The organism is Streptosporangium sp. G12 (assembly GCF_052983175.1).
Genome location: NZ_JBRIQO010000003.1, coordinates 57672 through 115030, shown reverse-complemented (window position 1 = coordinate 115030; position 57359 = coordinate 57672). Strand labels below are relative to the sequence as shown.

At 72.1% G+C, this 57359-nt stretch carries 48 protein-coding genes and 2 pseudogenes (2 of these 50 cut by a window edge); 24 read left to right on the top strand and 26 right to left on the bottom strand.

Annotated features, from left to right (window positions below; genetic code table 11):
• A protein-coding gene (locus ACVCAG_RS05625; RefSeq protein ID WP_440082562.1) for an amidohydrolase family protein crosses the window boundary here: on the bottom strand, positions 1–657 show its 5' portion. 261 nt of this gene lie to the left of the window's left edge; only the first 657 of its 918 coding nucleotides appear in the window; its start codon is at positions 655–657; the stop codon falls past the left edge of the window.
• Between the two features lie 83 nt (positions 658–740).
• Between ACVCAG_RS05625 and ACVCAG_RS05620 the strand changes: the two genes are divergently transcribed.
• From ACVCAG_RS05620 to ACVCAG_RS05580, 9 genes are all read left to right on the top strand, one after another.
• A complete protein-coding gene (locus tag ACVCAG_RS05620) occupies positions 741–1454 on the top strand; it encodes a M50 family metallopeptidase (RefSeq protein ID WP_440082295.1) in 714 nt (237 codons plus the stop codon).
• A gap of 450 nt (positions 1455–1904) precedes the next feature.
• Complete coding sequence (locus tag ACVCAG_RS05615; RefSeq protein WP_440082294.1) at positions 1905–2606, top strand: histidine kinase; 702 nt, start codon at positions 1905–1907, stop codon at positions 2604–2606.
• Between the two features lie 148 nt (positions 2607–2754).
• The gene (gene lanKC / locus ACVCAG_RS05610; RefSeq protein WP_447189558.1) at positions 2755–5403 is read left to right on the top strand and encodes a class III lanthionine synthetase LanKC; all 2649 of its coding nucleotides are present in this window, start codon (positions 2755–2757) and stop codon (positions 5401–5403) included.
• 4 nt (positions 5404–5407) lie between these two features.
• The gene (locus ACVCAG_RS05605) at positions 5408–5539 is read left to right on the top strand and encodes a SapB/AmfS family lanthipeptide (RefSeq protein ID WP_440082292.1); all 132 of its coding nucleotides are present in this window, start codon (positions 5408–5410) and stop codon (positions 5537–5539) included.
• A 48-nt stretch (positions 5540–5587) separates the two neighbouring features.
• The gene (locus ACVCAG_RS05600; protein WP_440082291.1) at positions 5588–5722 is read left to right on the top strand and encodes a SapB/AmfS family lanthipeptide; all 135 of its coding nucleotides are present in this window, start codon (positions 5588–5590) and stop codon (positions 5720–5722) included.
• A 59-nt stretch (positions 5723–5781) separates the two neighbouring features.
• Positions 5782–5913: a SapB/AmfS family lanthipeptide gene (locus tag ACVCAG_RS05595; RefSeq protein WP_440082290.1), complete on the top strand. Its 132-nt coding sequence runs from the start codon at positions 5782–5784 to the stop codon at positions 5911–5913.
• 197 nt (positions 5914–6110) lie between these two features.
• On the top strand, positions 6111–7997 hold the full coding sequence (locus tag ACVCAG_RS05590; RefSeq protein WP_440082289.1) for an ABC transporter transmembrane domain-containing protein: 1887 nt from the start codon (positions 6111–6113) through the stop codon (positions 7995–7997).
• Entirely contained in the window at positions 7994–9727 is a 1734-nt protein-coding gene (locus ACVCAG_RS05585; protein ID WP_440082288.1) for an ATP-binding cassette domain-containing protein, read from the top strand. The genes ACVCAG_RS05590 and ACVCAG_RS05585 overlap by 4 nt, the downstream gene beginning before the upstream one ends.
• A gap of 55 nt (positions 9728–9782) precedes the next feature.
• Complete coding sequence (locus tag ACVCAG_RS05580) at positions 9783–11777, top strand: prolyl oligopeptidase family serine peptidase (RefSeq protein WP_440082287.1); 1995 nt, start codon at positions 9783–9785, stop codon at positions 11775–11777.
• Between the two features lie 23 nt (positions 11778–11800).
• On the opposite strand, the gene ACVCAG_RS05575 is transcribed toward ACVCAG_RS05580, so the two are convergent.
• The 4 genes from ACVCAG_RS05575 to ACVCAG_RS05560 form a co-directional block, all read right to left on the bottom strand.
• Positions 11801–12157 carry a hypothetical protein gene (locus tag ACVCAG_RS05575; RefSeq protein WP_362845074.1) on the bottom strand — a complete coding sequence of 119 codons (357 nt, stop codon included), beginning with the start codon at positions 12155–12157 and terminating at the stop codon, positions 11801–11803.
• The gene (locus tag ACVCAG_RS05570) at positions 12154–12528 is read right to left on the bottom strand and encodes a hypothetical protein (RefSeq protein WP_440082286.1); all 375 of its coding nucleotides are present in this window, start codon (positions 12526–12528) and stop codon (positions 12154–12156) included. The genes ACVCAG_RS05575 and ACVCAG_RS05570 overlap by 4 nt, the downstream gene beginning before the upstream one ends.
• 448 nt (positions 12529–12976) lie before the next feature.
• Positions 12977–13414, bottom strand: a complete 438-nt coding sequence (locus ACVCAG_RS05565; RefSeq protein WP_440082267.1) for a hypothetical protein — start codon at positions 13412–13414, stop codon at positions 12977–12979.
• Positions 13415–13710: 296 nt separating this feature from the next.
• Positions 13711–14466, bottom strand: a complete 756-nt coding sequence (locus tag ACVCAG_RS05560; RefSeq protein WP_440082266.1) for a helix-turn-helix domain-containing protein — start codon at positions 14464–14466, stop codon at positions 13711–13713.
• A gap of 237 nt (positions 14467–14703) precedes the next feature.
• Between ACVCAG_RS05560 and ACVCAG_RS05555 the strand changes: the two genes are divergently transcribed.
• Both ACVCAG_RS05555 and rph read left to right on the top strand, forming a co-directional pair.
• Positions 14704–15369 carry a DUF4097 family beta strand repeat-containing protein gene (locus tag ACVCAG_RS05555; protein ID WP_440082265.1) on the top strand — a complete coding sequence of 222 codons (666 nt, stop codon included), beginning with the start codon at positions 14704–14706 and terminating at the stop codon, positions 15367–15369.
• Between the two features lie 389 nt (positions 15370–15758).
• Complete coding sequence (gene rph / locus ACVCAG_RS05550; protein ID WP_447189557.1) at positions 15759–18365, top strand: rifamycin-inactivating phosphotransferase; 2607 nt, start codon at positions 15759–15761, stop codon at positions 18363–18365.
• 84 nt (positions 18366–18449) lie between these two features.
• On the opposite strand, the gene ACVCAG_RS05545 is transcribed toward rph, so the two are convergent.
• On the bottom strand, positions 18450–18944 hold the full coding sequence (locus ACVCAG_RS05545; RefSeq protein WP_440082263.1) for a TetR family transcriptional regulator: 495 nt from the start codon (positions 18942–18944) through the stop codon (positions 18450–18452).
• A gap of 39 nt (positions 18945–18983) precedes the next feature.
• On the opposite strand from ACVCAG_RS05545, the gene ACVCAG_RS05540 reads away from it, so the two are divergent.
• Both ACVCAG_RS05540 and ACVCAG_RS05535 read left to right on the top strand, forming a co-directional pair.
• Positions 18984–19754 (top strand): zinc-binding dehydrogenase, encoded by a 771-nt coding sequence (locus ACVCAG_RS05540; RefSeq protein ID WP_440082262.1) that lies wholly within the window; start codon positions 18984–18986, stop codon positions 19752–19754.
• A 98-nt stretch (positions 19755–19852) separates the two neighbouring features.
• Positions 19853–21460 carry a carboxylesterase/lipase family protein gene (locus tag ACVCAG_RS05535; protein ID WP_447189556.1) on the top strand — a complete coding sequence of 536 codons (1608 nt, stop codon included), beginning with the start codon at positions 19853–19855 and terminating at the stop codon, positions 21458–21460.
• A gap of 78 nt (positions 21461–21538) precedes the next feature.
• On the opposite strand, the gene ACVCAG_RS05530 is transcribed toward ACVCAG_RS05535, so the two are convergent.
• Positions 21539–22594, bottom strand: coding sequence for a helix-turn-helix domain-containing protein (locus ACVCAG_RS05530; protein WP_447189604.1), 1056 nt, complete (start codon positions 22592–22594; stop codon positions 21539–21541).
• A gap of 101 nt (positions 22595–22695) precedes the next feature.
• Between ACVCAG_RS05530 and ACVCAG_RS05525 the strand changes: the two genes are divergently transcribed.
• Complete coding sequence (locus ACVCAG_RS05525; RefSeq protein WP_447189555.1) at positions 22696–23655, top strand: proline dehydrogenase family protein; 960 nt, start codon at positions 22696–22698, stop codon at positions 23653–23655.
• A gap of 58 nt (positions 23656–23713) precedes the next feature.
• Here ACVCAG_RS05525 and ACVCAG_RS05520 read toward each other — a convergent pair whose 3' ends face one another.
• The 9 genes from ACVCAG_RS05520 to ACVCAG_RS05480 all read right to left on the bottom strand — a co-directional run bounded on the left by ACVCAG_RS05520 (position 23714) and on the right by ACVCAG_RS05480 (position 35103).
• Positions 23714–24370: a response regulator transcription factor gene (locus ACVCAG_RS05520; protein ID WP_362846521.1), complete on the bottom strand. Its 657-nt coding sequence runs from the start codon at positions 24368–24370 to the stop codon at positions 23714–23716.
• Between the two features lie 219 nt (positions 24371–24589).
• Complete coding sequence (locus tag ACVCAG_RS05515) at positions 24590–25213, bottom strand: hypothetical protein (protein ID WP_440082259.1); 624 nt, start codon at positions 25211–25213, stop codon at positions 24590–24592.
• Between the two features lie 329 nt (positions 25214–25542).
• Positions 25543–26466, bottom strand: a complete 924-nt coding sequence (locus ACVCAG_RS05510) for a hypothetical protein (protein ID WP_440082258.1) — start codon at positions 26464–26466, stop codon at positions 25543–25545.
• A gap of 101 nt (positions 26467–26567) precedes the next feature.
• Complete coding sequence (locus ACVCAG_RS05505) at positions 26568–29891, bottom strand: WD40 repeat domain-containing protein (protein WP_447189554.1); 3324 nt, start codon at positions 29889–29891, stop codon at positions 26568–26570.
• Positions 29888–31156 (bottom strand): hypothetical protein, encoded by a 1269-nt coding sequence (locus ACVCAG_RS05500; protein WP_447189553.1) that lies wholly within the window; start codon positions 31154–31156, stop codon positions 29888–29890. The genes ACVCAG_RS05505 and ACVCAG_RS05500 overlap by 4 nt, the downstream gene beginning before the upstream one ends.
• On the bottom strand, positions 31153–32298 hold the full coding sequence (locus ACVCAG_RS05495; protein WP_440082255.1) for a hypothetical protein: 1146 nt from the start codon (positions 32296–32298) through the stop codon (positions 31153–31155). Before ACVCAG_RS05495 ends, ACVCAG_RS05500 begins: the two co-directional genes overlap by 4 nt.
• A 233-nt stretch (positions 32299–32531) precedes the next feature.
• Entirely contained in the window at positions 32532–32915 is a 384-nt protein-coding gene (locus ACVCAG_RS05490; protein WP_440082254.1) for a hypothetical protein, read from the bottom strand.
• Positions 32916–33075: 160 nt separating this feature from the next.
• The gene (locus ACVCAG_RS05485) at positions 33076–33930 is read right to left on the bottom strand and encodes a Scr1 family TA system antitoxin-like transcriptional regulator (protein WP_440082253.1); all 855 of its coding nucleotides are present in this window, start codon (positions 33928–33930) and stop codon (positions 33076–33078) included.
• Positions 33931–34110: 180 nt separating this feature from the next.
• A complete protein-coding gene (locus tag ACVCAG_RS05480) occupies positions 34111–35103 on the bottom strand; it encodes an aldo/keto reductase (protein ID WP_440082252.1) in 993 nt (330 codons plus the stop codon).
• 115 nt (positions 35104–35218) lie between these two features.
• Here ACVCAG_RS05480 and ACVCAG_RS05475 point away from each other — a divergent pair, with 115 nt between their 5' ends.
• From ACVCAG_RS05475 to ACVCAG_RS05460, 4 genes are all read left to right on the top strand, one after another.
• Positions 35219–35776 carry an SbtR family transcriptional regulator gene (locus tag ACVCAG_RS05475; protein WP_440082251.1) on the top strand — a complete coding sequence of 186 codons (558 nt, stop codon included), beginning with the start codon at positions 35219–35221 and terminating at the stop codon, positions 35774–35776.
• 89 nt (positions 35777–35865) lie between these two features.
• Complete coding sequence (locus ACVCAG_RS05470) at positions 35866–37083, top strand: hypothetical protein (protein ID WP_440082250.1); 1218 nt, start codon at positions 35866–35868, stop codon at positions 37081–37083.
• A complete protein-coding gene (locus ACVCAG_RS05465) occupies positions 37073–38398 on the top strand; it encodes a hypothetical protein (RefSeq protein WP_440082249.1) in 1326 nt (441 codons plus the stop codon). The genes ACVCAG_RS05470 and ACVCAG_RS05465 overlap by 11 nt, the downstream gene beginning before the upstream one ends.
• Positions 38399–38580: 182 nt before the next feature.
• Positions 38581–41931: a chromosome partitioning protein ParA gene (locus ACVCAG_RS05460; protein ID WP_447189552.1), complete on the top strand. Its 3351-nt coding sequence runs from the start codon at positions 38581–38583 to the stop codon at positions 41929–41931.
• A 49-nt stretch (positions 41932–41980) separates the two neighbouring features.
• Here the strand turns inward: ACVCAG_RS05460 and ACVCAG_RS05455 are convergent, their stop codons facing one another.
• From ACVCAG_RS05455 to ACVCAG_RS05445, 3 genes are all read right to left on the bottom strand, one after another.
• Complete coding sequence (locus ACVCAG_RS05455; RefSeq protein WP_440082247.1) at positions 41981–42439, bottom strand: nuclear transport factor 2 family protein; 459 nt, start codon at positions 42437–42439, stop codon at positions 41981–41983.
• A 152-nt stretch (positions 42440–42591) separates the two neighbouring features.
• A complete protein-coding gene (locus ACVCAG_RS05450) occupies positions 42592–43356 on the bottom strand; it encodes an SDR family oxidoreductase (protein WP_440082246.1) in 765 nt (254 codons plus the stop codon).
• Between the two features lie 40 nt (positions 43357–43396).
• Positions 43397–44356 (bottom strand): NADP-dependent oxidoreductase, encoded by a 960-nt coding sequence (locus ACVCAG_RS05445; RefSeq protein WP_447189551.1) that lies wholly within the window; start codon positions 44354–44356, stop codon positions 43397–43399.
• Positions 44357–44514: 158 nt separating this feature from the next.
• Between ACVCAG_RS05445 and ACVCAG_RS05440 the strand changes: the two genes are divergently transcribed.
• Both ACVCAG_RS05440 and ACVCAG_RS05435 read left to right on the top strand, forming a co-directional pair.
• Complete coding sequence (locus ACVCAG_RS05440) at positions 44515–44901, top strand: winged helix-turn-helix transcriptional regulator (protein WP_440082244.1); 387 nt, start codon at positions 44515–44517, stop codon at positions 44899–44901.
• A gap of 219 nt (positions 44902–45120) precedes the next feature.
• Positions 45121–45849, top strand: coding sequence for a methyltransferase domain-containing protein (locus ACVCAG_RS05435; protein ID WP_440082243.1), 729 nt, complete (start codon positions 45121–45123; stop codon positions 45847–45849).
• 13 nt (positions 45850–45862) lie between these two features.
• On the opposite strand, the gene ACVCAG_RS05430 is transcribed toward ACVCAG_RS05435, so the two are convergent.
• Together ACVCAG_RS05430 and ACVCAG_RS05425 are read right to left on the bottom strand one after the other, a co-directional pair.
• Complete coding sequence (locus ACVCAG_RS05430) at positions 45863–46897, bottom strand: DNA-3-methyladenine glycosylase family protein (protein WP_447189550.1); 1035 nt, start codon at positions 46895–46897, stop codon at positions 45863–45865.
• A gap of 31 nt (positions 46898–46928) precedes the next feature.
• Positions 46929–47702: a hypothetical protein gene (locus tag ACVCAG_RS05425; protein ID WP_447189549.1), complete on the bottom strand. Its 774-nt coding sequence runs from the start codon at positions 47700–47702 to the stop codon at positions 46929–46931.
• A 41-nt stretch (positions 47703–47743) separates the two neighbouring features.
• Here ACVCAG_RS05425 and ACVCAG_RS05420 point away from each other — a divergent pair, with 41 nt between their 5' ends.
• Positions 47744–48124, top strand: coding sequence for a VOC family protein (locus ACVCAG_RS05420; RefSeq protein ID WP_440082240.1), 381 nt, complete (start codon positions 47744–47746; stop codon positions 48122–48124).
• 90 nt (positions 48125–48214) lie between these two features.
• Here ACVCAG_RS05420 and ACVCAG_RS05415 read toward each other — a convergent pair.
• Positions 48215–48562, bottom strand: a pseudogene (locus ACVCAG_RS05415) (ATP-binding protein); the annotation flags it as partial.
• A 20-nt stretch (positions 48563–48582) separates the two neighbouring features.
• On the opposite strand from ACVCAG_RS05415, the pseudogene ACVCAG_RS05410 reads away from it, so the two are divergent.
• Together ACVCAG_RS05410 and ACVCAG_RS05405 are read left to right on the top strand one after the other, a co-directional pair.
• Positions 48583–48978 (top strand): annotated as a pseudogene (locus ACVCAG_RS05410) (DUF5753 domain-containing protein); the annotation flags it as partial.
• Positions 48969–49190 (top strand): DUF397 domain-containing protein, encoded by a 222-nt coding sequence (locus ACVCAG_RS05405; protein ID WP_440082239.1) that lies wholly within the window; start codon positions 48969–48971, stop codon positions 49188–49190. The pseudogene ACVCAG_RS05410 and the gene ACVCAG_RS05405, both read left to right, overlap by 10 nt.
• Before the next feature lie 175 nt (positions 49191–49365).
• On the opposite strand, the gene ACVCAG_RS05400 is transcribed toward ACVCAG_RS05405, so the two are convergent.
• From ACVCAG_RS05400 to ACVCAG_RS05390, 3 genes are all read right to left on the bottom strand, one after another.
• Entirely contained in the window at positions 49366–50769 is a 1404-nt protein-coding gene (locus tag ACVCAG_RS05400; protein WP_440082238.1) for a protein kinase domain-containing protein, read from the bottom strand.
• A gap of 58 nt (positions 50770–50827) precedes the next feature.
• On the bottom strand, positions 50828–51502 hold the full coding sequence (locus ACVCAG_RS05395) for a response regulator (RefSeq protein ID WP_440082237.1): 675 nt from the start codon (positions 51500–51502) through the stop codon (positions 50828–50830).
• Positions 51503–51569: 67 nt separating this feature from the next.
• Positions 51570–52679 (bottom strand): histidine kinase, encoded by a 1110-nt coding sequence (locus tag ACVCAG_RS05390; protein ID WP_440082236.1) that lies wholly within the window; start codon positions 52677–52679, stop codon positions 51570–51572.
• Positions 52680–52790: 111 nt separating this feature from the next.
• Between ACVCAG_RS05390 and ACVCAG_RS05385 the strand changes: the two genes are divergently transcribed.
• Complete coding sequence (locus ACVCAG_RS05385) at positions 52791–53855, top strand: DUF418 domain-containing protein (protein ID WP_440082235.1); 1065 nt, start codon at positions 52791–52793, stop codon at positions 53853–53855.
• Between the two features lie 154 nt (positions 53856–54009).
• On the opposite strand, the gene ACVCAG_RS05380 is transcribed toward ACVCAG_RS05385, so the two are convergent.
• On the bottom strand, positions 54010–57359 hold the 3' portion of the coding sequence (locus ACVCAG_RS05380) for an AAA family ATPase (protein ID WP_447189548.1). Its footprint extends 679 nt past the window's final position; the window shows 3350 of its 4029 coding nt (coding positions 680–4029); its start codon lies off the right edge, out of view — the gene reads right to left on this strand; its stop codon occupies positions 54010–54012.

Below are 57359 nucleotides of genomic sequence, written 5' to 3'. Positions count from 1 at the left end.
GTCGAGCCGCACGTTCGGGAAGGTCTCGGCCAGCTCGAAGAACTCGTCGTACTCCGGCATGCCGAGGTGCGCGACGATCATCGGCAGGGCCGGGTGGCGGTCCAGCACCCCGCCGATCGGCCCCGGCCCCGTGTGGCGGCCGGGCAGCGGGATCGAGCTGGCGTGCACGACGACGGGCACGCCCCGCTCGGCCAGCAGCCCCCACACCTCGTCGATCTCCTTGAACCGGGGGTCGAAGTCGCCGACCTGGAGGTGGACCTTGAAGATCCGCGCCCCTCGGCCGAGCGCGTCCCGGACGTAGCCGAGAGCTCCAGGTTCGGGGTAGAAGGTGGCCGAGGGGAGACATCCCGGGGTACGGCCGGCGAAGTCGAGCGTCCATTCGTTGAGGCTCTCGGCCATGCCCGGCCGGTGCGCGTAGGCCAGGGCGGAGAAGACCCTCACCCCGAGTGCCCGCAGCCTGGCGACCCGTTCCCCGGCGGGCAGCCGGTAGTGGATCGGCCACCCTTTCCCCATCAGGGGGCTGCCATGCTCGAAATGGTGCCAGACTCGACGTTCCATCCGCTCCGGTAGGAAGTGGACGTGCACGTCCGCCAGGCCGGGCAGGCCCAGCCCTCGCCACCAGGCGGGGACGCCCGCGTCCGCGAGTTCCGGAATCATGTTCGGCACGGTTCCGACTTTATCGCCAGCACACCGGCAGTCGTGGGACGCTTTGCTCTCACGCCGCGAAGGAGAAACGAGCGTTGTCCGACCTCTGGGTGACCCTGACCTCGACCCGTTCCGGACCGCCCCTGTGGGTCGTGCTGCTGTCCGCCCTGGCCGCGCTGGGCGTGGTGTCGTGGTCCACCTCGTGGCAGCTGTCACGAGGGCTGATCACCATCGCCCACGAGGGCGGGCACGCGCTGGTGGCCCTGCTCACCCGGCGCAAGCTGGAGGGCATCCGGCTGCACTCCGACACCTCGGGCGTGACCCTGACCAGGGGAAAGCCCCGGGGGTTCGGCATGATCCTGACCGCCGCCGCCGGATACGTCGCCCCCTCCCTACTGGGACTGGGCGGGGCGTGGTTGACCGCCTCCGGCTACGTGGCGGTGCTGATCACGATGGTGATCGGGCTGCTGTTCTGCATGCTGCTGCTGATCCGCAACCTGTTCGGCGTGGTGAGCCTGCTGGCCACCGGAGGTGCCATCTTCGCCTTCACCTGGTACGCCGCGCCCGACATGGACGCGATCCTGGCCTACCTGGCCGTGTGGTTCCTGCTGCTGGGAGGCGTACGGCCGATCGTGGAACTCCAGCGCAAGCGGCGTCGCCACCAGGCGCCCGACTCCGACGCCGACCAGCTCGCCAGGCTGACCTTCCTGCCCGGCGGATTCTGGGTGTTCCTGTTCCTGGTGGTGGCGGGCGCGTGCCTGGTGGCCGGGTCCTACCTGCTGCTCCCCCGGGCGTTCGCACTGCTCTGAACGGTTCCGTCCCGGCCAGGTCCGCCCCGCTGTCGCTTCCGTCGTCATGTTCTCCGTCGTCGCCGTCGTCGCCGTCCGGGGCCGCCCCTGCGGCGGCCCTCATCACGACGACGCGGGGGAGGGAGCGAAATCGGCAAGGGCGCGGAACCACGTTCAACGGTCACTCGCCGTAACGGGCCGTCGCCATGCCATGGCTTCGGGAGATCCGATCGCGTCCGGTCACCACGGCCGTCCGTCCGGGCGGCGTGCCCGGAACGGGAGCGTGGCACCCCGGCGTGTCCACTTCTCCGAGATTCGCCTAGTTGTGCGATTCATATCATAATGTTGGGGTAATTATCAGGCACTTACCCCTCGCATGGTTACGCCCCGTAACCGCACCTCTGAATTGACGCTCAGATAATTTTTCGAGTTTATCATCGGGAATATCACTTCTCCTGTGAGAGGCGTTCCATGCCCCACCCCGCTTACCTCGTCGGAGCGGCCGGGGCGGGCGTCCTGCTGGTCTCGCTGAGCGTGACGCTCGTGCTCCTCCGGCGGCTCAGGCGGTTTCGCGCCGAGCGGGAGAGGGCGCTCACCAGAGCGTACGAGGGGTTCGCCCGCGACATGCACGACATCGTGGGGCACTGGCTCTGGCTGGCGTCCATCAAGGGAGAGCTGGCCCATCGCAGGGCGAACGGCGACGCGCGCCTGCGCGAGGACCTGGAAGAGGTGCTGCGGGCGGTGCGACAGGCCGCGCACGCCGTGCGGAACGTGTCGGAGGCCCGTCACCGGCTGTCGTTCTCCGGCGAGGCCGCGCGGGCCAGGACCCTGATGGAGGGCTTCGGGGCCTACTGCTCGGTCCGGGTGGACGTGAACGAGCTTCCCGAGGCCGTGAGCGCCACGCTGGGCGCCGTGGTCCGCGAGGGCGTGACGAACATGCTGCGGCACAGCCAGGTGAAGCGGTGCGCGATCGAGCTGGTCGAGCACGACGGCCGGCTGCGCCTGACCGTCGTCAACGACGGGGCTCCCCGGCGGGAGGCGCACTCCGTCGGCAGCGGCGTGGGCAACCTGACCCATCGCGTGGGCGAGCTGGGCGGCACGGTGCGGGCGGTCGGCGGCGCGGACGGGTGGTTCACCCTGATGGCCGAGGTTCCTGGTAATTTTTCCGAATAACCTTCACGTCCGCCGCGAAAGCGCAGGTAGCGCACACCTTCACGGTCGACACTGTGAGTTTCGCATATACGAGTGGTTTAATTTGTAACTAGTGGTTTCTCGGGTTATCCGTAATTCTCTCTTCTGGAAGACAGCAGGGGAGAATGCCGTGGATGACCAGTATGAACTTTATTGCCTGGCGGACCCGCTTTTTTATGACACGCTTGACGGCCGCCGGGGGGATCACCCCGATTTCGCGCTCGCTGCCCGGGACGTCCCGGACGGCTGGCAGCACCAGGCGACCGACACCTGGATGCACTACGCGCCGCTCGCCGGCCGCACCCCCGCCCAGGGCTGGAAGATCCACGTCTCCGCCCGCGCCGAGGACGCCGACCGCGCCATAGAGGCGGTCTGGGACTACTGCGTCCCCCGCGACATCGCGTTCAAGTTCCTGCGCAGCCTGCCGGTCATGACCATGCTGAACTCCAAGGCCGCCCCCCGCGGCGCCAGCGGGAAGCTCGTGACGATCTACCCGGTGGACGAGGCGCAGCTGGAGCTCACGCTCAAGGAGCTCGACGAGCTGCTCAGAGGCGTCGAGGGGCCGTACATCCTCAGCGATCTGCGCTACGGCCAGGGCCCGCTCTTCGTGCGGTACGGCGGTTTCGCCGGACGGCGCTGCCTGGCCGACAACGGCGAGCTGGTGCTGGCCATCGAGGACGGTGAGGGGCGGCTCGTCCCCGACGTGCGGGAACCCGCCTTCGGCGTGCCGTCCTGGGTGACGCTGCCCGCCTTCCTCGAATCCCACGTGGCCGCCCGCAACGCGGTCACCACCGAGGGACTGCCGTACCGGGTCGAGAGCGTCATGCAGTTCTCCAACGGCGGCGGCGTCTACCTGGGAGAGGACCTGCGCACCGGGGAGCGGGTCGTGCTGAAGGAGGCCCGCCCGCACGCCGGCCTGGACGCCGCCGGCCGGGACGCGGTGGCGCGGCTGGCGCACGAGCGCGACATGCTGGAGCGCCTGGCCGGACTGGACGCGGTGCCCGCGCTGATCGACTACTTCACCCTGGGCGGGCACCACTTCCTGGTCGAGGAGTTCGTCGACGGCAACCCGCTCCAGCGGCAGCTCGTGCACAAGTACCCGCTGACCAGGGCGACCTGCGACGACAAGGCCATCGCCGAGTACACCGGCTGGGTGCTCGACATGCTCCCCAAGGTGCGCCGGGCGGTGGAGTCCCTGCACGGGCGCGGGGTGGTCTTCGGCGACCTGCACCCCAACAACATCCTCGTGACCGAGGACGGCCGCCTGGCACTGATCGACTACGAGGTGGCGACCCTCATCGAGGACCGCGGCCGCGCCGCGCTCGCCCATCCGGCGTTCGGCGCGCCGGCCGACCGGCAGGGCGTCGACGTCGACCTGTACGCCCTCGCCTGCCTCTGCCTCGGACTGTTCGCCCCGCAGCTCACCATCATGCTGCCGCTCGACCGCGCCAAGGTGACCGACCTGGCCAGGCTCATCGGCGAGACCTTCCCCGTACCGCGCGAGGTGCTCGACGAGGCGGTCCTGACCGTCACGGGCCCCGAGCCCGCGGCGGCCACGCCGTACCCGAAGCCGGGGCTCGACGACTGGCCCCGGCTCAGGGAGGCGATGACCCGGGCCATCCTGGCGAGCGCCACCCCCGAGCGCGAGGACCGGCTCTTCCCCGGCGACGTCGCCCAGTTCCAGCCCGGCGGGGGCGTCAACCTCGCGTACGGCGCGGCGGGGGTGCTCTACGCGCTGGCCGCCACCGGAGCCGAGCGCCGTCCCGAGTACGAGGACTGGCTGCGCGCCAGGGCGCTGGCCCCCGCCCCGGGGACGGGGATCGGGTTCTACGACGGCCTGCACGGCGTGGCCTACGTCCTCGACCTGCTCGGGCACCGCCAGGACGCGATCGACACCGCCGACCTATGCCTGCGCCAGAAGTGGGAGTCGCTGGAGCTCGGGCTGTTCAGCGGCCTGGCCGGCATGGGCCTGAACCTTCTCCACCTGGGCGGGACCACCGGCGAGCGGACCTTCACCGAGGTGGCCCTGCAGATCACCGGCATCTGCTCCGACAGGCTGGGCGGGCCCGACGACGTGCCGGAGGTCAGCGGCGGCGCCAACCCCCGGGCCGGGCTGATGTACGGCTCCTCCGGACCCGCCCTCCTCTTCCTGCACGCCTACGAGCGCACCGGCGACGCGTCGCTGCTCGAGCGGGCGGCCGTGGCGCTCCGGCAGGACCTGCGGCGCTGCGTCACCGGCGAGGACGGCACCCTCCAGGTCGACCAGGGCTGGCGCACGCTGCCCTACCTGGACGAGGGGTCGGTGGGCATCGGCCTGGTCCTCGCCCGCTACCTGACCCACCGCGAGGACGCGGACTTCCGCGCCGCGCTCGACGGCTGCCGGCGCGTCACCCGGGGACGCTACTTCGTGCAGTCCGGCCTGTTCACCGGCCGGAGCGGCATGATCGGCGGGCTCGGCTGGGGCCTGGGGCCCGAACCGAACGCCCTCCACACCGGCCACACAGACCTGGCCGAGCAGCTCCGCGGGCTGGACTGGCACGCGCTGCCCCACGGCGGCGGGCTGGCCTTCCCCGGCAACCAGCTGCTCAGGCTTTCCATGGACTTCGCGACCGGTACGGCCGGAGTCCTGTTCGCGATGAGCGCCGTGCTGCACGACCGGCCGGTGTTCCTCCCCTTCATCGAGCCGCCCGGCGGCACGAGCGCCCCGGCAGGGGTGTCCGCGCACGGATCCGCCGGGTGGTTTGGCCCCCACGACACATCGACATCGAAGGAGGTGTAACGACATGGTTCTTCTCGACCTGCAGTCCCTGGAGGCCCCCACCGGCGGCGGTGGTGGCGGCGGCGGCAGCACTCTCACGGTCCTGGGCTGCGCGTCCGGCAAGCCCAGCAACCTGAGCGTCGTCCTCTGCCACTAGGCACCCGGTTCTCCCTATATCGGTTCCCACCAGAAGTGAGGCAATCCCATGGTCCTTCTCGACCTGCAGTCCCTGGAGACCCCCGACGGCGGCGGCCACGGCGGTGGCGGCGGCAGCACCCTCACGGTCCTGGGCTGCGCGTCCGGCAAGCCCAGCAACCTGAGCCTCCTGCTCTGCCACTAGTTCCTCCCGTTCCACACGATCCAGAACCCGTAGAACCCCGTAGAAACGGAGCAACTCCCATGGTCCTTCTCGACCTGCAGTCCCTGGAGACCCCCACCGGCGGCGGTGGCGGCGGTGGCGGCAGCACCCTGACGGTTCTCGGCTGCGCGTCCGGCAAGCCCAGCAACCTGAGCGTCGTGCTCTGCCACTAGTGAGACCCCGTGCCCGGGACGGCCAGCGACGGCGGCCGTCCCGGGCACTCCCGTTCCGGGAGGGTCCGGTACGCCGAGGACGCCGGGAGACCGGGGAGGTCCGCGGCGTCCAGGACGTTCGGGGCGTCGGGAACATCGGGGAAGTTCGCGAAGTCGGGGAAGTTCGGTAAGTCGGGAAGGTTCGGGGAGGAGCCAACGTGCGGGCAGCGGACCGGCTGGTGGCCGACACCGTGCGGCGTAGCGGACCCTGGCTGGCCGTCCTCGCGGTCACCTCCGTCCTGGGCGCGTTCGCGCAGCTCGCGCTCCCGCTCGTGCTGGGCAGGACGGTCGACGAGCTCGTGGCCGGTACGAGTGGCGGCACCGGCGCGGCGACCTGGCTCGGTGCCTGCGCCGCCGCCGTGATCCTGACCGTGCTCTGCGACACCCTCGGCGTCTGGGCCGCCGGATCGAGCGGCGCGCGCTCCTCGGCCTGGCTCAGGAACCGGGTCGTACGGAACGTGCTCGGTGTCGGGCCGGTGATCACCCGCCGGTTCCCCGAGGGGGACCTGGTCACCCGGATGGGCCTGAACACCGAGGAGATCGGGCGCGCCCCCGAGTCGATCGTCACCGGGGCCGCGCTGGTCATCCCCACCGCGGGCGGCGTGGTGGCCCTCACCCTCATCGACCCCCTGCTGACCGTGACGCTGGTCGCCGGGCTCGTCCTCATCGCGCTCGTCCTGCGAGCCTTCCTCACCGTGAGCACCTCCATAGCGGGCGACTACCAGGCGGCGCAGAGCGACATCGCCGCCCGCCTGGTCGACGCCCTCGCCGGGGCCCGTACGATCGCCGCGGCCGGCACCGCCGACCAGGAGCGGGCGCGGGTGCTCACCGCCCTGCCCCGGCTGCGCGGGCACGCCATGGACATGTGGCGGGCCAACGCGCGGGCCGGCGTGCAGGCGGGAGCGGTGGTCCCGCTGCTGGAGGTGGCCGTGCTCGGGGTGGGCGGGCTGCGCCTGGCCGCCGGCGACCTCACGGCCGGAGAGCTGTACGCCGCCGCCCGCTACGTCGTGCTCGGCGCCGGTCTCGGCTCGGCGCTGGGCTACGTCGGCCGCCTGGCCAGGGCGCGGGCCGCCGCGGCCAGGGTGGAGGAGCTGACCGCCGAGAGCCCGCGAGCCTACGGCACGCGCCCGCTGCCTCCCGGTCCCGGCACGCTCGAGCTGCGCGGCGTCGACGCGGGCGGCCTGCGCGACGTCGATCTCGTCATCCCCGGCGGGCAGGCGGTGGCCGTGGTCGGCCGCTCGGGGGCGGGCAAGTCCCTGCTCGCCGCGGTCGCCGGGCGGCTGGTCGACCCGCGGCACGGCACGGTCCTCCTCGACGGCGTGCCGTTGCCCGACCTCTCCCGCGAGGCGCTGCGCCATGCCGTCGGGTACGCCTTCGAGCGCCCCGCGCTGCTCGGCGACACCGTCGGCGCCGCCGTCGCCCTGGGTCTCGACGCTCCCGCCGCCACCCCCGGCACCGGCCGCCACGGCGCCTCCGGCCGCGGCCGTCGCGGCACCCGTACCGGCACCGGGTCCGGCCACCGGCACGACGACCGGGACGGCCGGGCGGACGGGAGGGACGAGGTCGTGCGGGCGGCGGCGCGGGCGGCCCGCGCCGACACCTTCGTCCGGCGGCTTCCCCTGGGGTACGACACGCCGCTGGAGGAGGCGCCCATGTCCGGCGGTGAGCGGCAGCGGCTCGGCCTGGCCCGCGCCTTCGCGCAGGGATGGCGCCTGCTCGTCCTGGACGACGCCACCTCCAGTTTGGACACCGTCACCGAACGCCAGGTCGCCCGCGCGCTCTCCAGGGAGCTGCGCGACCGCACGCGCCTGATCGTGACCCACCGGGTGGCGACCGCCGCGGCGGCCGACCGGGTGATCTGGCTGGACGACGGCCGGGTGCGCGCGTGCGGCGGGCACCGGGCGCTGTGGGCCGACCCGGCCTACCGCGCCGTCTTCCAGGCGGACACGTCCTCCCCGGACGACGCGTCCTTCCCGCCGGGCGCCTCCTCCCCGGCGGGCGCGTCGTTCCAGGCGGGCACCTCCTTCCGGGCGGGCACGTCGTGAGCCCTCCGGACGGGCACGTCGTCAACAGGCCCCTGCGGCGGGCGCTCAGGAGGGACCCGTACCAGCTGGTCAGGCTCGCGGGCTGGTCCGTCGCGGAGACGGCGCCCTCCCTGGTCATCGGCCTGGCCATCGCGCGGGCGATCGACGACGGCTTCGGCGCGGGACGCCCCGCGACCGGGTTCGCCTGGCTGGCGCTGCTCGGCGGCGCGTGGCTGCTGGCCGCGGTCGGCGCGCGGCAGGTGGTGATGGCCGTCGCCGCGATCGTGGAGCCGTTCCGCGAGGAACTGCTCGCGCACGTCGTCGACGACGCGCTGCGCCACTCGGTCATGTCCGGACGGGGACCGGGGGCGGCCGCGGTGGCCCGCTCCAACCTGCAGGTCGAGCTGGCCCGCGACGCCTTCGCCTCGGTCATCACGGTGGTCAGGTCGTTCGCGTTCACCGTGGTGAGCGTCATGCTCGGGCTGGCGACCCTCGTGCCCGAGGTGCTCGCGCTGGTGCTGCCCCCCTTCGTCGCGGGACTTGTCATCTTCCTGCTGTCGCTGCGCGCCCTGGCCAGGCGGCAGCGGGACTTCATCCTGGCCGACGAGCGCACCGCCGGGTCGCTGGCCACCATGGTGGGCGGGCTGCGCGACATCACCGCCTGCCGGGCCGAGGAGCGGGTGGCGGGCGACGTCGGCCTGCGGGTGGCCGAACAGGCCCGCGCGGCCCGGTCGCTGGCGCGGGTGACCGCGCTGCGCACGCTGTCGCTGGCGGTGGGCGGCTGGCTGCCGGTGCTGCTGGTGCTGGCCGGGACCCCCTGGCTGGTGGGTGAGGGCGCGGGCGCCGGGGTGATCCTGGGCGCCCTGGCCTACGTCACGCAGTCGCTGACGCCCGCGCTCGGCAACCTCGTGGAGGGGCTGGGCATCAACGGGGTCCGGCTGCGGGTGGCGCTCGGCCGGCTGCTGCGCGACGGCGACCCGCCCGTACGGGCGTGCGGGCGGATCGCGGCACGGGACGGCGGCGACGGCGGGGCCGGGGCGGCCGAGCTGCGCGGCGTGACGTTCGCGTACGGCCCGCACGCGGAACCGGTGATCGACGGCCTGGACCTGTCGGTCCCCGAGGGGGACCACATCGCGGTCGTGGGCCCCAGCGGCATCGGCAAGTCCACGCTCGCCGCGCTCCTGACCGGTGTGCTCGCGCCGGGGGCGGGCCAGGTCCTGGTGTGCGGGGTGCCCGCCGACCGGCTCGACCCCGCCGACCGGGTGCTCATCCCGCAGGAGGCGTACGTCTTCCGCGGCTCCCTGCTGGAGAACCTGACCTATCTGGCCGACGCCTCGCCGGAGGCGGTGGACGACGCGGTGGCCGCGGTCGGCCTGACGAACCTGGTGGCGCGGCTGGGCGGCTACTCCACCGAGATCCACTCGGGGCTGCTGTCGCCCGCCGAACGGCAACTGGTCGCCCTGGCCCGCGCCTATCTCGCCCCGGCCCGGCTGGTGATCCTCGACGAGGCGACGTGTCACCTGGACCCGGCGGCCGAGGCCCGCGCCGAGGAGGCGTTCGCCCGCCGGGGCGGCACGCTCCTCGTCATCGCCCACCGGCTGACCTCCGCCCTGCGGGCCCGGCGGGTCCTCGTCATGGACGGCACCAGCGTCCGGCTGGGCACGCACGAGGAGATGCTCGCCGCCTCCCCGCTCTACGCCGACCTGGCCGGGCAGTGGGACCCTTCGAGCGCGCAGGAGCTGGTGCCGTGACGTCCTCACCGCGTTTCCCGTCCAGAGCCCGAGCTCTCCACATCGAAGGAAGCCGATGATCTACCCTCCCGCCGAGCGGCAACCGATCGTCGACCACCTCCACGGCCACGCCGTGCCCGACCCGTACCGGTGGCTGGAGGATCCGGACAGCCCGGAGACCCGGAGCTGGACGGCCGCCCAGGAGGAACTCTGGCGCGAGCACGCGGGCACGCTGCCGGGCCGCCACCTGTGGCACTCGCGGGTGGCCGCGCTGACCGGGGCCGGGACGGTCGGCACGCCGATGTGGCGCGGCGGCAGCCGGTTCTTCCTGCGCCGTACGGCCTCACAGGAGCACGCGGTCCTCTACCGCACCGGCCCCGACGGGGTGGAGGAGACGTTGCTCGACCCGATGGAGCTCGACCCGAGCGGGCTGACCACGCTCGACCACTGGCAGCCCGACCTGGACGGCAGGCTGGTGGCGTACCAGGTGTCCAGGAGCGGGGACGAGCGCTCGGAACTGCGGGTCATGGACGTCACCACCCGCCGGGTGGTGGACGGCCCGATCGACCGCTGCCGGTACGCGCCCGTGGCGTGGCTGCCCGACGGGAAGGCGTTCTTCTACGTCCGCTCCCGCCAGGTATGTCTGCACCGGCTCGGCACCCCCGCCGAGGCCGACGCCGTGATCATGGGTGAGGAGCGCTCGTACGGGCTGGGGATCAGCTACAACGGCCGCTGGCTGACGGTCTCGGCGATGGCGGGCGACGGCAACGACCTCTGGCTGGCCGACCTGTCGTCCTCCTCCCCCGAGCGCCCCGACCTGCGGGTGATCCAGCGGGGGGCGGGCGCGGTGACGGCGCCCGCCGTCGGCCGCGACGGGCGCCTGTACCTGCTCACCACCCTGGACGCGCCGCGGGGGCGGCTATGCGTGGCCGACCCGGCGCGGCCGGGCCCCGAGCACTGGGTCGGTCTGGTCGACGAGGATCCGGAGGCGGTGATCGGTGAGTTCGCGATCGCCGGGCAGACGCTCCTCGTCGGCTGGACCCGGCACGCGGTCGGCGAGATCAGCGTCCACGACCTGGCGACCGGGAAACGGCGCGGTTCGGTGCCGCTGCCCGGCCTCGGTTCCGCGGGGGGGATGACCACCCGCCCCGAGGGCGGCCACGAGGTCTGGTTCACCTACACCGACAGCGTCACGCCCGCGGGGGTGCACCACTACGACACGCGCACCGGGCGGACGTCGCTGTGGAGCGCCGCGCCCGGCGCCGTGGAGGTGCCGAGGCTCGAGGCCCGACAGCTGGTCTGCGCCTCCGCGGACGGCACGCCGGTGCGGATGGTCGTGCTGGCCCGCCCGGGCTCGGGCCCCAGGCCCACGATCCTGTACGGCTACGGCGGGTTCGGGCTCTCGCTCGCGCCGTCGTACTCCAGCTACATCCTGCCCTGGGTCGAGGCGGGCGGGGTCTTCGCCCTCGCCCAGCTGCGCGGCGGCGGCGAGGAGGGGGCGGCCTGGCACCGCGACGGCATGCTGGAGCGCAAGCAGAACGTCTTCGACGACTTTGCCGCGGCGGCCGAGAAACTCGTCTCGGACGGCTGGACCACCCCCGCGCGGCTGGGCGCGTGCGGCGAGTCGAACGGCGGGCTGCTGGTGGGCGCCGCGCTGACGCAGCGCCCCGACCTGTTCGCCGCCGCCGTCTGCTCGGCGCCGCTGCTCGACATGGTCAGGTACGAGCGGTCGGGGCTCGGCCCGGTGTGGCGTTCGGAGTACGGTTCGGCCGACGACCCCGAGCAGCTGGGTTGGCTGCTGGGCTACTCCCCCTACCACCGGGTCGTCGACGGCGTCGACTACCCCGCGACGCTGCTGACCACGTTCGGCGGCGACTCCCGGGTCGACCCCATGCACGCGCGCAAGATGTGCGCGGCGCTGCAGGCGGCGACGTCGGGCTCGCGGCCGATCCTGCTGCGCCACGAGGGCGACGTCGGCCACGGCTCCCGCTCGGCGGGCCGCGCCGTCGACCTGGCCGCCGACATGCTCGCCTTCCTCGCCGCCCACACCGGCCTGGACGCCGGTACGTGAGGGCCTCTCAGGCTTCCAAGCAGTTAGGCGTCGGTGTCCTTGGGGTGGCGCGTCGAGGCGTAGACGAGGTGGACAGTGCGCCGGGACTCGTCGACGAGGTAACGCACGCGACCGCCCGCGGTGACCTCGTACTCCCACTGCGGGTATTCGCGACCGCCCAGAGTCCCGGCGGCGAGACGGCCTCGCAGACGGTGCTGCCGATCTGGGTCGTCCTGCGACAGCGGAGCGTCACGCAGCGCCTCGAAACAGCGCCGGGTGTTGCCCGCGGCCTCGGCGCACAGATCGGCCCACCCCTTGGCCGCCTCACTGGTGGCGAACCGCAGGTGCCACTCGTCACCGATCGGCGGCGGGGCCACCGCGTCGCCACGCTTGGGACTCACGGCGCGATCACCTCACCGTGATCGTCATCGGGCAGCGCGCGGGTGAGCTGTGCGGTCAGCGAGGGGTCGGCGAGGACGCGGGCGGTGGCACGCCATTCGACGATGAGCCGGTGCAGGGTGGCGTGGACGTCCAGCTCGACCGCGTCGCGTGTGGCGTCGACCAGTTCCTGGACGAACTCCCTCTTCTCCTCCAGGGAAAGGTGTCTCACCCAGGGGAAGACCGTGGGCAGGGCGTGCAGGACGGCGCGGGTGCCCTCGTCGCTGGCGAGGAGGGCCGCGACCATACGGGCCGCGATGTCCGCGGTCTCCTCTCTCTGCCGGTCATGCCGTGCGGTGGAGATGAACAGGTCTTCTCCGTCTCGACGCTTCACATGCACCCGGTGAACGCGATCAAGGGTCTCGGCGACTCGCTTGGAGTGCTTCGACAGGTCGGAGAACGGGACGGTCGGCGTAACCATGCCACATGGTACTTCGGAACGTGTTCCGAAGTACAGCGGGCCGTTCAACGAGGTCTCGGCATGCGCGGCGGGCCCGGGCTCAGCCGCCGATGATCCGCTCGACCGGTTCGGGGAACCACTCGACGTACTCCGTCTTCGGCCCGCCGACGTGCCGGGCCGGAGATCCTCAAGTCACCGGCCACTGAGACATCCGGCTTCGGGCACCGCCAAGGAGGACGGCGCCGAGGAGGACGGTCCCGCCCGAACACGACGGCACTTCTCAGCACCTCTCGCGAGACCTCCTCGGAACACCGCGAGAGCACGGCGCCGCCTCCGGCCGGCCGAAGAGGGCCGGAGGCGGTGCCGTGCCGGGGGGGGCGGGCTACTGGACGGCCCCGAGCCGGTACCGGCCGCCGCCACCGCAGCAGAACTCGTAGTCCCAGGTCGCGTCCTGGTTGATGGTGACGCCGCCGATGAGGTCGTTGGGATCGATGTCGTCGTACTCCATGAGGCGGAGCTGGGCGCCGACGGGGACGCACTTGTCGACCTCGACCCGCTGGCCCGCGCCCATCGACACGTAGGCCGCGGTCACCGGCCAGATCTTCGTGCCACCGCTCGTGATGAACACCTCGTCGCGGCCGTTCTCGGTGACCGCGAGGGCCCGGAGGCCGTCGAGGAACACGCCGGCGCCACAGGTGAGCGCGGCCTTCTCCCGGGCCGGGCCCGCGTCGGCGACCGCCGCCGGGGTTCCGGCCAACGCGAGGCATCCGGCCATCATGGCCGCGGCCGCGAGCTTCGACGGTTTCCGCCAGGTGCGCATGCCGGTTCCCGTCCGTCGCCCGCGGGAGTTCTCTTCGACTCGCATTCGTGTGCACTCTCCGTTTCGGCTGGTGGTGACGTGTGTTCGCGCCACGCGTGCACCCTGACCTCGGTGGCCGCGTGGCTCTTCCTGCCTCCACCAGATCTACGGCACAGCCGCCCGGGCAGACCATGATCGGGCCCGCTCCTGTCGATAAACCTGGAGTTCGTGTCCGTTTTCGACAGGGTGCGCACCCCTGGACGGGCGGCCGTCCGCGGCCGGCCTCGTCTCATGGCCGTGACGATCGAGACGGCTGCCTATCCGTGGTCCGGACCTGGCCGAGCGGTGTCGTTCGAGGTCCTTCCGGGTTTGGTGTGGAGGACTTCGCGGGCCTGTTCGGCGGCGCGGGTGATGCTTTCGCTGATGAAGTCGAGGAAGCGGGCGATGTTCTCCAGGCGGTCGGCGGCCGGGGTGCGGGGGCCGAGGACGGCGACGCCCTGGCGTGCGGTCTCGACGAGCAGGTCGTTGGATCGGGCGCTGGCGATCGTCGCCTGGTAGAAGAGTTCGTCGTCGACGACGTAGCGGTCGCGACGGCGTTCGTCGCGTTCCCGGCGGACGAGGCTCTGGCTCTCCAGGAAGGCGATCGCCTTGGAGATCGACGCCGGGCTGACCTGGAGGTGCCGGGCGAGCTGGGATGCGGTGAGACTGCCCGCGTCAGTGGTGAACAGGCAGGTCAGCACCCGGGCCGTCATCTTGGTCAGGCCTGAGGCCATGAGGACGGTGGTGAACGTCTCCTCGTACTCGGCCACGGCCTCGGCGTCGCGTCCGTGCGGCTGGGGGACCGGCTCCGGCCCTTGGGAGGAGGCGGGCCTGCGCCGGTTGGCGCGGCGTTCGGTGGCGCGGTGGGCCAGGTCGGCGCGGTAGGCGGCAGGGCCGCCGTTGCGCATCACCTCACGCGTGATCGTCGAGGTCGGCCGGTCGAGTCGCCGGGCGATCTCGGCGTAGGGGAGGCTGTCGGCCAACCCCAGCGCGATCTGCCGGCGGTCCTGCTGGGTGAGTCTGCCTCCCGGCATCGCGATCTCCCTGGTGATCCTTCGTGGTGGTCCCTGGCCCCCCACCATAGCGTTCACTTCTCATTCATTGCAATGATCAGAGCATCTTCCGTTGCTTTAGTATCAGGACTGTTGCAACAGTTTATCGACGTTTACCTGCGTAAATGTATCTTCTATGCAACAAATATGTTGCCAGATTTAGGAACGCAACGTAGCGTTTCCAATGTCAGAAACAACGAGTGAGCACGGGAGAGCACGATGCAGAAGTTCGACACCCCCGCCCCGATCTCCGCCGTCCTGGACATCCCCGCCGGACGCGTCCAGTTCATCGCCGCGGACCGCGCCGACACCACCGTCGAGGTCCTGCCCGCCGACCCCTCCAGGAGCCGCGACACCAAGACCGCCGAGCAGACCACCGTCACCTACGCCGACGGCGTCCTGCGGGTCACGACCTCGACCCTCGACAACCGACTCTTCGGCCCCTCCGGATCCCTGGAGATCACCGTCCAGCTGCCCGCCGGCTCCCGCGTCGAGGCCAGGGCCGCCGCCGCCGAGCTCCGCGGCGTCGGACGCCTCGGTGACGTCGCCTTCGAAGGCGCGTACCGCCAGATCAAGATCGACGAGGCCGCGAGCGTCCGCCTCACCGCGCTCGACGGCGACGTCGAGGTCGGCCGGCTCAACGGCCCCGCGGAGATCAGCACCGCGAAGGGCGACATCCGGATCACCGAGGCGGTGCGCGGCACGGTCGTGCTCCGCACCCAGTCCGGCGACATCTCGGTCGCCGCCGCCGCCGGCGTCTCGGCCGCCCTTGACGCCGGCACCGGCTACGGCCGCGTCAGCAACGCCCTCAAGAACAACGGCACCACCGAACTCGACATCCGCGCCACCACCTCCCACGGCGACATCACCGCCCGCAGCCTCTGAAGGAGCGGGACCGGGACCATCCGGCCGGGTCCATCGCGATCGAGATCCCGCCGGTCGTCGCCGAGGATCCGGCCGTCCGTCCCGAGGGGCCCGCGATCCGCGTACGCGCTCCTGTCCACGTCCACCGCACCCTGCGGCAGGTCGGGGCAGGTCGGGGCAGGTCGGGACCGGGCGCGGGGGCCCGGTGCGGGCGCCGGCCGGCGCCCAGGAGATCACCGCCGCCGAGCGTGAACGGCGGCCCGGGATGCCGGTGCGGGGAGGCCGGGTCAGGCCGCGCGCCACTCCCCGCCACTTTCATTTTGTATCAGATCCGCGCGTCTCATGAGACGTCAGAAAGTGGTTCATACTGCCCGTTGCGAACCGGCCCGACAAGCAATGGAGCAACGGAATTGGGTTACGTGCTGGGTTTCGAGGAGATCGACTCGACGAATATCGCGGACGTCGGCGGAAAGGGAGCGCAGCTGGGCGAGCTCTCGCGAATCGACGGCATCCGCGTGCCGGACGGCTTCTGCGTCACGACGGACGCCTTCCAGCGGATCGTGGCCGAGGCGCCGTCGATCGACGCCCGGCTCGACCTGCTGTCGCGCGTGAACCCGGACGACCGCGAGGCGATCCGCACCCTGAGCGCCGATGTCCGCCGCGTCGTCGAAGGCGTCGCGATTCCCGGCGATCTCGAGGCGGCGATCGGCGAATCGCTCGCCCGGCTCGGAGAGCGGGCCTCCTACGCGGTGCGTTCCAGCGCGACGGCCGAGGACCTGCCGACCGCGTCCTTCGCCGGCCAGCAGGACTCGTACCTGAACATCGTGGGCCTGCCGGCGATCCTCCACCACGTCCGAAGGTGCTGGGCCTCGCTGTTCACCGAGCGGGCGGTGACCTACCGGCGCCGTAACGGCTTCGACCACCGCAAGGTACGGATGGCCGTGGTCGTACAGCGGATGGTGTTCCCGGACGCGGCCGGGATCCTCTTCACCGCGGACCCCGTGACCTCGAACCGGAAGATCGCCACGGTGGAGGCCGGCTGGGGGCTCGGCGAGGCGCTCGTCTCCGGCCTGGTCGCCGGGGACGTCTACACGGTGCGCGACGATCAGGTCGTCACCACGGCGGTCGCCACCAAGCCGCGGTCCGTCCAGGCGTCGCCGGGAGGCGGTACCCATGACGCACCGATCGAGCCGCGACGGCAGACGCAGCCGGCTCTGACGGATGCGCAGGTCGTGCGCCTGGTGCGGCTGGGCCGGCGCGTCGAAGCGCACTTCGGCAGGCCCCAGGACATCGAATGGTGCCTGGCCGGCGATGACTTCCACATCGTCCAGAGCCGGCCGATCACCACCCTGTTCCCCCTCCCCGAGACCGATGACCGGGAGAACCATGTCTACGTCTCCGTCGGTCACCAGCAGATGATGACCGACGCGATGAAGCCGCTGGGACTCTCCGTGTGGCAGCTGACGACCCCACGGCCGATGCACGAGGCGGGCGGACGGCTGTTCGTCGACGTGGCCCCCGTCCTGGCGACGGCCGCCGGTCGCGCGAACCTCATCGGGACCCTGGGGAGGTCCGACCCGCTGATCCGGGAGGCGCTACAGACCGTCCTGGACCGCGGCGACTTCATCCGCCTGCTCGCGGACGAGGATTCCGTCGCCGCGCCCGCCGGCGACTCACCCGCACCGATCGAGACCGATCCGGCCGTTGTCACCCAGCTGATCCGGCGGAGTCAGGAGTCCGTCGCCACCCTGCGGAGCGAGATCCGGACGCTGTCCGGGCCGGCGCTGCTCGACTTCATCGAGGCCGACATCGCGGAGCTGAGGCGCATCCTGTTCGATCCGCGGAGCCACCAAGTGATCATGGCGGGGATGGAGGCGGCCTGGTGGCTCAACGACCACCTCGAGGCGTGGCTGGGCGAGAGGAACGCGGCCGACGTGCTCACGCAATCCGTCCCCCACAACGTCACCTCCGAGATGGGGCTGGCGCTCCTCGACGTCGCGGACACGATCCGGCCGCACGCGGAGGTCGTGACGTTCCTGCACCGCGTCGTGGACGAGGGCCGGGAGGGCGACGGTTTCCTGGACGAGCTGGCCGGGCTGGCCGGCGGACGGGAGGCACGTGACGCCATCCGGGGCTACCTCGACGAGTACGGCATGCGCTGCGCAGGCGAGATCGACATCACCAGAACGCGCTGGAGCGAGCATCCCGCCACGCTCGTGCCCACCATCCTCGGCAACATCAAGAACTTCGAGCCGGGCGCCGGCGAACGACACTTCGAACAAGGACGCCTGGAGTCGCAGCGGAAGGAGCAGGAACTTCTGACGCGGCTGCGCGCCCTGCCCGACGGGGAGCGGAAGGCCGAGGAGACCAAGCGGATGATCGACCGCGTCCGCGCCTTCGCCGGATACCGGGAGTACCCCAAGTACGGCATGGTCAGCCGCTACTTCGCCTACAAGCAGGCGCTGCTGCGGGAGGCCGATCGCCTCGTCCGCTCCGGCACCCTGCGCGAGAAGGAGGACATCTTCTTCCTCCGGTTCGCGGAGTTGCGGGAAGTCGTGCGCACCGGCGACGTGGACGCCGGGCTCATCCTGGAAAGGCGGGAGGCGTTCCGGTCGTACGAGGCGCTCACACCGCCCCGGGTCCTCACCTCGGACGGCGAGGCCATCAACGGCCGGTACCGGCATGACGACGCCCCGCCCGGCGCGCTGGCCGGCCTCCCGGTCTCGGCCGGGACAGTCGAGGGCCGTGCCCGCGTCGTCACGGACATGGCGCGGGCCGACCTCGAGGCGGGCGACATCCTGGTCACCACCTACACCGACCCCAGCTGGACCCCCCTGTTCGTCACCGTCGCCGGACTGGTGACGGAGGTGGGCGGCCTCATGACGCACGGGGCGGTGATCGCGCGGGAGTACGGCCTGCCGGCCGTCGTGGGTGTGGATCAGGCCACCCGGCTGATCCGGGACGGGCAGCGGATCCGCGTTCACGGGACCGACGGGTACGTCCAGATCCTCGGCTGAACCGTCGACTCGGACCCGGGACCCCGGCACCCGAGGTGGGCGGTGGTGCGGACCCGAGCAGAGGGCCGTGCCGGCGGGTGCCCGTCATGTCGCAGGAAGAGCGTGCGTGGTGGGACAGGCTTGGATCGCGTGGATGACGAAACCCGCGAAGCGCCTGGAGGCCGCGGCCTGGGCCGCGGCCGTGGTCGCGTGGATCCCCTTGTTCGCCATGAGCAGGAGAATCAGATCGTCGGGGACGGAGAAGTCGGGGCGCAGCCGTCCGGCCTCCTTGGCGCGGCGGGCCAGTCCTGCTACGGCCCTGAGGGTGTGATCGCGGCCTTCGGTGACGTCCGTGGCGCCGGGAAAGGCCGACAGGAACGCTTCGGTGAAGCCCCGGTCCTGGGCGTGCAGTGCGCAGATCCTCTCGATGACCAGGCACAGACCGTGCCAGGGGTCGGGATCGGCGCACCCCTCGTCGACGATGGCGCGGCACGCGCGCATCTGGTCCGCGAAGGCTTCGGTGACCAGCAGTTGCTTCGTGGGGAAGCGGCGGTAAAGGGTGGCGGGTCCGACCCCGGCGCGCCGTGCGATCTCCCGCATCGGGACGTTCAGCCCCTGGGCGGTGAGGTGGCGGGCACCGTGACCGCGGTCGGCGACGGCGTCGACACCTCATGGGTGGGCCGTCGGGTGTGGGGCTTCACCGGCACCGGCGGAGGATACGCCGAACAGGCCGTCGTGCCGGTCCAGGAGATCGTTCCCCTCTCCGCCGACCTGTCCGCCGTCGACGCGGTGGCCCTCGGCGGTTCCGGAGTGGTCGCCCACTTCGGGCTCTCCCACGCCCGCTTCGCTCCCGGAGAGACCGTCCTGGTGCGAGGCGCGGCCGGCAGCATCGGGATCACGACGGTGCAGCTCGCGGCCCGCGGCGGCGCCGCCGCGGTGGCGGTCACGACCTCCTCGGCCGCGCGCGGCCGGCGGCTGCGCGAGCTCGGCGCGACCCACGTGCTCGAGCGCTCGGGCGAAGGCGGCCAGGACGCTCCGGCCGGCTACGACGTCATCATCGACGTGGCGGCGGGCGCGGACATGCCCTCGTTCCTCGACCGGCTCAACCCCAACGGCCGCATGGTGGTCGTGGGCGTCGTCGCGGGCCGGCCCCCGGCGGACTTCGGCATGCGGATGATGGCGGCGTTCCAGAAGTCGCTGTCCTTCTCCACCTTCAGCGCCGACACCGTCCCCGAGACCGACCGGCGTGCCGTGCGGAGCGAGCAGTTCGCCGCCGTGAGGCGGGGAGAGCTCCAGACGGTGGTCCATGAGCTGCTGCCCCTGGACCAGGCCGTGGTGGCGCACCGGAAGATGGACGCGGGCGAGGTCTTCGGGCGGATCGTCCTGACACCGCGGTCCCGTACCTCGTAGCGCCCGGAACCGGCCGGTTCCGGAGATGACATTTGTCCTGGGGCGTTCGGGATCGATGGATCTGCTGGAGCAGCCCGTCCGTTGACAGCGTGGAGGGTATGAGACGAAAGGCGATGAGTGCCGCGCTGGCGGCGACGATGCTGGTGCCGGCGTGCGCGGGCGTGCCCGCGGGGCGGGCGCCGGAGAAGACCGGCGAGAGCGTGGTCCGGACGGACGCGGGAGCCGTACGGGGAACCGTGACGGGCGAGCACCGGATCTTCCAGGGGATTCCCTACGCGGCCCCGCCGGTGGGTGGGCTGCGGTGGAACTCGCCGGCGCCGGTGAGGCCCTGGAGCGGGACCAGGGAGGCCACCAGGCCGGGCAGCGTGTGCCCGCAGGTGGGAAGTGACTACGCGAAGGTGACCGGCTCCGACGAGGACTGCCTGTTCCTCAACGTGACGGCGCCGCGCACGCCCGGGAGGAACCGGCCGGTGATGGTGTGGATCCACGGCGACGGAGCCCTGGGCTCCGGCGACCTCAGCGATGTGCGCCGCATCGTCACCCGCGGGGACGTGGTGGTCGTCACGATCAACTACCGGCTCGGGGTGTTCGGGGGCTTCGGGTACCCGGGGCTCGAGGGGTCGGGCACGTACGGCCTGCAGGACCAGCAGGCGGCTCTGCGCTGGGTCCGCCGCAACGCCGCCGCGTTCGGCGGGGACCCGGCGAACGTGACGGTGTTCGGCGTCTCGTGGGGCGCGCTGAGCATCAGCGGGCACCTGACCTCGCCGGGCGGCGGAGGCCTGTTCGACCGGGCCGTCATGCAGAGCGGCGAGGGCATGATGGACATGCTCGCCGGCAGCATGGGTGAGGGCGTCCCCGCCTACCCGTCCTACGCCTGGCGCCCGGTGGCGGAGGTCGAGAAGATGGGAACGTACGTGGCCCCGCGGCTCGGTTGCGAGGATCTCCGCTGCCTGCGGGCCCTCCCGGTGGAGAAGATCCTCGAAGTGCCGCAGATCATGAACATGTTCCAGACATACGCCTACGGAGGCGAGACGCTGCCCGGACCGCCGTCCGCGGCGTTGCGGGCAGGTCGTTTCCACCGGGTTCCGGTGATCTCCGGGGCGACCCGCGACGAGCACCGGATCTTCGTCGGGTTGTTCCACGACGCGGCGGGCAGGCCGGTGACCGCCGAACGGTACGGCAGGCTGCTGAAAACCGCGTTCGGCAAGGACGCGGCGAGGGTGCGCGCGGAGTATCCGGTCGCCCGGTACGGCTCGCCGGGGCTGGCGTGGGCCGCCGTGATCACCGACCGCATGTGGGCCAGGGCCACCTTCGAGCAGAACGGGCTGCTCAGCGGGAAGGCGCCGACGTACGCCTACCAGTTCGCCGACCGCCGGGCCCCGATGTTCCTGCCGTTGGGGACGGACTTTCCCTGGGGCGCCTACCACGCGGGCGACATGCCGTACCTGTTCACCGAGAAGGCGGTCACGTTCACCCCGGCCCAGCGGAGGCTGTCCGACCAGATGATCGCCTACTGGACCAACTTCGCCCGGACGGGCGATCCCAACGGGAAGGGGCTGCCCCGCTGGGAGCGCTTCGACCGCGCCGCCCCGGTCCCGCACACCCAGTCCCTGGAGCCGGACGCGGTCAAACCGGTCGACTACGCCGCCGACCACAATCTCGGCTTCTGGCCGGCACCGGGCGCCGGATCCGCGCCCGGCCGGTGAGCATGCCTGCGGCCGGATCCGCAACGCGCTCGAGAACACCGAGGGCGCCGCCACCCGGCTCGACGTACACGACCACCCCTACGGTGACAAGGCCGTCCCCGAAGGGACGACGCGCCGTCCGCCCTCCTCGCGCGGGCCGCGGAAGGTGCGCCGGTAGGCGTGGGGCGTGGTCCCCAGATACCGGGCAAAATGGTGACGCAGCGTGGCAACCGACCCAAATCCGGCTCGTTCGGCGACGAGGGCGATGGGCTCGTCGGTGCTCTCGAGATGACGCTGGGCCAGCAGGACGCGCTGGCCGGTGAGCCACTGCAGCGGCGTGGTGCCGATCTCCCGGTTGAAGCGGCGGGCGAAGGTGCGCGGCGACATGTTGGCCCGGCGGGCCATCCTCTCCACGGTCAGTTCCCGGTGAAGGTTGGCCTCCAGCCAGACCAGCAGTGGCGCGAGGTGCCCGGTGCCCGGCTCCGGGTCCGGACGCCTGACGTACTGGGTCTGGCCGCCGTCGCGGTACGGGGGCGCCACCATGCGCCGGGCGATGTCGCCTGCGACGGCGTTGCCCTGTTCCTTGCGCACCAGGTGCAGGCAGGCGTCGATCCCGGCGGCGGTGCCGGCGCCGGTGATGACGGGATCCTCGTCGACGTAGAGGACGTCCGGTTCCACCCGTGCCCGCGGGTAGCGGCGGGCGAGCTCCTCCCCGTAGCGCCAGTGGGTGGTGCAGCGGCGGCCGTCCAGCAGGCCGGCCTCGCCGAGCAGGAAGGCGCCGGAGCAGATGCTGAGCACGCGGGCTCCGCGCCGCACCGCGGCCCGCAGCGCCTCGAACAGTTCCTCCGGCTGCCGTACGCCCGGGTCGGAGGCCGGGACGCCGATGAGGTCCGCCGACTCCAGCCGCTCCAGCCCGTGCGGGGTCTCGAGGTGGAAGCCGTGCCTGGTGCGCACGCTCCTCCCCGTGGCGGAGACGACCGCGAAGTCGTAGGCGGGCAGGCCGTCGTCACCGCGATCGATGCCGAAGACCTCGCAGAACACCCCGAGTTCGAAGGCGTGCCCGCCGTCGAGGGCCAGGACGGCGACGTCGCGCAGTATGTGGACCTCCTGGTGACGGTACGTGCCCGGCACGATGACTGGCAGGAATTTCACCATATTAGTCATTTCTGCCACTTTCTGGCCCGGCGGGCCGCTGGAAAGCTGGCATCGGGCCGGCCGGACCGGCGATTCCCTCACCCTCGAAAGCCAGGCGCACGATGACCACCGTTCAGCTCACCGATACCGACGAAGCCTTCACCGGGGCGGCCCAGGTCCTGCGCACGCTCGCGCTCGACGAGGAGCTCAAGTGGCGGGTGCCCGCGGACCCCGTGCTCGGTCCCCTCGCCCGGCGGGTGGCCCGGCGCTTCGTGGCCGGCGAGACCCTCGCGGACGCGCTGGAACGCGTGGCGGAGATCCTCGTGGGCGGCCACCGCGCGAACGTCGAGTACATGGGGGAGAGCTGCCGTGACCCGGAGCGGGCCCTGGCGGAGACGGCCGTGTTCGTCGACGCAGCCCGCCGGCTTCCGCCGCGGTGCTCGATCTCCCTCGACCTCTCGCACATCGGCCTGGCGATCGACGAGGAACTCGCCCTGGAGAACGCCACCCGTATCGCCCAGGCCACCGCCGGCACCGGACGGGAGATGATCATCTCGGCGGAGGGCTCCGACCGCACCGACGCGGTCCTGTCGGTGCACCGCGGGCTGTGCGAGCGATTCGACCACGTCGGGATCACCGTCCAGGCGAGACTGCACCGCACCGGCGAGGACCTGCGGGGACTCCTCGCCCTGCCGGGCAGGATCCGCCTGGTCAAGGGCGCCTTCCTGGAACCGGAGACCGTCGCCTACGCGCGCGGGGACGCCGCGCTGCCCGCCGCCTACCTGCGCCACGCCGAGGCGCTGGCCGCCTCGGGACACCTGTGCTCGTTCGCGACCCACGACTGGGACCTGATCCACCACATCGACCGTCATCTCGGCGGGACGGGCCGTGCCGACGCGCCGTGGGAGTTCGAGACCCTCCTGGGTCTCGGCCCCGACCGCCTCGCCGCGATGGCCGAACGCGGCCATCCCACCCGCGAGTACGTCGTCTTCGGCACCGAGTGGTGGCTGTACGTGTGCAACCGGCTGGCCGAGGACCCGCGACGCCTGTTCCAGGCGCTCGTCGACGCCGCCGCCCCCTAGTCAGGGCGGCACCGCTCCCTGGTCACGGCGGCGCCGGGGCCCGCGGGGCGGGGCGCGGTCAGTTGAGCGAGCGGTAGCGGCTCAGGATCGGTTCGGTCAGGTCGTGGGACCACAGCCAGCCCGCCTCCCTGGCGATCCTGACCGCCTCGACGCGCGTGCGGGCGTCGACCTTGTTGAGGATTCGCGCCAGGTAGTTGCGTACCGTGCCGCCGGACAGGCAGAGACGGTCGGCGATCTCCCCGACCGGCGCCCCCTCGGCCGCGGCCTGCAGGACCTCCAGCTCGCGCGCGGTGAGCGGGTTCCTCTTCGCGTTGAGGGCGGCGACGGCCAGTTCGGGGTCGACGACCCGCTCACCGGCGGCCACCCGGCGTACGCAGCCCGCGAGCTGGCCCGCGGGGGCGTCCTTGACGACGAAGCCGCGCGCTCCGGCGTCCAGCGCCCGGCGCAGCGCGGCCGGGGTCGCGAGCCCGGTCAGGATCACCGTCCCGCACTCGGGAAGCCTGCGGTGCACCTCCGCCGTCGCGGTGAGACCGTCGGTGCCGGGCAGGCCGATGTCGATGAGCGCGACGTCCGGCCGGTGGAGCAGGCAGGAACGGACCACCTCGTCACCGTGACCGACCTCGGCGACGACCTTGATGTCACTCTCCGTGGAGAGCAGGGCGACCATGGCTCCTCGGACGAGATGCATGTCCTCGGCGATCAGGACGCTGATCATGAATCGTCTCCCCTTTACTACACCGCGCGCTCTCATCTGGCCCGGGGACACTACCCAAGGAAGTCGGGTGACTACCGCAAGTCCGAGTTAAACACGAAACACGGGGCATTGAGGTGCGATCACCGCAGGTGAGAGGCCCCGTGACGCGGAAAATTGAGTGCTTCCCTCGACGCGGGACCACAGAACAACCGCCCACTTACCTTCACTTTTCTACTTCTTCTACGATTTTTCGCGCGACCGCCTCCGAAGCACTTTTCTCGCTTGCCTGACGGTTATGCCGGGGTTATCAGAGAGGATGCGGCTCATCTCGACCTTTCGCAGGTGTCGTGCCTTGAGCCGCAAGAACTTGGCTTCGGGAACGGGAGGCAGGGCGTCCATGACCGCCTGATAACGCTGGGAGACGCGTTCCCGTGCGGCGGCCTCGTCCCCCGCCGCGGGCAGCGCCCGGTATTCCGCCTTGAGGACGGCGAGTTGCCGAACGGCGTCCTCGTGACCGCGCGCCCTGCCACGCCAATCGAGCACCAGGTCGATCAGGGTCAGCGTGAAAGTGAACATGGCGAACCAGCCCAGGAGGGTCGAGCGCTCGATGGTGATCACAAGGAGGGATATCTTCGCGTCGCCCGACGCGAAGGCGAACGCGGTCGCGACGACGGAAGCGGCCAGCAGCACACAGGTGGAGGCGACGGCCCTGCGACGATACTGACCTCTGAGCATGGAGTGGGAGGTGGCCATCTGATCGACCGTACTTCGCTGCCGCTCGATCTCACGCAGGGCGTGGTCCCCGGAAGTCGCCGGATCGGGGTTGCCTCTCGGACGACCGGCCTCACCCTCCGCGTACTTCACAGCGCTCCTCAATGCCGGTTCGGTCTTATGGCTTCGGAACGATCCGGCCGGTACCGGCATCGGGAGGGATGCCGACCTGACATGACTCCGTTCCTTCCAGCTACGGAAGCCGCCATCGATCAAGGCACTCACCAGGAGGGAACACTCGCGAGCGTCCTCGGAACGCCGCCTGGAACCATGGGAGCACCGAACGGCTCGAACGTCGAGTGGTCGCGATCCGGTGCCCGTGGCACGGTGAGCGGGCTGTCCGGCCCGGTCACGCACGCCCGACCGGCGTGAAACCACGAGGCCTCACAGTCGCGACGCGGCGAAGGGCCATCGGGCGGCGTTCACCAGGTCCAGCGAAAGCCCGCGGCGGCGTGTTCCAGATAGGGGACGAAACGATGGACGCAGGCGTCCCGGTCCAGCGCCGCCGGCTCCTCGACGATGACCTTCCCGTCGCGGTGGTCGTCCCAGATCGTCCACCAGAGCCGGTGCGGGCGACGTCCGGGATCGAACTGCACGACGATGTCGACGTTGTCCGCGCGGGCGTGGGCCACCCGCCGGTATTCGAGGTCCGCGTCACCGGTGCCCGGCCGGAAACTCACCTCGTACTCGAGCGAGGCGACCTGCCCCTCGCGCAACGGGCTGTTGAGAGCGATCTCCAGCACCGGGGTGCTGCCGGTGAATTCCCGCATGGCGGCGACGTACCCGCCCCGCAACACCTTCACTTCGACGGCACCGCGGAACAGGCGGTAGGGGAAGAAGTCGACGCCGTCCTCGCACGCGAGGATCGCCCTGATCGTCCGGTGTGAGCAAGGGTGGCCGTCGGAGCCGATGACGCGCCGTTCGAAGACCGACACGGTGCGATGCCGTTGCCTGATCGGCACGAACTGCGGCTGCCGGAGCGTTCCGCTCACGGCGGGCGAGGCGTTCGACGGGGCGGGGAAGCGGGTGGCGAAGAGAAGGTCGCTGTCATGACGGCTCATCTCGAAGGCACCGACGAACCAGCTCAGCGTCTCCGCGCTCAGCACCTCGCCGCGCAGTGCCCGGTTGACCCGGTCCTTCAGCTCGCGGCGGAGCGCGACCTCGGACTCCGAGCGGCGGCCGGACTCCCAGAGGTAGAGCGCCAGCACCTGCGCGACCGCCGACTGGTTGAGCCCGCCGCCTCGTGACCCGTCGCGCAGTCTGGCGAGAGACCATCTCCGCCGGTAGCGCTCCTCAAGCAGGAGGTCCGCCAGCATCCGCCCAGCGGCCCGAACCTCGCCCGCCATGTAGTGCCCCTGAAACCGTGTGAACAGTGCTCGACCCAGCGTAACCGGCGGAATGCGGCTCCAGCGGTGTTTCCTGGTGACCGACATGGTCCATCCCGGTTTCAGCAGAGACGTACTGGCATCACACCAGGGGCGTATCGCCGCCATTCGTCGGGACGCAGGTCGCGCCGGGCGCGGGCGCAGATGTGTTTCAGCGGGTCGCCCGTGAGAGCTCCGACGTCCCACAGCCGGGCCATGCCGTTTATATCACTGGTGATCGACGTGGCCAGATACCGGCCGTCGGGACTGAAGGCGGCCTTGTAGAGACCCGGGAGGAGTTCGGTCTCCTGGTCCCTGATCGGATCGCCGATCTGGCGCCCGTTCTCCACGTCCCAGAGCCGGACGGTCTTGTCGTCGCTGGTGGTGGCCAGAGTGCTGCCGTCGGGGCTGAAGGCCACGGAGTTGACATAGTTGCGGTGGCCCAGCAGCGGCGTGCCGATCTGCTTGCGCGTGGTCACGTCCCACAGCCGCACGGTGTGGTCCTGGCTCGCGCTGGCCACCGTCCGGCCGTCGGGGCTGTACGCGATCCCGAGGATGGCGTCGGCGTGACCGGTCATCGGCTGCATGGTGATGTTCTGGTGGGTGAGGTCCCAGAGCCTGATCACGCCGTCCTCGCTTCCCGTCACCATGCTCCGGCCGTCATGGTTGAACGCCAGCGAGGTGACGGTGCCGTTGTGGCCCTGCAGGACGCCCGCCTCCTCCCGCGACGATACGTCCCACAGCAGGACGGTCTTGTCCTGGCTCCCGCTGGCGAGGATCTTCCCGCCGGGTCTGAAGGCCAGCGAGTAGACGTCGTCCCTGTGCCCGGTCATCGGCTTGCCGACCGGACGGCGCTTGCGCACGTCCCACAGCCGTACCGAGTCGTCGTGACCTCCACTGGCGAGCAGGGAACCGTCCGGGCTGAAGGCGACCGACAGGACGGGGCCGGTGTGCCCTTTCAGGGGCTTTCCTATCTGCTCCTGCGTGGCCACGTCCCACAGCCGCACGGTTTTGTCCTCACCCCCGGTGGCGAGCGTCTTGCCGTCGGGACTGTAGGCCACCCCGATCACGCCCCAGGTGTGGTTGATGAAGGGGATGCCCACCCCGAAGAGCGGGCGGATGTCCCAGACGCGGACCGTGCCGTCCTCCGAACCCGAAATGATCGTCCGGCCGTCGGAGGCGAAGGCCATCGCGTAGAGGGGACCGGCGTGACCCGCCAGCACCGGCCCGACGGCCTGGTGGGTGGGAACGTTCCAGAACCTCACGCTGTTGTCCAGGCCGGCGCTGGCGAGCGTGATCGTGTCGGAACTGAACTCCAGGGCGGAGATCCACGAGTCGTGACCGCGGATGGCCTCGCCGAAGGCGCGCCGGGTCTCCGTGTTCCAGATCCGGATGGTCTTGTCGGTACCGCCGCTCGCGAGCAGCGGCCTCCTCTTGTCGAACGCGAGCGCCGTGACCGCGTCGGTGTGCCCCTTGATGGGGGCGCCGATCCGGCGGCGGGAGACCGGATCCCAGATCCGCACGGTCTTGTCGGTACCGCCGCTCGCCAGCGTGCGACCGTCGGGACTGTACGCGAGAACGAGGACATCGCCTCGATGACCGGTCAGCGGAGCACCGATCTGGCGTCGCGCGTCAAGGTCCCACAGGCGCACGGTGTCGTCGTGCCCGGCACTCGCGAAACGCCGGGCGACCGGGTTGAAGACGACGGAGGTCACCCAGTCGCGGTGGCCCGTCAAGGGCGTGCCGATCGCGCGGTGGGCCGCCACGTCCCACAGCCGGATGGTCCCGTCCTCCCCTCCGCTGGCCAGGGTCTTCCCTTCGGAGTCGTAGGCCACGCTGAGGGCTCTCTTCTCGTGCCCGGTCAGGGGGGCTCCGATCTGCCGCAGCGTGGCGGCGTCCCAGATCCTGACGCTCCTGTCCGAGCAGGCGGCCGCGAAGGTGCGGCCGTCCGGGCTGTAGGCCACGTCGGTGACCCCGCCACAGGCCGCGTCGAGCCGGGCGACGGCCGGCTTCACCAGGGCGGACCGCATCGCGTACCGGGACTCCGGGCCGGGCTTCAGCTTCGACGCCGCTCCCGCCAGCAGCATCGCCAGTTGCGGATCGTTCCCGGCGCCGTTCTGGCTATCCTCGACGAACTGGGCCGCCACCGCCTCCCGGCGCTGCCGCATTTCCCTGGCCTCGGCGTCCCGCTGATAGTCCTGCATGACGAGACCGTACGTGCCACCGCCCGCGGCGAGCAGCAGGAAGAACACGAGGGCGTTCCTGACGATGACGCCCCTGTCGTTGCGCCGCGCCAGGCGGGCGGCGTCGCGCCAGTTCGCGGCGGGCACGATTTCCAGGGACGGCCTCGCCTGGGCCCGCGCGGTCTTGTAGTCGGGTTCCGGCACGATCACCCTGGCGTTCTCGGGAAGGCTGCCGAGCTTCCGCTCGTACCCGCCGACGGAGCGCAGCACTCCCTTCGCCCCGACGGCGCCGATCACCGCGTTCTTGGCCACGAGCCGCCGTACGGTGCGGAGCCCCGACAGCGGTCTCTGCAGACGCGCGATCTCGTCGATCACGACTGAGAACGCCGCCCCCAGGGACTCGTCGTCGACCCGGGAAAGCGACCCCTTCTCCGTGTCGAGGGACCACAGGACCATGCCCTCCACCCGCTTCGCCCCGGCCTGTTGCCAGGCCGCGCGCAGGGAGTCCGCGAACCGCTCGTCTCCCGAGAACAACGACATCCGGGCGGCGTCCGGCACGAGCGCGGGAGGCAGTCCACGCAGCAGGGTGCCGCGCAGCGTGGCGAGCTGCCCGTCCGTGCCCCGGTCGAAGAGCACCGTGATCGCCTGTGGCCTGCTCGTCCGCCCGCCGGCCCCGGACAGCGTCCGCAGCGTCATGGCGCAGGCGAGGGTCGCGCCTGTGAAACGCGCCTCACCGGCGATCCGGCACAGCAGCTCCAGGCGGCCGAGGAGATGGATGTCGTCGCCCGCCACGTCCTCCGGCCGCCATCCGGGCGCGCCCGCGGCCGTGTACCGTGCCTCGCCGTACCAGGCGAGAGCGGCTCGCAGGGGTTCGCGCTGCACCTCGTCGGCGATGAGGCTCAGCCCCAGACCGGCCAGCGCGCGCACCGCGTGTGACGCCCTCGTCTCCTCCGGGACGAAAGGGCCGCCGGCCCGGCGGGCGAACTCCGGGTCCGATCTGAATCCCGTGATCTCGCACAGTTCGTGGTGAAGGGGTGTCACCCCGCGGTACAACGCTTCGAGTGAGTCGAAGCGCCGGGCCGCGACCAGCTTCGCGACCAGGTCGAACAACGGCTGGAACGGCCCTCTCAGTTCGGTGCGGAGTATCTCGGCCGCATCGTCGTCCCTCGGTTCCTCGAAGAGATAGCGCTCACATTCGTTAACCCACAGGGTGGTGTCTGTCAAAGTTCGTCCTCGATGGTGAGCCTTAAGGGGTGATTCTCGGGAAACTCCCTCGCGATACGTGTCCACTCGGCCACGACACTGTTGGTGGTGGCTCCCCGGACCGACCGGCGTACGTCTTCCGGTGGGACCAGCGAGATCTCCGCGATCCCCAGGGGCGGCCCGGTGACCTCGATCTCGACCCAGTCGCCCGATGGCACCACGAGGCCGAGCCGTCCGCTCAGCTCTCCTCTCTCCACGCGCAGCAAGATGAGGTGGCGGGCGCTGGAAGCCGGGCCCGAGACCAGAACGGGCAGGAACATCGCGCCGTACGCGGCGAGCAGCGACTCGTCGGCGGCGGCCCAGGCGGTCCGGGCCCTGATCTCGACCCTCCCCCTGGAGGTGACCCCGAGACGTACGGAGAACGGTTCGCGCACCGCGTCCGTGGTCTCCCTGCGCACCCCTTCCGAGGTGTTCGCGGCGGGATTCAGCCGGGTGTCGAGTCGTAGCGGCGACCGGGGCGCCACCGCTCCCTCCAGCCTCGCGACCGCCTGGCCCGCGGCGTCGGCAATGAACCTGTCGAGGTTCGGCAGTTCGCGGACGAGTTGGGCCAGCACCTGCCGGGTGGCCGGCGGGAGCCGGTCGGCGGCGATGTCCCTGAGGCGGACGCAGAGCGCGGCGGCACCCAAGTGGATCAGCTCCGGCTCCTCTGCCCGGAGCCCTTCGTCCAGTTGCTCCAGCGCCGCCGAGAAGCGCGACCCGACCGGCACGAACCAGTCACGCAGGAAGACGAGAGAGCTCCCCCGGCCACCCCGGACCATGGACAACGCCTGGGCGGCGAGCCGGTCGACCAGCTCCCAGGGAAGCAGGTGGTAGATCTCCGGCGGCGGGGTGCCCTCCTGCGCGAGCCGGCCGACCAATAGGCGCCTCAGGGTCACGTCGGCCCGCGCCATCGTCGCGAGGTCGGCCGGCCGAAGGACCGCTTCGGGCCAGTTCTCCTCCAGCCGGGCGACGACGGCGAGCTCCTCCCGGGTGACCGGCACCGGGGCCGCGCACTCGTCCACCTCGACGACGAGTTCCGCGGTGCCGTCCCGGCGCAGACCCAGAACCTCGCCGGTGTCGAGGAGCACGCCGCAGCGCTCCCAGCCGGAGGCGAACCCGGGCATCCAACGGGCGTCGGCGCGCTCGTCCCCGTCGTTCACGATGTCGCCCCGCCTCCGTGCGGCCGAGCCGTCACGGAGGGGCCGAGTGGTGGCGACCCAGACGCCGAGCGGGCGGGCGGACATCATCCGGCCCGATCCTGCAGCGCCTTGACCAGATCCTCGGCGACCGTCCCCCGCTTCTCCGAAAGGCGCAGTTCCTCGGCGAGCCCTAGCTGCTCGGCAGGGGACAGACTCGCGGGAAGACACTTGTCCCGCACCTTGAGCAGCAGGGGCCAGTCGGCCTCCGGAATCCTGAAGGGAAGGCCTGCCGGCAGCCCGTCGACCCAGCGCCTCACCCCGTCGGCGTCGACGTCCCCCCAGCGAAGCCGGAACTTCAGGTAGCGCATGATTATGCAGGCCTGCGTGGTCGGGTCGTCCCCCCGGTAGAGGACGTCCAGGACTCTCCTGCCGGTCCGAGGGCCTTCCCCGTTCGTGGTCCTGGTGGCGCCCAGGTGAGTCCTTCCCAGCCCGGAGGGGTCGATGACGACTTCGAGCCGAGGGTCGTAGTAGAGGGCGTTGACCGTGAAGTCTCGTGACCAGGCGTCGTCGAGCAGGTTCCCTCCGTACGCGGGGAACCGGAAACCGGCGAGATCCAGCGGGCGATACTCCATGATCCTTTGCTGGGGCGGCGCCGAGGGAGACACCGACCAGACGAGACGGCCCGAGACCCGCCAGTGATAGTCGCCGCAGCCCATGCGCCTGAGCCGACGGGCCGCCAGCTCGCACAGTTCCCCCGGCCCGGCGGTGCCGGTGAAGTCGAGGTCGTTCACCGACGTGGCATCCCCGTGAGCGAGCAGATCGCGGACCGCACCCCCGACCAGCCACGCACGGTGGCCCGCGCCGGCCATGTCGTCGAGCAGCGCCCCGACGAACCTCCCGTCCTCCCCCATGTCCGACAGGGCCAGCTCGAACGCGGCACGCATGAACGGCGGCGCCGACTCCAGCCTGTCCTTCAGATCCCCCTCCTGCACCGGGGACGGCCCGGTGCGCAGGACGCTCTTGGTCGAACCGACGAAAGAACGGAGACCCCTCCTCGGTGGGGACTCCAACTCCTCCTCCCCCTCGACCAGGACCTGGTCCCCGAACTCGGCGGAGGAGGCGGAATCGGCGATGAAGGCGAATCCTGCGACGGTCAGGTCACCGACCTGGTCGCCGCGTGCGACAGGATCGTCAGCGGCTCTGGAATAGAGAAGCCGCAGGTCATCGGTATTGACAGATGTGGTCGGCAATGATTTTTGATCCATGGTGAGAACCATGGAAGCATTCCTCTGTCGCACTTATGTCGCAAATGACACCTGACATCGCACTTGTTCTACAACAAACAAAAGTCATTGATTATCGCGATAGAACGGGCCGAATATGCCATAAGACACCAGTTATAACCAGGGCGGCATCGTGCTCTGCCGGCCTGCGGGCAACGGGGCGGGTTTTCCCGGAAACCCCTGGGACCCGCCCGGCGGGGTCAAACCGGGGCGGCGGCCTCGTGGTGTTCCATCAGGACGTCGGTCAGCAGGTAACCGCCGCGTATCAGGTGGACCAGCGGGCGGGCGCGCAGCTCCCGGTAGTGAGCGGCTATCCGGATCGCAGCCGCCACCGGGGTGGTGGCACTCGTCCACAGCGGCCTGTCCCGGTCCGCGGGCACCGGGACCATCCACCAGAAGCGGCACGTGTCGTCCAGGCGGGCGACCAGGCCGTAGTAAACGGAGATGACGATCTTTCCGGACGGCAGGCGGTGGACGTCCGCCGGGATGTTGTGGGATCGGGCCAGCAGGGCCGCCAGTTCACGGGCCCGGAGTTCGGCGGGGGAAGGCGCGAGGTCTTCGGGGATTCTGTGATCAACGGTCACGCTGGCGAGGGTAAGGATCTTCGGCCACCCGCCTCAACGATGTTGCGCGATGTTGCGCGTTCGCCCCTCGCGAAGCATCCCCTTCACGGATCTTCGCCTCTCGCGGAACCTCCCTCCCCTCGGCGCATCGCTTCCCGCGGACGCCACCGCCCTCGGGGCGTCACTTCCCGCGGAACCCGCCGGCCGCGGCCCGCAGCATGTCGCGGGCCTCCTTCCCGTACGCCGCGGCACCGCTCAGCGCCTGGAACGCCTTCTCGTACACGGCCACGTCGCTGGGGGCCTTGTGCTGGATCTGGCCGGGCACGGTGTCCACGCGGACCCGGTTGGCGTCGTATATCCAGAAGTTCTCCGGCGGCATGAGCGGCGGCCTGATCGTCGCGGAGACGACGCCGAAGGACACGTTCGCGGTGCCGGAGGTCAGCTCCGCCAGCCGGTCGAGCTGGGCGGCCATCTGCTCGGGGCCGACCAGCGGCATGCGGAGCGCCTGCTCCCCGACGATGAACGCGAACCGCTTGCTCCCGTTGCGCAGGATCTCCTGCTGTTTCAGCCTCGCCGCGACCGCGGCCTCGATGTCGTCCGGGATGCCGCGGAAGTCGATGATGGCGCGCAGGTGACCCCGGGCGTAGTCACCGGTCTGGAGCAGGCCCGGCACGGCCGAATGCTGCCAGACGCGGAACTGGTGGGTCTTGTCGTACAGCGGCTGGAAGGAGCGCTGGACGTGGCCGAGGCCGCTCTCCTCCAGGCGGCGCCAGTCGGTGTACATCGCGTCGATGTTCTGGGCGGCCGCGATGAGGTCGACCACCTGCTCGTCCGCGTCGCAGGCCTCGCACCACGTACGGATGTCCGCCTGGTTGGGCATCTGGACCGCGTTCTCGATCTTGGAGATCTTGGTGTGGTCCAGGCCGGTCTTCGCCGCCAGCGCCCGCCCTGTCAGCCCGGCGTCGGCGCGGAGCGCCCTGAGCCTGGCGGCGAGAATGCCCTTGGCCTCGTCGATGCGTGCTGTGGAGGTCGCCATCTCCATCACCTCGTCACCGCGGGGGGGTTGGTTCTCCGACCGTACGTCGGATGTTGCGATCTGTCTTAAATGTTGCGAATAGTTGCCGGAGAATCGTGGGCGCGCCCCCAACGGGTGTCACCGGCGGCGTCCTCGACGGTGGATCGCGCGGTGACACCGGGGTGACAGGTGGGCGGGCGTTCAGCCCAGGTCGGGCGGCGGGGGCATACGGTCGCCTTCGACCTGGGCCGCGAGGGGTTCGAGGTCGGCGAGTTCGTCGTCGGTCAGCGTGATGTCGAGCGCGCCGACGTTCTCCGCCAGCCGTCTCCGGTCGCGGGTGCCGGGGATCGGTACGACGGTGACGCCGTGCCTGTCGGAGCACGCCAGCAGCCAGGCGAGGGCGACCTGCGCCATCGTCACGCCACGGGCGTCGGCGATGCGCCGGATCGGGGCGAGCAGTGAGGCGTTGTGCCCGGCGTTGGCGGAGTCGAACCGGGGCAGGCCGCGCCGCACGTCGTCCTCGGCCAGCCCCTCGGTGGAGGTGATCCGCCCGGTGAGGAAGCCGCGGCTGAACGGCGAGTAGGCGACGAAGCCGATGCCGAGTTCGGCGCAGACCGGCACCACCGAGTCCTCGTACTCGCGGGTGAACAGCGACCACTCGTTCTGCACCGCGGTGATCGGATGTGCCGCGTGCCCGGCCCGCAGTTGCCCGGCGGTCACGTTGGACAGGCCGACGTACCGGATCTTGCCCGCGGCGACCAGCTCCGCCATCGCTCCGACGGTGTCCTCGATCGGGGTCGTGTAGTCGGGGTGGTGCAGGTAGTACAGGTCGATGTGGTCGACGCCCAGCCGTCGCAGGCTCGCCTCGCAGGCGTCGCGGACGTACTCGGGATCGCTGCGCACGCCCACCAGCTCTCCGGTTCCGGGCTTGCGGATCGCGGCGAACTTGGTGGCGACGGTGATGCCGTCGCGTCCGTTCGCGGCCAGGAAGTCACCGATCAGGCGTTCGTTGGCGAAGTCGACGCCGTAGTAGTCGGACGTGTCCAGCAGGGTCACGCCGAGTTCGGCGGCCTTCCGCAGGGTGGCCAGGGATTGGTCGCGGTCGGTCGGGCCGAGGAATTCGCTCAGCCCCATGCAGCCCAGGCCGAGCGCCGGGACCTTCATACCGGTGCCGCCGAGTGTGACCGTACGCATGGCAGAGCCTTTCGTCGAGGGAATGACGGGTAGAATCCGGGATGAACGTCCCGGTTATCCGGAAAATATACGGGACGGCCATCCCGTTTGTCTATCGATCTTGGAGTACACCCGAGTGAGCAGCAGGCCATTGCGTGCCGACGCCCGGCGCAACAGGGCACAGGTCCTACAGGTCGCGGCGCGGACCTTCGCCGAGGAGGGGCTGTCGGTGCCCGTGCACGAGATCGCGCGGCGGGCAGGTGTGGGGACCGGCACCGTCAGCCGCCACTTCCCCACCAAGGAGTCGCTGTTCGCGGCGGTCCTGCTGGACCGCATGGAACAGCTCGTGCGCACGGCGGGCGAACTGGCGGACGGCGAGGAGCCGGGCGAGGCGTTCTTCGCCTTCTTCGCCCTCATGGTCGAGGAGGGCGCGGCCAACAAGGGGATCGTCGACGCGCTCGCGGGTGCCGGGTTCGACTTCCAGGCCGTCGCCGCCGACGACGCCTACGACGTCATGGGAGCCTGGGAAGAGCTGCTCCGGCGCGCCCAGGAAGCGGGCGTCGTCCGCGCCGACGCCGACATCGCCGATGTCAAGGCGCTGCTCACCGGCTGCCTCGACCGCGAGCGCCACACCCTCGACCCGGATGCGCGCGCCCGCATGCTCGCCATCGTCCGCGAAGGGCTCCGAGTCTGACGGGTGACACCTCGGCCCGGTCGCGGGCCACGGGCACTTCTCGGCGGTCCGGGTCAGGATTGTCGGGCACAAGCCTTACGGTAGGGCGCGTGCCAGAGACGAACCACGAGATCACGCTCGACTCGGCCCTCACCGAGGAGGCCGTGCTCTCGACCTACCGCCGCATGTTCGCGGCGCTCGCCCGCGACAGCGGCGCGGTGGTGGACGACCCCACGCTGGTCGACATCGCCGAGACGCTGTTCGCGGCGTTCGCCGAGGCGGGCGAGGAGTGGCTGACCCACGAACAGATGCGCCACGTCTGCCGGGCCTACCCGCTCGACCGGTTCGAGAACCGGCTCCGGGTCCTGCGCGGTCTCGGCGCGATCCGCGAGGTGTTCCCCAAGCCCAACCAGCTCCGCTACCGCGCGTCGTTCACCAGCGTGGTGGGGCTGATGTTCATCCGCCGGATGATGGACGACGGCGGCCAGTCGGAGATGCACCGCCTGCTCGCGCTCGAAGACCTCAACGTGGCCGACCCCCGCACCACGATGGAGGAGGCCCGCGCCAGCGCGCAGAACCTGTCGCGCGCCTTCCGGCTGTGGGCGCTGGAGCTGATCACCCTGACCGGCGGCACCATCGAGGAGCTGCGTGAGCAGGCGCCCAAGCTGTGGGGCACCGAGGAGATCGCCCGGCGGGCGCAGAGCCTGCACGGCACCATCCTCACCCGCTGGCCCGACCTCGACCGCACCTGCACCGAGCTGCGCGCCGCGATCTACTCCTACAGCGACGCCTCGCGCCGCGCCGCCGGGCGTCTGGCCGACTCCGCGGGCACGACGAGGAACCTGACGCTGCTCCCCGCGGAGACCTGGCGCACCTTCGCGCAGACCGCGAGCAGGGAGCGCCTGGCCGCGGTGCTCGACGGGTTCGTCTTCGACGCCCCCGCCCCCTGGCACGACCCGGCGGCGATCGTCAGAGCCGTGGACGAGAGCCCCCGCCCGGCACCCGCCCAGCCCACTCCCCCGCGCTCGGCCCTGCCCGACCCCGGTCCCGCCGGCACCCACGACCCCGGCACCGACGGGCTCGACCACCTGACCGCGGTGGCCGAGGCCGCGCTCGCCGGGCGCTCCACCGTCCGGCTGGAGGAGCTGCTCACCGCCGACGGCGAGTGGGTCTCCGCCCGCCGGCTGCTGGCCGACCTCGTCTCCGCCGACCTGCGTCCCGACTCCCCCTACCGCCTGCGCTGGTCCGACGGGCTCACCGCCGACCCCGGCGGCGAGCCCGCCTGGCTCTCCCACGGCCACCTCGAAAGGACCGGCGGTGCCGGCTGATCCGCGACACACACCGGCCGCGACGGCCCCGGCGTCCGGCACCGAGCCGTCCCGGACGGCGCACGTCCGTGCCAGGGCGGGCGGTCCCCTCCCGCTCGGAGCCGGAGAGGCGGCTCCCGCCGGGATGGCACGGCTGGGGCGCGGCGACGGGACGGGCCTGGCGTTGCCGGTCTGGCCCGACGGGGCGACCCCGTCGCTCCTGGAGGAATACCAGGTCGCGCCGATGGCGGTGGAACGATCCGGGGAGACCCGGCGGGTGCTGGCCGCGGCGCTGCGGTGTTGCTGGACGGACCTGTCCGCCGACCCCTGGCCCGGCACCGCGGCCACGGTGGACGACGTGCTGTCGGCGTACCGGGCGCTGATCGGGCGCGGCGACGACCTCATGCGCAACTGGGCGGTCGGCGCGCTGCGCCGCCTGCACGACTCGGCCTGGCTGGAGGTCACCGGCGGTCTCGTACGGCTCGGCCCCCGGTGCGCCTCCTGGCCCGCCGCGTCGCACGCCCAGTTGCGGGAGCTGATGCGCCGGCTGCCCGCCGGCGAGGAGGTTCCGGGCGGCCCGGAGGTGCTCCCGGTCGCCGAGGGCGTCCTTGACGGCGTGGAGACGGGGGCCGGTGTCACGGTTCCCGAGGAGGTGGACGAGGATCTGCTCGGCCCGTTCGACGAGCGGCGCAGGGCCGAGGTCGTGGCGGCCTTCATGGCGGTGGAGCACGCGGCCGAGCCGGTGCACGAGGCCCGTTTTCCCGCGTTGCGCGACCCGGTGCTGCGCCGCGCGCTCGCCGAGATGCTGGAGCGCCGCGGCCGGGTCCTCGTCCACGACCGCGACGCGTGGACCTCGGGCTACGCGGCCGAGACGCTCGCGGGAGGGGGTGTGCCCGCCGGGCCGGGTCCGAGCGCTGGATCGGGCCCGACGCCGGGAACGGTCCCGGGGACGGGTGCCACCCCGGGAGCGGGCTCGGCTCTGGGTGAGTCCGAGCGGGCGGTCCTGGTGCTCGTGCTGATCCACTCGGTGGCGATCCCGCGGGCCGACGGCCTGCTGCCCGCCGACAGCTGGCTCTCGCCGTTCCCCGCCCAGATCGACGAGCTTCGGCGGCACACCAGGCTGCCGATCGGTGAGCTGGACGCCGCGTTGCGCGTCCTGCGCCACGCGGGCCTGGTAACCCAGGTGAAGGCGGGCGAGGAGGCCGGGGGTTACGTGCCGGGGCCGCAGTTCCACCGGCTGACCCCGCAGGCCAGGCGCCGCCTGCAGGAGGAGCTGATCCTCGCCGCGGGACCGCACACCCCGCTGGCGGCGGCCGTACGGGCCAACCGGCGGTGAGCGGGTCCGGAAAGACCGCCCCTCGCGAAGGCGGGGCGCCGGAGACCCCGGAGACCCCGGTGGGCCCGGTGCCGGGCGGACGCGAAGAGGCCGTCGCTCACGATGAGCGGAACCCGGGGCGGGGTGCCGGAGATCCGGCGCTCCAGGCACCGGAAGCAGGATGGAAGAAAGGAACGACGGGGTTGACCGACCAGCGGAACCAGGCCGAGAAGAGCTCACGCGGGAGCCGAGCCGGGGCCACGGAGAACCGCACCGGCACGGCCGGGGCCGGAAAGGCCTCCCCGGCCGAGGCCACCGGAGCCGCTCGCACCGGGAACGTCCGGGCGGAGGGTGCCCGGAGCGGGAGGACCAGGGGTTCCGAGACCGCCGGGGACCCGGGCGGGACGCAGGCGACCCTGGTCCCCGTGGAGGCGACCCGCGCCACCGCCCCGAGCGAGAACGTGGTGGGCGACCGGGTGCTGATCGCCGTGCAGCCGGTCAACATCTCCCGGCTCTCGACCCACCCGGTGCCGACCGTGCCGGGCACGCTGATCGTGGTCGCGGGCGCGGGGCCGAAGGATTCCAACGGCGCGGGCAAGTCGTCGTTCATCGCGATGATCACCGCGTTGCTCGGGGACGAGCAGTGGCGTTTCGCCTCGGGGGCGAAATCCGTCGCGGAGCTGCTGTTCAACGCCGAGCTCGCGGCGGGCGGCGGTGGCCGGACGTGGGCCAGCGCCGACCACGGCTACATCGTCGGCGTCTTCGCGGCGGCCGACCCCGCGCACACCGGCTCCGGCTCCACGGACTCCGTCCCCACCGGCCCCGTCCCCACCGGCCCCGCGGACACCGATTCCGCGAACGCCGACCCCGTGGACGGCGTCTCTCCGGGCGGCTCCTCGGGCACGGTTTCCCGGAACTCCGGGGACACCGGCTCCCCGGACCGTGCCTCCCTGGACGACGCGGTGACCGTGTGGCTGCGGGTCAACCAGGAGGCCCCGCATCTGGAGATCAGGTGGATCCAGGGGGTGCACCTGGCGGCGGCGGCCTCGGAGGCCGAGCGGGTGGCGCGGGCCGACGAGCTGTGGGCGGCGCTGCCCCGCTCGGCGGGACGCCGCGACGTGGTGGCGCGCGACCTGACCAGGGTCCTGTACGGCGACCGCGTCAGGTGCGTGTCGTTCCTGTCGACCTCGGTACGGAGCAAGGTCGCCACCAACCTGCTCTCCCAGCCGCTCAACGAGATCTCCCCCGAACGGGTCTTCGAGGCGATCGCCGCGCTGACCGGCCTGGACTCCGAGCTCGACCAGGAGCGGGAGGCCCGCCGCGACGAGCACGCCAGGCGGGTGCGGGCGACGCGGGCCGTGGAGCTGCTCCGGGAGTTCGAGGGCGAGTCCCGCACGCTCCTGGAGACCTTCGACAGGCGTGACCGGGCCCGGGTCCGGCTGGCCGACGCGCTGCGCTGCTGGCGGGGGCGGCTGGCGCGCAGGCTGGCCGATGCCGGGCAGCGGGACGAGGCGCTGGCGGCCGAGCTGGAGCGGGTCCGCGCGGCGGGCGACCGTGCCACGGAGGCGATCGCCGAGGTCAGGGCCGAGATCGCCACGCTCAAGGACGACACCCTGGAGCGCGGGCTGGCCGAGGCTCGCAGGGAGCTGACCACCCTGCAGGCACGCGCGGCGAAGCTGGACGCCGACCGGGCGGTGGCGGAGAACTCGGTCGACGAGCTGCGCGGCTGGATTCCCGGTCTCGAGGAACAGCGCCGCCTGGCCGACGGGCGCGACGTGGCGGCGGCGGGTGCCGAGCTGGCCGAGGCCAGGACGCGGCTGAACGAGGCGCTGAAGGCGCTGGGCGTGGCCGACCGGGAGGCCGAGGGGGCGAAGGCCGCGCTGGACGACGCCGAGGGCGGCCCGGCGGCGGCCCAGCTCAACGCGCTCGCCGAGGCGGGTGTCGGGGCGACCGGCCTGCTCGACGCGATCGACGTCGCCGAGCAGGCCCGCGACGACGAGGCCGCGCCGCGCCGCGACGGTGCGGCCGCCCCCGCGCTGGGAGCTCGCGGGTGGCCGCACGAGCACGCGGTGATCGTCGACGCGGCCGACCTGGCGGCCGCCGCGCGCGCCCTGGGCGCGCTGCCCGGATCGGTGCTGGTCAGCGCGGCGGGGGTCACCGTCGTGGGATCGTTCGAGGTCGCGGTCACCGGCAGGGAGGCCCGCATCAAGGCGGCCGAGCAGCGCCTGCACCGGGCGCGTGACACCCAGGAGAGCGCGGCGGCGGTCGTACGGGCCGCGGAGGACGCCGTGGCCGAGGCGGGCAGGAGGCTCGAGGGGGCGAAGGCGTCCGTGCAGCTGGCCGACATCGAGCGCCGGCTGGCCGAGCGCCGGAGCGCGCTCACCGAGCTGTCCGGGGCGCTGGCCGGGATCGCGCCGAAGGTCGACGAGGCCGAACGCCGGGCGAGCGCCCTGGACTTCCGCGCCCGTACGAGAAACATGGAGATCGAGCGTCTGGAGGGCCGCAGGGCCCGGCACGAGTCCGACCGCGACCAGGCCGCGGAGCAGGCGGCGAGGATCACCGCCGACCGCGACGCGCTCGGGCTGGACACGCTGGCCGGTGACTGGGGCGGCACCGTCGACGGAGCCCGCGAATGGCTGGGCGCCCTGGACGAGCAGGAGCGCCCGCTGACGTCCGAGGAGTGGTGGCGGGCCGCCGAGCGCCGCCTGGACGAGGCGCTGCGCGACACATTCCCCGGCGAGGACGAGGAGATGCCCGAGGAGCTTCGCTTCCTGGTCAGGGAACGGACCGCGCCGGGCGCCGGGCGCACCGCCCGCGAGCAGGCGACGTTCCCCGGCGTGTGCTCGGCGCTCGCGTCCTACCTGCGCGGTCAGGAGGACTACGAGCGGCACCGGCGCCGCCAGATCGAGACGCAGATCGTCACCCGGCAGCGCGACCTGACGGCCGCCGCCAGGGGTGCCGAGGAGGCGGCCCAGTCCACCGCCGTGCACCGGTCCGCGCTGACCGCCGCGATCAGGGCGCGGCTGACCCGGGTGGCCGAGGAGTTCGACAAGCTCGACACCTCCTACGGCGGTTACGGCGCGACGCTGGAGTTCCCCGTCCCGCCCGCGCCCGCCGACCCCGAGCAGCGCTGGGCGTGGCGGGTGACGCCCAAGTGGCGCAGGGGCGAGGGGCAGGGGTTCGTACCGTACAACCGGCGGGCCAACACCGCGCTGATGGACGAGAAGGCGGTGAAGCTGGTCTGCGCGGCGGCGATCGCGTCCTCGGGCGGCGGGCACCTGTGCCTGGTCCTCGACGAGCTCGGCCGCAACCTCGGCAAGGAGCACCGCAGGGAGGCGGTGGCGCTGTTCCGCCGGATCGGCGAGACGTACGGGATCACGGTGATCGGCGCGCTCCAGGACGACATGGAGCCCTACGCCGTCGACGCCTGCGGGCAGTACGTCAAGCTGCGCCGCTCCTCCGACGCGATGCCGTACAACGAGCCGCCGGTCGTCATCGGCCACGACCGGCACGCCGAACGGGTGCGTGCCCTGGCCTCCGCGGTGAGCCGATGAGCCGGTGGGCCGGTGACGAGCCCGGGATCGGACGCTCGGGGGATCACCCTCACACGGGAGGCAGGCCGCCCTCGAAGACCTCGAGCTTCAGGCGGTCCAGCCTCAGGCGGCTGATCAGCCACCTGCCGTCGATCTTCCGGTACTCCTCGTGGTAGTGCCCGTAGCCCCGCATCCCCTGCGGCAGGCCGTCCTTCTCGGGCCATTCGAGATAGTCGTCCATGCTCCAGATACCGGTGGCGGTGTCGGGACCGGTGATGTCGATCTCGGGCATGAAGCCCCGGTGGACGGCGATCGCGTTCCCGTTCCAGCCGCTGGTGATGCGGGCCAGCTCGGCGGGATCGCGGAGCACCGTCCCGTCGATCTCGAGATGGATCTCCGGCGTGAACAGCCTGACCCATTCGTCCCACTTCTTGGTGTCATGGAACCGGAAGTAGCGCGCCTTGAGCTGCTTGATCTCTTCGATGTCGAGAAGGCGCCGCAGCGCGTCGTCGTTACCCACGGTGGTCATGTGGCACTCCTGAACGGTTGTCCGTGACGGGGGCACGGGGATGAGATGTCGATCGCTCGTCGGGGAAGGTCGGGCGACGGCGCCGTGGCCGGCGGGCCCCGCACCGCCCGCGCCCCGGCGGCGGCCGGTGCCCGCCACGGCGGGATCCGTCGTCAGGCGGCGGTCATCCCGCCGTCGATCGCGAGCGCGGCCCCGGTGATGAACCTGGCCTCGTCGCTCAGCAGGAACGCGGCGAACGCCGCGATCTCCTCCGGCTGGGCGATCCGCCCGAGCGGGTGCATCGCCTCGGCCGCGCGCAGGGACTCCTCGGGTGTCGGGCCCAGGTTGGCGCGCAGCAGCGGGGTGTCGACGCCACCGGTGACCAGGGCGTTGATCCGTACGCCGGCCGTGGCCTCATCGAGCGCCGCCGAGCGGGTGAGCCCGACGACGCCGTGCTTGGCGGCGCTGTAGGAGGCCATGCCCGCCGCTCCGACGACGCCGAGGTTGGAGGCGTTGTTCACGATCGCGCCGCCGCCGGCGGCCCGCAGGGCGGGGATCTGGTGCTTCAGGCCGAAGAAGACGCTGCTGAGGTTGAGCGCCAGGTCGGCCTGCCAGGCGTCGCCGTCGATGCCGGTCACCGGGCCGATCGCGGTGGCGGCGCCGACGTTGTTGAACGCGCCGTCGAGCCGGCCGTACCGCTGGACCGCCTGGCGGACCAGCTCGGCCGCCTCGGCCTCCACCGTCACGTCGGCGGGGACGAAGGTGGCCTCGCCTCCGGCGGCGCGGATGCCGGCCGCCAGCGCGTCGCCGGCCTCCTTACCGCGGGCGGCCAGGACGACCTTCGCGCCCTCGGCGGCGATCCGCTCGGCGGCGGCACGGCCCATGCCGGAGGTGGCGCCGGTGATCAGGATGACCTTCTCTGCGAAGCGTGCGGGCATGGCTACTCCTTTGTCGGTGAGGTTCGGTGAGGTCAGAAGGTCAGAAGGTGAGCACGAGCCGGCCGCGGACACCGCCGGCCGCGAGCCGCCGGTGCGCGTCGGCCGCCTCGGCGGCGGGCAGGGTCGCCGCGACGCGCGGGATGAGCACGCCCGCCTCGGCGAGCCGGCGGACCTGGTCCAGCTTGTCCGTCCGCCCCGCGTAGTCGGGGACGAACGTCGTCTGCACCGTGATCGGGCCGTCGCCGTCGAACTCGTGGCCGCCGGGTTCGTCGCCGGTGCGGAACCGGGCGTACGTGCCGCCGTCACGTACGGCGTCGAGGAGCCGCGGCCCGACCAGCGCCGTGTCGGCGACCGCGTCCACGCCGTCCGGGTACCGGGCCCGGATGCGGTCGGCGACATCGGATCCCCTGGCCACGACGTCGGTCGCGCCGGAGCGGCGGACCAGGGCCTCGTCGGCGGGCGCGGCGTCGGCGATCACGGTCAGCCCCGCGTGCGCGGCCATCTGGACCAGGTAGCCGCCGAGTGTCCCGGCGGCCCCGATCACGGCGAGGACGGAGCCCGGCGCGAGCGCCAGCTGGTCGAGTGCCAGCCGCGCGGTGAGCCCGTTCATCGGCAGTGTCGCCGCCGCCGCGTGATCGATGCCCGCCGGTGCGCGGACGACCCAGCCGGCCGGCAGCACCACGTACTCGGCGTAGCCTCCCGCGGCCGGGCCGATCGGCATCACCATCGCCATCACCGGCTCCCCCGGGGACAGCTCGGTCTCCGTCCCCGGACCGATCTCGTCGATCACGCCGGCGATGTCCATCCCGGTGACGTACGGGGCCGGCACCCCGGCGAACGCCTGCGCGTGCACGCCGGCGCGCAGCAGCGTGTCCGCCGGATTCACCGCGGCCGCGTGCACCCGCACCCGGACCTCACCGGGCCCGGCGTGCGGTTCCGGAAGGTCGACGACCCGCAGAACGTCGGGTCCCCCGAACTCGTAAAACCCAATCACTTTCATAACCGCAGCTCCAGGACAGTTCTCTTTAGATACCAGGTCTGTTGTCCGTACCATTGCATCGGAATGGAGGAGGCGGCAAGAGAGCACTTCAACATGCCCAGGTATCCCCGGGAGAACCGTCCAGGACAGAACCAGGTATCTCTCGTATACTGTCGGCCATGGCGCATCCGACCACCGAGACGGACGACCTCACCACCGGCCTGTGCGAGCAGGGCCGCGCCCTGATCCGCGACGTGCTCGACCGGATCGGCGACAAGTGGTCGGTGGTCGTCATCTGCCAGCTGGGTGACGGCACCCGGCGGTTCAACGAGCTGCGCCGGATGAGCGAGCCCATCACCCAGCGCATGCTCAGCGCGACGCTGCGAGGGCTGGAGCGAGACGGCCTGGTGACACGGACCGTCCACGACACCACCCCGCCGCGCGTCGACTACGCGCTGACCCCCCGCGGGATCGACCTGCTCGGGGTCGTCCGCGGCCTGGCAGGCTGGGCGGAGAACAACGCCGCCGGCATCCTGGAGTCGAGGACGGCCTTCGACGCCCGGTGACCCGGAGGCCCGGAGGCCCGGAGGCCCGGAGGCCCGGAGGCCCTGCGCGGCCGGCCGGGCCGGGCGGGCTCACGTCTTCCGCGACCCCGGCGGCACGATCACCCGCGGCACGGGCGAGGTCGAGCCGGATCGCGAGGCGTCGCCTGTTCGCGCGGCCTCTCGACCACTGGCGGCCGAAAATCCGTCGCCGGAGCGCCTGACCGTGGATATGGTCGCCGGGTGCCTGATGCGATCTTCGCTCACCCTCGTCTCGCACCCGTCTACGACGCCTTCGACGGGGACCGCGACGACCTGACCGCCTACCTCGGCATCGCCGACGAGCTGGGCGCGGGCCGTGTGCTCGACGTCGGCTGCGGGACGGGATGCCTGGCCGTCCTGCTCGCCGAGAGCGGCCGTACCGTCGTGGGTGTCGATCCGGCCGAGGCGTCACTTGAGGTGGCGAGGTCGAAGGATCACGCCGCGAAGGTCACCTGGGTGCACGGCGATGTCACGGCGGTTCCGGCGCTCGGCGCCGATCTCGCGGTGATGACGGGAAACGTGGCACAGGTCTTCCTCACCGACGACGACTGGACACGGACCCTCCGGGGCATCCACGCCGCGCTTCGTCCACGTGGCCACCTCGTGTTCGAGACCAGGCGTCCCGAACGCCGGGCCTGGGAGGAATGGGCCGCCGACGATGCTCAGGTCATCCGCGATGTCCCGGGAAGCGGACCGGTGGAGCAGCGTCTCGAGGTCACCGACGTGAGCCTTCCGTTCGTCTCCTTCCGCCACACCTACCGGTTCCTGTCGGACGGCGCGGTGGTCACCTCCGACTCGACCCTCCGGTTCCGCGGCCGCGACGAGGTGGAGTCCAGCCTGGTCGCCCGCGGCTACCGCGTACTGGACGTGCGCGAGGCACCTGATCGCCCGGGTCGCGAGTTCGTGTTCGTCACCGAGCGCACGACCTGAAGCCCGGCCGGCTTCACGCCGCGGGCAGCCGGTTGACAAGGTGGTCGCCGGTGGCCCAGAGATACTGGACGGCGTAGGCGCGCCAGGGGCGCCAGGCGGCGGCACGGCGGGTGAGCGCCGCGGGGGTGACGGGAAGGCCGAGCCTGCGGGCGGCGACGCGGATCCCGAGGTCGGCGGGGATGAAGGCGTCGGGGTCGCCGAGGGCGCGCATCGCGATGGTCTCGACGGTCCAGGGCCCGAGTCCGGGAAGCGCCGAGAGCTGCGCCCGGACTCGGCGCCGGTCGCTTCCGGCGCCGAGATCGATCTCACCGGCCGCCAGGGCGGCGATCAGGCCGGTGAGCGTCGCGCGGCGCGTCCGGGGAAGGGCGAGCCTCGTAGGATCCAGCGAGGCCAGCGCCTCCGGGGTGGGGAAGAGATGGGTGAGTCCTCCGTCGGGGTCCGTGATCGGCTCGCCGTGCGCGGTGACCAGCCGGGCGGCATGGGTGCGGGCGGCCGCGGTGGACACCTGCTGCCCGAGCACCGCGCGTACCGCCAGCTCGGACGCGTCGACGGTGCGGGGCACCCGGCGGCCGGGGTGCTCGTCCACGAACGATGCGAGCGCCGGGTCGGCGCGAAGGACGTCTCCGATGACGGCGGGGTCGGCGTCGAGGTCGAGCAGGTTCCGGCACCGGCTGATCGCGGTGGAGAGGTCACGGCGGTCGCTGAGGGTCAGACGGCAGCCCACGTGGTCGGGCCTCGGCCACAGGGTGACGACGCCGTGGCCGTACGGCAGGCGCAGCGTGCGACGGTACGCGCCGTCGCGCCACTCCTCCACCCCGGGCACGGCGGTCGCGGCGAGATGCCCGAACAGGTTGCCGGGGCACAGCGGAGCCCGGAACGGCAGCCGCAGCGACACCGTCCCGTGGTCGTCGGCCGCCGGCCGTTCGCTGGACGGGGCCGGTACGGGAAAGGCGTAATTCTCACAGTCGAATCTCGCCCGGGAGTGATCCACACAGCCGGACCCCGCCTGGGCGGCGCGATCCCCCGACCTGGAGTTCTCGTCATGCATACCTGCAGTGTCCAGGAGAGCGACGACCGTCCTACCCGCACACCCCGCGAAGGGCGCAAACCTTCTCCGCCATCTTCCTCACCTGGCCCGCGATCTTCTCGCTCACTCCTCTGCCGGCGATGTCGTGGGTGTAGAGGAAGAGGGCGGCGCCCCGGCGGCCGACGCCCCACAGAGAGCTGGGTTCACGATCACGCTTCCCCTTCCTGGAAAAGTGGCTTCCGACGATCATGGCCTCGTCCCCGGCGTGCAAAGTCCTGCCGACGTGAACACGCCCGGGACGGGTGGCGGTCTCCTGCCTCGCGCACCGTTTCATGTCCGTCCTGAGCCTGAGGAACGCGGCATGGGCGGATCCCGCGCTCGGGTACAGCGCGAGCTGCTCGCTGTCGTAGGAGGGACCGCTGGTCAGGTGCGTGATCGTTCGCATCGCGACGCGGCCGTCACGGGACTTCCCCTTCGTGCCACAGGGGTTGAGTTCGAACTGCCGGGACGTACTGTCGCTGATCTTCCACCACTCCTCGCCCACCGCCACGGGAGGAAGCGGCGCCCTCGCCGTGGGTTCGGTCAGCAGGAACCCTTCGGGAATCCTGGTGGGGCTCACCTCGGCCGCACCGGTTTCGCCAAGGATCAAGCAGGCACCGGTCCCGCCCAGGAGCAGACAGATCGTCACCATCGTCACCATCGCCCGGTTGATCACAGAGCACGAGTCTGCGAGCTCCGTGAAGGCCCCGCAACCCGAAAGCACAATATGTTCTGAAATATCGCCTGACGCCTCCGATAACCGCACAAGCACCTCGGTGATGTCCACGCGCCGCGTGATCCGAGCGGCTTTCGGGGCAGGACGCAGCCATGCGCGGACGAACGGACTCTCACTACTGGGGTGTGGTACTCGACGCACCCGACGCACAGGAACTCGCGCGGTTCTACGCGCGCCTTCTCGACTGGAAGATCACCAAGGAGGAACCCGGCTGGGTCACGATCGCACCGGCCGACGGGGTCACGTACCTGGGTTTCCAGACGTCCCAGAACTACGTACGCCCGGTCTGGCCGAACGCCGACGGCTCGCAGCAGATGATGATGCACCTCGACCTGGAGGTCGACGACCTTTACGGCGCGGTCGACCACGCGATCGAGACGGGCGCGACACTCGCCGACCACCAGCCGCAGGACGACGTCCGGGTCCTCCTCGACCCCGCCGGACACCCGTTCTGCCTTTACACGGACGAGTAGCGAAAACCCGCAAGACATACACACCGTATTTGTGGAGTGTGGGATTCTGGTTTCCCGCTTATTGACGCGTATCGCGGGACGCCGTACCCGCTATTCCGGCCGTACGGCGAGAACGGCGGCCTCTTCCACGGGAGCTGCGGGTGCGGCCGGAATGGCGCACCACACCGTACGGCCGACCGCCCCGAAGTCGCGGACGCCCCAGTTTCCCGCCGATGGTTCGTCGACGATGAACAGCCCTCGCCCGTCCTCCGCGTCCAGGGAGGGGCAGTCCCGCAACTGCGGCTCGCTCGACGCGGAGCCGGGGTCGGTGACCTCCACGTACATGAAGTCGTCGACCACCTTCAGGACGACCATCACCAGGTCACCCGCCGGGCCGGAGGTGGAGTGCTCGACGGCGTTCGTGGTGAGCCCGGAGACGGCCAGCCGCACCCGCCCGTAGGCGGGATGATCGGGACCGAGGAGAGCGTCAGGCCATCCTCGACCGGACGAACCGCCCCATGCTCTGGGCGGTCATCGACGAGGGCGTCCTGCTCCGCCCCGTCGGCGCGGACGACGTGATGGCGGCGCAGCTCCGCCACCTCGCCGAGATGGGCGAGCGCCCCGACATCGCGATCCAGATCCTTCCCCTCGACGCCCGCACGACGACCGGCGTCAGCGGGGGCTTCGTCCTCGCGCACGCGCGCAGGGGTGTGGTCAACGCGGCCTACATCGAGTCGGCCGGTGCGGGCCAGGTAACCGATCGCCCCGACGAGGTCGCCGTCCTGGCATTGCGATACGAGGCGATCCGCGTCGAGGCGCTGTTCCAGCGCGAGTCCCTGAAGCTGATCAAGGAGACGACCAAGAGATGGACGTGAACCGGGAACCGGCAGAGGCGACGTGGGTCAAGTCCACCCGCTCGGCGAGCAACGGCGGCGAGTACGTCGAGGTCGCCGGACTGTCCGGCGGGCGCCGCGCCGTCCGCGACAGCAAGGACACCACCGGCCCCGCACTCGTCTTCACCGCCACCGAATGGATCGTTCCAGGACGGCGCGGCGCCGGATGTCGGCGAACGGGTGAGCGAGTTTGATCTCGGAGGCGCGGGAGGGCCCCTCGCCGTACTTGGTCGCGTCGAGCGTCACCTGAGCCACCATGGAACGTTCCAAACGTCGCGGAGGGGTGGGCGCCCCTCACGCTAGAACAATCACCTGACCTCGTCGAGACCCATGTTCACGGTACGCGGCCGGTGACCCTTGCCGTTTCCCTTAAGGATTTCTCCCGTTCCCGTTCCCGTTCCCGTGGCCGGCCGGTTTGCCCTTGTGCTTGTTGGCATTGGGATTGGCCTTCGCGGCGGTTCCCGGCTTGCCCGCCCCGGGGGAACCAGTAGTGGTCGCCGCCCTGGGGGCGACGTCGGTCCGTCCGCTGCGGCGAGGTGCGGCGGTGGGGTACTCGTCGTCGATCACCTGCCGCGTCTCGGGGGTACGGGTGGCCTGTGGCGCCGTGACGGGAGCGGTCCCGGAAGGAGCGACCGGCTCCGGCCGGCCGGACTCGCCACCGCGCCATCCGGCGGTGAGGGCCGCGCCGGCGAGAACGCCGGCGGCCAGAACCGCGACACCCGCCGACAGGCGCCGGCGCCCGATGACCCGCCGGTGTGCCGAGGTGGGCCCGGCCTCCTCACGAAGGTGGTGCGCCGCGAAACCACGACCGGCGTCTCCGTGGAAGTGGTGACCGGTGGAGCGGCGGTCGGCCTCGACAGGCCCGGTGGACCGCTGGTCCGCGGCCGGCACCGCGACGCCGGCGGCGAGGAAGGGCGCCGCGGTGCTGTCCGCGTCCCGCTCCCACAGCGTGACCACGTCCTCCAGCTGTTTCCGGGCACGGGCGGCGTCGGTGCGCCGGGCGGGGTCCTTGTCGAGCAGGCCGGCGATGACGGGCGCCAGGGGCCCGGCGTGCCGGAACGGTTCGGGATCGGCCGTCAGCACGGCGGCGAGGGTGGCCAGCGCGGTGCTGCGCCCGAACGCGGAGCGGCCTTCGGCGGCGGCGTACAGGGTGGCCCCGAAGGACCACAGGTCGCTTTCCGGACTCGACGCGACTCCGCCGGCGCGCTCGGGGGCGATGTAGGCGGGCGTGCCCACGACCATCCCCGTCCTGGTGAGAGACACGTCCTCGTCGACGGCGGCGGCCAGCCCGAAGTCGGTCAGGATGGCGTGCCCGTCCTCGGTGAGCAGGATGTTCGCGGGTTTGACGTCGCGGTGCATGACTCCGGCCGCGTGGGCGGCCTCCAGCGCCGACAGCACGTCCAGCCCGACCCGCGCGAGGGTGGGCGCGCGCATGGGCCCCTCCTCGGCGACCACCTCGGCGAGGTTGCGCGAGCGCACGAGCTGCATCACGATCCACAGGGAGTCGTCGGCCCGCACCACGTCGTACACCGCGGCGATGTTGGGGTGGCTCAGCCGCGCGGCGAGGCGCGCCTCGCGCATCGTGCGTTCCAGCAGGACCTCGCGCTCCGGCCCGGTCAGGTGATCGGGGAGCTCGACCTCCTTGACCGCGACCTCACGGTCGAGGAGGTCGTCATGGGCGCGCCACACCGTCGCCGTGCCGCCTCTGCCCAGCCCGGCCAGGAGACGGTAGCGCCCGGCCAGCAGCCACCCTTCGTAGCGCAAAGAAGACATTGGGCATGCCTACCCGATGATTGAGCCCGTATGTCACTGATATCACTACATCTGATGCCTACCGGTTACCGGATCGTCCTCCGGGGGGCGGCCCGCCCCGGCCTCGGCTCTCCCAGGCCCACGCCACGATCTCGACCCGGTTGCGTACACCGAGCTTGGCCGTGATGCCCGACACATACCCCTTGACCGTGCTCAGCGAGATGAACAGCTCGTCGGCTATCTCCTGGTTGGTGCGTCCCCTGCCGATCGCCTGGACGATCTCGGTCTCCCGCGCGGTCAATGGCTGTGCCGGCACGCGGGCCCCGGTCCGGGTGCCGCGGTCGGTGAGCTGGCGCAGCAGCCGCAGCGTGATGGACGGTGAGATGAGCGCGTCTCCCGTGTACGCGGCCCGCACGGCCTCGACCAGCAGGCGGGGACCCGCGTCCTTCAGCACGAATCCGGCCGCGCCGCAGCGCAGCGCGCCGTAGACGTACTCGTCCAGGTCGAACGTGGTGACCATGACCACCCTGGGCGGGGCCCCGGCCAGCGCGCGGGCGACCTCGATCCCGTCGAGGCGGGGCATCTGGATGTCCACCAGGCACACGTCAGGAAGCGTCCTGCGGGCCTGCTCGATCGCTTCGACGCCGTCGCCCGCCTCGGCGACCACGGTGATGTCGGGCTGGTCCTCGAGAATGATCCGCAGGCTGGCCCGGACCATCTCCTGGTCGTCGGCCAGAAGCACCCGGATGGTCATCGGCACTCCCCGACGGGCAGGGGCCGCGCCATCCGGCATCGGCGCTCCGTGACGGGTGCAGGCGGTCTCATCGGTGTTCTCCGGTGGGGATGGTGGCGCGGACGGACCAGCCCGAGCCGGGGCGAGGGCCGGCGGTCAGGGTGCCTCCGAGGGCTTCGAGGCGTTCGCGCATCCCGATGAGGCCGTATCCGGCGCGGCGGTAGCGGCGGGCGGGCAGTCGCGGGGCGTCGTCCTCGACCTCGACCGTGACGGCCCTCTCGTGCTGGGTGATGCCGATGGTGACCTCGCGGGCGTGCGGGGCGTGCCGGGAGACGTTGGTCAGCGCCTCCCGCACGATCCGGTACACGGTGCTGCTCACCTGGGGCGGCCAGCCGGACGGCTCGGCGTCCAGCCGCAGGTGCGCCCGGCGGCCGTGGCTCTCGAAGCCCTCGATCAGCTCGCCGAGCCGTTCGTGGCCTTCGGCGGCGGGAGCGGCGTCACGCAGGAGGCCGACCACGCGGCGAGTGGCGGCCAGGGCCTCCGAGCCCGCGGTCTCGATGCCGGCGAGGGATCCGGCCGTCCTCTCCGGGTGCTTGGCGGTGACGAGCTGGGCGGCCTGGGCCTGGAGCACGATGCTGGTGATGTGGTGGGCGACGACGTCGTGCAGCTCCCTGGCCAGCTCAAGGCGCTCGGCACGTCGTACCCGCTCGGCGACGGTACGGCGGCGGGCCGCGAGCAGCCGGAGGCCGCCCCCTGCCGTCAGGGCGGTGAGCCAGAGCAGGCCGCTCACCACCGGCACGGCCGAGCCGGGATTGACGAGAAGGCCGCCCGCCACCACGGCCAGTCCCGCGGCGGCCACGGCGCAGGCCGTGCGGGCGGGCAGCGTCCTGACCGCGGAGCCGACGAGCACCGCCGCCCCCAGGGACGCGGCGGGGCTGGGTTCGGCGGGAAGGTGGACGAGGCGGGTGACGAGGACGGCGAGCGCGGCCACGGCCAGGCCGGCGACGGCGGTCCACAGCGGATCGCGGTGGCGCACCAGGGCGAGCGCGCACACCCAGGCGGCGACCGCCGCGCCGAACGGCCAGTACCCGGCGCCCCAGCTGCCGGCGACCTGGTACGCCTGGAAGGCCACGGTCACCGCGAACACGGCGCCGAGCCCGGCGCCGGCCGCCACCTTGAACCGATCGGGAACACCCACGGCCTCCAGGCTAGGGGAGGCGTCCCACTGGCCCGTACCGGCCGAAAGTACTGTTCCCTCCCTGCTTTCCGCCGATGTGGGAACGGGCCGGAGTCCACAGGATGAGGTCCCATGCCACATGAGACGCTCCCCCCGGCGCCGGAGTCCACAGGGCCGGGACACCCCACGACGACCTTCTCCGGCCGGCCGCGTGTCGCCGCGCTCGACGTGCTGCGCGGGTTCGCCCTGTGCGGGATCCTGCTGGCCAACGTCAAGCCGATCGCCCACATGATCCACGCCACCGAGGTCACGCGGTCCGTGGTGGTGGCCCCGGGTCAGGACGACGCCTGGCTGGGATTGGGGCTCTTCGTCGACCAGCGCTTCTTCCCGATCTTCTCCCTGCTGTTCGGCGTCGGTTTCTCGCTGCTGCTGGACTCCGCGGGACGCCACGCCCCGCGCCCGCGGGTGCTTCTGGCGCGCCGGCTCCTGGCCCTGCTCGCCGTGGGCCTGGCCCACATGTTCCTGCTGTGGCGAGGCGACATCCTCACCATCTACGCCGTCGTCGGCCTGCTGGTGCTGCTGCCCTCGACCTGGCTGCCGCGCCGGGCCGTCGCGGGGCTCGCCGCCGTCCTCATCGCGACGCCGCTGATCCTCGACAGCAACGGTGTGCCGCTGGTGCCCGGACTGTTCCTGCTGGGGTCGGCACTCACCCGGTACGGGGTGATCGACCGGATGGAGCGCTCGGTCCGCGTTCCGGCCGCGCTGGCCCTGCTCTTCGCCGCGGGGGCGGTGCCCGCCGTGTGGCTGCAGATCGAAACGCCGGCCGGCGACGCGTACTTCAACACCTGGTTCGGCCTCGCCGGGTCGCTGATGGCGGGCGTCTACGTGTGCGTCCTGTTGCTCCTGCTCAGAACGCCGCTCCGTCCGGCGCTGCAAATGATTTTCACGCCGCTGGGCCGGATGGCGCTGACCAACTACCTGTCCGCCACGATCCTCGTCCTGGTGGCCGCCCGCCTCATCGGCGACTCGCCGGACGGCTGGTCGTCGGCGACGGTGCTCCTGGTCGCCGGGGCCGTTCTCGTCCCCCAGTGGCTGGTGTCCACGCTCTGGCTGCGCCGCTACCGCCAGGGCCCGCTGGAATGGCTCTGGCGCTGGGCCACCTGGGCCCGCCGCCCGCCTCTGCGCCGCACCCCCTGACCGCCGGGTTCATATCGGCGAGGCGTCGGTCGGGCGGCTCGCCGGGCCCGCGTGCGCTGAGCGCGTTCGGTGTTCCGGGCCGGCCCGGCCGGACCTGGCGACGTGGTCGTGGCTCAGGCGACCGAGCGGGTGATCCGGGGCACCGGCGGACGGGTCACTGGCGGACGGTCGAACCCCGGCGCTCCTTGCGGATGTGCAACTGCGCGGGCACCCGGGTGCGCAGCTCGGCGACGTGGCTGACGATGCCGACCGCCCGGCCGCCGTCGCGCAGGCCGTCGAGGATGTCGAGCACACCGTCGAGGGTGTCCTCGTCCAGGGTGCCGAAGCCCTCGTCGACGAAGAGCGTGCCGAGATCCGCTCCCCCGGCCTCGGCGGTGACCACGTCGGCCAGGCCGAGGGCGAGGGCGAGCGAGGTGATGAAGCTCTCGCCGCCGGAGAGGGTCGCCGGGTCACGGCCCACGCCGGTCCAGCTGTCCAGGATGTGCAGGCCGAGCCCGCCGCCGGACCTGCTCCGGTCTCCGGCGGAGCGGTCGCGGTTGTGCTCAAGGAGATAGCGCCCGCCCGACATGTGGTCGAGCCGCTCGTTGGCCGACTCGACCACCTGGCTGAGGCGCTCGCCGAGCACGTAGGACGACAACCGCATCTTCCACCGGTTGTCGGTGGAGTTGCCGCCGGTCAGGGTGGCGAGCCGTTCGGTCAGCCGGTGCCGCTCGTCGGCGGGCTCCCAGCGTCGCAGGCAGGCGGCCAGCTCGGTGCGGAGCGCGGCCAGCCGGGCCAGGCGGGCCTCGCCCCTGTCCCGCTCGGACAGCAGGCGGGCGTGGGCGGCGTCGGCCGCGTCCCGCGCCTCGCGCAGTCCCGCGAGGTCGGGTTCCGGCTCGGCCGCGGCGGCGACCAGCTCGGGATCGGCGAGCATCGCGGCGACCGCGGCGCCCTCCTGGGCGAGCTCGCGGAGCCGGGCGGCCTTCTCCTCCCGTTCGGCGGGGGAGCGGACGGCGGCGCGGGCGTCGTCGAGCCCGAGGAAGCCCGCCTCGACGGCGGCGCCCAGCGCCCGGTCGCGGGCCGTCACGAGCTCGGCGGCGGTGACCCGCTCGTCCCTGACCGCCTCGACGGCCTCCCGCAGCAGCTCCGCCTCGTCGGCCAGCCGGTCCAGCCTGGCGGCCAGTGTCGGGTCCTGGCCGCGCGCCTCGTCGAGGCGCGCGGCCAGCCGCTCGGCGTCGGCGCCGAGCCTTTCGACGTTCGTACGGCGGGAGGCCAGCCCGACGGCGAGCTCGCGCGAGCGCTCCCCGAGCCGCTCGGACTCGGCGGCGATCCGCCCGGCCTCGGCCGCCAGCACCGGCTCGGCCCCCGCCGACTCGTGGAGCGCGGCCAGCGCCCGCTCCGCCTCGGTGAGCTCGCCCGCGGCGTCCCGTACGGCCAGGTCGGTCCGGTCGCGCGCCTCGCGGTGGGCCGCGGCGGCCTCGATGGCGCGGGTCGCGGCGGTGAGCGCGGCGGACAGGAGCGCTGCCTCCCGTGCCAGGCGGTCACGGCGGGCCCGCACCGAGGGGTCGGTGCCCCGGGCGCCGTCCAGGCGGGCGGTGAGGCGCTCGCGCTCGGCCTGCCAGCCCGTACGGCGGGCGTGGCCCTCGGCGAGCCGCCGGGCGATCTCCGCCGCCCGGGTCCTCGCGCCGTCCAGCTCGGCGGCGATCCGCTCCACCTCGGCGGCGAGGGCCTCCTCGGCGCTCGCGGCGGAGGTCAGCGCCTCCAGTTTCCGGCTCGCCTCGGCGAGGATCTCCCCCGCCTCCTCGCCGGTCGCCTCTCCCGCGACGGCGAGTGCCTCGTCGAGGCGGGAGACCAGCGTCGTGACGGTGTTTCCCGCGGCCTGGCGCCGTTCCATGGCCGCCTCGTAGGCGCCCTGGGCGGCGCGCTCGTCGTCGGCGGTGGGCGCCTGGTCGGCCGGGGCGGCGGGGGCGGGGTGGTCGGGTGAGCCGCAGACCGCGCAGGGGTGGCCGGGGGTGAGCTTGGCGGCGAGTTCCGCGGCCATGCCGTCGATCCTGGACTGCCGGATGTCCAGGTGCCGGTCGCGGAGCGTCTGGGCGAGGTCGGTGGCCTCGGTCTGCGCGGCGCGCGCGGACTCCAGCTCGACGCGGAGTATCTCGCGGCGCCGTGCCGCGGCGAGCACCGCGGCGGCGGTGTCGGCGCTCGCCCGCGCCGCCGGGATCCCCGCCGCGGCGGCCCTGGCCTCACCGAGCCGGGCGGACGCCTCCGCCGACGCGGCGGGCAGCCCCTCCAGGGTCTCGCGGACCTCGGCCTCCTGCCGGACCACCTCCGGGAGCTCGGCGTCGAGCGCGGCGATCAGCCCGTCGAGCTCGGCCAGCCGGGCCTCCTCGACCCGCAGCCCCTCCAGCCCGGCCAGCTCCCGCCCGCGCTCCCTCTCCTGGGCGGTGAGGACCTCCCGGATCTCCCCGGGGTCGAGGGTCTCGCGCACCTCGTCGGGGTCGAGGGTCTCGCGCACCTCCGGAGGGAAGGCGGCCAGCCTGGCGGCGAGGTCGGCGCGGGCGGCGGACAGGTCGGCGGCGAGGCGGTCGCGGTGCTCGGCCGCCCGGAGGCGGGTGACGGCGCCCTCCACCGCCGACTCGGCGGCGGGGAGGCGGGCCGCGTCCAGGCGGGCGGCGGTGAGCCGTTCGTCCAGCTCCCGGCGGAGACCGGGGAGGGCCTCCAGGCGGGCGTCGGCCTCTGCCTGAACGGCGGCCAGCTCGACGATCTCGCGAGCGGTCCTCTCCCGCTCCCGGACGATTCCCGTCAGGCGCGACTCCTCCGCGCGCAGCTCGCCCAGGCGGGTGATCTCACTCCGGCGGTCGCGCTCCAGCGCGGCCAGGTGACCGAGTACGGCGTGGCGGCGGTCAGCACCGGCGTCCGTGGGGTCACGGACATCCTCATGGGCGCCGGCGTCCACGTGGTCGCGGGCGTCGTCGCCGTGGGCCGCGCCTGCCGTACCGGCGCCGTCGCGGGCGGTGCCGGTACGGTCGCGGACGGCGTCCCACCGGTCGAGGGGGGCGCCGAGGAGGGGGAGGGCGCGGGCGACGGCGTCGGCGGCCAGGTGGTGGGCCTTGGACGCGGCCTCGGCGCGCTGCTCGGCCCCCTGGATCAGCGGCAGCACCCGGTCGGCGGCCGCCGCCTCCTCCAGGATGGCCTCCAGGTCGGCCCGCTCCTCGGCCGTCTCCTCCAGGGCCCGGCTCCTGGTCAGCGCCTCGGCGTGACGCCGTCGCCGGTCGGCCAGCGCGGCACCGCGTTCCAGGCTCTCGCGCGCCCGCCGTACGGCGGCCTCGCCCTCGGCTCCCTGCCCGTCCAGCCGCGCGGCCTCCAGGCGCGCGAGGTTCTCAAGCGCCTGGGCCCACCCCAGCGGGTCGTCCTCCACGGACCGCGCGGGCTGTGCGGGCTGTGCGGGCTCCACGAGCTTCACGGACTCCCCCGGTTCCGTGAACTCCGTGGAGACCCGCGGCTCGGGGAGATCGGCCAGCGCGGTCA

Excerpts from the sequence above, each read along its gene's own strand:
- ACVCAG_RS05480 (WP_440082252.1), bottom strand. The coding sequence starts at position 35,103 with ATGCGTACGGTCACACTCGGCGGCACCGGTATGAAGGTCCCGGCGCTC.
- ACVCAG_RS05405 (WP_440082239.1), top strand. The coding sequence starts at position 48,969 with ATGGACGTGAACCGGGAACCGGCAGAGGCGACGTGGGTCAAGTCCACC.
- ACVCAG_RS05455 (WP_440082247.1), bottom strand. The coding sequence starts at position 42,439 with ATGACCACCGTGGGTAACGACGACGCGCTGCGGCGCCTTCTCGACATC.
- ACVCAG_RS05560 (WP_440082266.1), bottom strand. The coding sequence starts at position 14,466 with ATGCCGGGAGGCAGACTCACCCAGCAGGACCGCCGGCAGATCGCGCTG.
- ACVCAG_RS05605 (WP_440082292.1), top strand. The coding sequence starts at position 5,408 with ATGGTTCTTCTCGACCTGCAGTCCCTGGAGGCCCCCACCGGCGGCGGT.
- ACVCAG_RS05430 (WP_447189550.1), bottom strand. The coding sequence starts at position 46,897 with ATGCATGACGAGAACTCCAGGTCGGGGGATCGCGCCGCCCAGGCGGGG.
- ACVCAG_RS05530 (WP_447189604.1), bottom strand. The coding sequence starts at position 22,594 with ATGGTGAAATTCCTGCCAGTCATCGTGCCGGGCACGTACCGTCACCAG.
- ACVCAG_RS05565 (WP_440082267.1), bottom strand. The coding sequence starts at position 13,414 with ATGCGCACCTGGCGGAAACCGTCGAAGCTCGCGGCCGCGGCCATGATG.
- ACVCAG_RS05420 (WP_440082240.1), top strand. The coding sequence starts at position 47,744 with ATGCGCGGACGAACGGACTCTCACTACTGGGGTGTGGTACTCGACGCA.
- ACVCAG_RS05535 (WP_447189556.1), top strand. The coding sequence starts at position 19,853 with ATGAGACGAAAGGCGATGAGTGCCGCGCTGGCGGCGACGATGCTGGTG.
- ACVCAG_RS05400 (WP_440082238.1), bottom strand. The coding sequence starts at position 50,769 with ATGTCTTCTTTGCGCTACGAAGGGTGGCTGCTGGCCGGGCGCTACCGT.
- ACVCAG_RS05525 (WP_447189555.1), top strand. The coding sequence starts at position 22,696 with ATGACCACCGTTCAGCTCACCGATACCGACGAAGCCTTCACCGGGGCG.
- ACVCAG_RS05600 (WP_440082291.1), top strand. The coding sequence starts at position 5,588 with ATGGTCCTTCTCGACCTGCAGTCCCTGGAGACCCCCGACGGCGGCGGC.
- ACVCAG_RS05595 (WP_440082290.1), top strand. The coding sequence starts at position 5,782 with ATGGTCCTTCTCGACCTGCAGTCCCTGGAGACCCCCACCGGCGGCGGT.
- ACVCAG_RS05500 (WP_447189553.1), bottom strand. The coding sequence starts at position 31,156 with ATGATGTCCGCCCGCCCGCTCGGCGTCTGGGTCGCCACCACTCGGCCC.
- ACVCAG_RS05615 (WP_440082294.1), top strand. The coding sequence starts at position 1,905 with ATGCCCCACCCCGCTTACCTCGTCGGAGCGGCCGGGGCGGGCGTCCTG.
- ACVCAG_RS05440 (WP_440082244.1), top strand. The coding sequence starts at position 44,515 with ATGGCGCATCCGACCACCGAGACGGACGACCTCACCACCGGCCTGTGC.
- ACVCAG_RS05395 (WP_440082237.1), bottom strand. The coding sequence starts at position 51,502 with ATGACCATCCGGGTGCTTCTGGCCGACGACCAGGAGATGGTCCGGGCC.
- ACVCAG_RS05580 (WP_440082287.1), top strand. The coding sequence starts at position 9,783 with ATGATCTACCCTCCCGCCGAGCGGCAACCGATCGTCGACCACCTCCAC.
- ACVCAG_RS05520 (WP_362846521.1), bottom strand. The coding sequence starts at position 24,370 with ATGATCAGCGTCCTGATCGCCGAGGACATGCATCTCGTCCGAGGAGCC.
- ACVCAG_RS05510 (WP_440082258.1), bottom strand. The coding sequence starts at position 26,466 with ATGGCGGGCGAGGTTCGGGCCGCTGGGCGGATGCTGGCGGACCTCCTG.
- ACVCAG_RS05485 (WP_440082253.1), bottom strand. The coding sequence starts at position 33,930 with ATGGCGACCTCCACAGCACGCATCGACGAGGCCAAGGGCATTCTCGCC.
- ACVCAG_RS05545 (WP_440082263.1), bottom strand. The coding sequence starts at position 18,944 with ATGCGGGAGATCGCACGGCGCGCCGGGGTCGGACCCGCCACCCTTTAC.
- ACVCAG_RS05450 (WP_440082246.1), bottom strand. The coding sequence starts at position 43,356 with ATGCCCGCACGCTTCGCAGAGAAGGTCATCCTGATCACCGGCGCCACC.
- ACVCAG_RS05445 (WP_447189551.1), bottom strand. The coding sequence starts at position 44,356 with ATGAAAGTGATTGGGTTTTACGAGTTCGGGGGACCCGACGTTCTGCGG.
- ACVCAG_RS05555 (WP_440082265.1), top strand. The coding sequence starts at position 14,704 with ATGCAGAAGTTCGACACCCCCGCCCCGATCTCCGCCGTCCTGGACATC.
- ACVCAG_RS05385 (WP_440082235.1), top strand. The coding sequence starts at position 52,791 with ATGCCACATGAGACGCTCCCCCCGGCGCCGGAGTCCACAGGGCCGGGA.